Source organism: Edaphobacter sp. FHG110511_03 (assembly GCF_059115365.1).
Window position 1 is genome coordinate 173,015 of the sequence record NZ_JBZYWL010000006.1, and the last position, 57,671, is coordinate 230,685.

Annotated in this window: 54 protein-coding genes, 1 tRNA gene and 1 riboswitch (2 of these 56 running past the window's edge); of the genes, 22 read left to right on the forward strand and 33 right to left on the reverse strand. The window is 57.2% G+C overall.

Annotation, left to right across the window (positions count from 1 at the left end):
• From clpX to AC5S26_RS23125, 4 genes are all read right to left on the reverse strand, one after another.
• Nucleotides 1-113, reverse strand: the beginning of a protein-coding gene (clpX, locus tag AC5S26_RS23110) for an ATP-dependent Clp protease ATP-binding subunit ClpX (protein WP_494187313.1). 1,174 nt of this gene lie to the left of the window's left edge; 113 of the gene's 1,287 nt are visible here — the first part of the coding sequence; its start codon is at nt 111-113; its stop codon lies beyond the left edge, outside the window.
• Nucleotides 114-286: 173 nt separating this feature from the next.
• Nucleotides 287-976: an ATP-dependent Clp endopeptidase proteolytic subunit ClpP gene (clpP, locus tag AC5S26_RS23115; RefSeq protein ID WP_494187600.1), complete on the reverse strand. Its 690-nt coding sequence runs from the start codon at nt 974-976 to the stop codon at nt 287-289.
• Nucleotides 942-2,366, reverse strand: a complete 1,425-nt coding sequence (tig, locus tag AC5S26_RS23120) for a trigger factor (protein ID WP_494187314.1) — start codon at nt 2,364-2,366, stop codon at nt 942-944. The genes clpP and tig overlap by 35 nt, the downstream gene beginning before the upstream one ends.
• A 154-nt stretch (nt 2,367-2,520) precedes the next feature.
• On the reverse strand, nt 2,521-3,816 hold the full coding sequence (locus AC5S26_RS23125) for an aldose epimerase family protein (protein ID WP_494187601.1): 1,296 nt from the start codon (nt 3,814-3,816) through the stop codon (nt 2,521-2,523).
• Between the two features lie 126 nt (nt 3,817-3,942).
• Between AC5S26_RS23125 and AC5S26_RS23130 the strand changes: the two genes are divergently transcribed.
• Together AC5S26_RS23130 and AC5S26_RS23135 are read left to right on the forward strand one after the other, a co-directional pair.
• Complete coding sequence (locus AC5S26_RS23130) at nt 3,943-4,659, forward strand: uracil-DNA glycosylase (protein ID WP_494187315.1); 717 nt, start codon at nt 3,943-3,945, stop codon at nt 4,657-4,659.
• Between the two features lie 132 nt (nt 4,660-4,791).
• Nucleotides 4,792-5,121 (forward strand): YtxH domain-containing protein, encoded by a 330-nt coding sequence (locus tag AC5S26_RS23135; protein ID WP_494187316.1) that lies wholly within the window; start codon nt 4,792-4,794, stop codon nt 5,119-5,121.
• A 29-nt stretch (nt 5,122-5,150) separates the two neighbouring features.
• Here AC5S26_RS23135 and AC5S26_RS23140 read toward each other — a convergent pair whose 3' ends face one another.
• The 11 genes from AC5S26_RS23140 to AC5S26_RS23190 form a co-directional block, all read right to left on the reverse strand.
• Nucleotides 5,151-5,588, reverse strand: coding sequence for a cupin domain-containing protein (locus tag AC5S26_RS23140; RefSeq protein ID WP_494187317.1), 438 nt, complete (start codon nt 5,586-5,588; stop codon nt 5,151-5,153).
• Nucleotides 5,589-5,678: 90 nt separating this feature from the next.
• Complete coding sequence (locus AC5S26_RS23145) at nt 5,679-8,147, reverse strand: ATP-dependent Clp protease ATP-binding subunit (protein ID WP_494187602.1); 2,469 nt, start codon at nt 8,145-8,147, stop codon at nt 5,679-5,681.
• A 242-nt stretch (nt 8,148-8,389) separates the two neighbouring features.
• Nucleotides 8,390-9,172: an ABC transporter ATP-binding protein gene (locus tag AC5S26_RS23150; protein WP_494187318.1), complete on the reverse strand. Its 783-nt coding sequence runs from the start codon at nt 9,170-9,172 to the stop codon at nt 8,390-8,392.
• Nucleotides 9,169-9,627, reverse strand: a complete 459-nt coding sequence (locus AC5S26_RS23155) for a carboxymuconolactone decarboxylase family protein (protein ID WP_494187319.1) — start codon at nt 9,625-9,627, stop codon at nt 9,169-9,171. The genes AC5S26_RS23150 and AC5S26_RS23155 overlap by 4 nt, the downstream gene beginning before the upstream one ends.
• The gene (locus AC5S26_RS23160; RefSeq protein ID WP_494187320.1) at nt 9,624-10,106 is read right to left on the reverse strand and encodes a hypothetical protein; all 483 of its coding nucleotides are present in this window, start codon (nt 10,104-10,106) and stop codon (nt 9,624-9,626) included. Before AC5S26_RS23160 ends, AC5S26_RS23155 begins: the two co-directional genes overlap by 4 nt.
• Nucleotides 10,099-11,343: an FtsX-like permease family protein gene (locus AC5S26_RS23165; protein WP_494187321.1), complete on the reverse strand. Its 1,245-nt coding sequence runs from the start codon at nt 11,341-11,343 to the stop codon at nt 10,099-10,101. Before AC5S26_RS23165 ends, AC5S26_RS23160 begins: the two co-directional genes overlap by 8 nt.
• Nucleotides 11,343-11,567, reverse strand: coding sequence for a hypothetical protein (locus tag AC5S26_RS23170; RefSeq protein WP_494187322.1), 225 nt, complete (start codon nt 11,565-11,567; stop codon nt 11,343-11,345). Before AC5S26_RS23170 ends, AC5S26_RS23165 begins: the two co-directional genes overlap by 1 nt.
• Before the next feature lie 55 nt (nt 11,568-11,622).
• On the reverse strand, nt 11,623-12,297 hold the full coding sequence (locus AC5S26_RS23175) for a trimeric intracellular cation channel family protein (RefSeq protein ID WP_494187323.1): 675 nt from the start codon (nt 12,295-12,297) through the stop codon (nt 11,623-11,625).
• Complete coding sequence (locus tag AC5S26_RS23180; RefSeq protein ID WP_494187324.1) at nt 12,294-14,525, reverse strand: fibronectin type III domain-containing protein; 2,232 nt, start codon at nt 14,523-14,525, stop codon at nt 12,294-12,296. Before AC5S26_RS23180 ends, AC5S26_RS23175 begins: the two co-directional genes overlap by 4 nt.
• A gap of 82 nt (nt 14,526-14,607) precedes the next feature.
• Complete coding sequence (locus tag AC5S26_RS23185) at nt 14,608-15,615, reverse strand: NAD(P)-dependent alcohol dehydrogenase (protein WP_494187325.1); 1,008 nt, start codon at nt 15,613-15,615, stop codon at nt 14,608-14,610.
• A gap of 194 nt (nt 15,616-15,809) precedes the next feature.
• On the reverse strand, nt 15,810-17,693 hold the full coding sequence (locus AC5S26_RS23190) for a SpoIVB peptidase S55 (protein ID WP_494187326.1): 1,884 nt from the start codon (nt 17,691-17,693) through the stop codon (nt 15,810-15,812).
• A 366-nt stretch (nt 17,694-18,059) separates the two neighbouring features.
• On the opposite strand from AC5S26_RS23190, the gene AC5S26_RS23195 reads away from it, so the two are divergent.
• Complete coding sequence (locus AC5S26_RS23195) at nt 18,060-19,232, forward strand: VWA domain-containing protein (RefSeq protein ID WP_494187327.1); 1,173 nt, start codon at nt 18,060-18,062, stop codon at nt 19,230-19,232.
• A gap of 268 nt (nt 19,233-19,500) precedes the next feature.
• Here the strand turns inward: AC5S26_RS23195 and AC5S26_RS23200 are convergent, their stop codons facing one another.
• Entirely contained in the window at nt 19,501-19,995 is a 495-nt protein-coding gene (locus tag AC5S26_RS23200) for a DinB family protein (RefSeq protein ID WP_494187328.1), read from the reverse strand.
• A gap of 124 nt (nt 19,996-20,119) precedes the next feature.
• Between AC5S26_RS23200 and AC5S26_RS23205 the strand changes: the two genes are divergently transcribed.
• Nucleotides 20,120-20,193 (forward strand) — tRNA-Gln (locus tag AC5S26_RS23205).
• Nucleotides 20,194-20,387: 194 nt separating this feature from the next.
• Here AC5S26_RS23205 and AC5S26_RS23210 read toward each other — a convergent pair.
• Genes AC5S26_RS23210 through mutS form a run of 3 tightly spaced genes read right to left on the reverse strand, consistent with a single transcriptional unit; the run spans nt 20,388 to nt 25,743 of the window.
• Entirely contained in the window at nt 20,388-21,938 is a 1,551-nt protein-coding gene (locus AC5S26_RS23210; protein WP_494187329.1) for an ABC transporter substrate-binding protein, read from the reverse strand.
• A complete protein-coding gene (locus AC5S26_RS23215) occupies nt 21,935-23,131 on the reverse strand; it encodes an anhydro-N-acetylmuramic acid kinase (protein WP_494187330.1) in 1,197 nt (398 codons plus the stop codon). The genes AC5S26_RS23210 and AC5S26_RS23215 overlap by 4 nt, the downstream gene beginning before the upstream one ends.
• On the reverse strand, nt 23,128-25,743 hold the full coding sequence (gene mutS / locus AC5S26_RS23220; RefSeq protein WP_494187331.1) for a DNA mismatch repair protein MutS: 2,616 nt from the start codon (nt 25,741-25,743) through the stop codon (nt 23,128-23,130). The genes AC5S26_RS23215 and mutS overlap by 4 nt, the downstream gene beginning before the upstream one ends.
• A gap of 165 nt (nt 25,744-25,908) precedes the next feature.
• Here mutS and ccsA point away from each other — a divergent pair, with 165 nt between their 5' ends.
• The 6 genes from ccsA to AC5S26_RS23250 all read left to right on the forward strand — a co-directional run bounded on the left by ccsA (nt 25,909) and on the right by AC5S26_RS23250 (nt 33,572).
• Entirely contained in the window at nt 25,909-26,733 is an 825-nt protein-coding gene (gene ccsA, locus AC5S26_RS23225) for a cytochrome c biogenesis protein CcsA (protein WP_494187332.1), read from the forward strand.
• Nucleotides 26,730-27,989 carry a glutamyl-tRNA reductase gene (gene hemA / locus AC5S26_RS23230; RefSeq protein WP_494187333.1) on the forward strand — a complete coding sequence of 420 codons (1,260 nt, stop codon included), beginning with the start codon at nt 26,730-26,732 and terminating at the stop codon, nt 27,987-27,989. The genes ccsA and hemA overlap by 4 nt, the downstream gene beginning before the upstream one ends.
• A 137-nt stretch (nt 27,990-28,126) precedes the next feature.
• Nucleotides 28,127-29,137 (forward strand): FecR domain-containing protein, encoded by a 1,011-nt coding sequence (locus tag AC5S26_RS23235; protein WP_494187334.1) that lies wholly within the window; start codon nt 28,127-28,129, stop codon nt 29,135-29,137.
• A gap of 104 nt (nt 29,138-29,241) precedes the next feature.
• Nucleotides 29,242-30,195: a hydroxymethylbilane synthase gene (gene hemC, locus AC5S26_RS23240; protein ID WP_494187335.1), complete on the forward strand. Its 954-nt coding sequence runs from the start codon at nt 29,242-29,244 to the stop codon at nt 30,193-30,195.
• Nucleotides 30,196-30,292: 97 nt separating this feature from the next.
• The gene (locus AC5S26_RS23245; RefSeq protein WP_494187336.1) at nt 30,293-32,710 is read left to right on the forward strand and encodes an Orn/Lys/Arg family decarboxylase; all 2,418 of its coding nucleotides are present in this window, start codon (nt 30,293-30,295) and stop codon (nt 32,708-32,710) included.
• A 97-nt stretch (nt 32,711-32,807) separates the two neighbouring features.
• The gene (locus tag AC5S26_RS23250; RefSeq protein ID WP_494187337.1) at nt 32,808-33,572 is read left to right on the forward strand and encodes a uroporphyrinogen-III synthase; all 765 of its coding nucleotides are present in this window, start codon (nt 32,808-32,810) and stop codon (nt 33,570-33,572) included.
• An 86-nt stretch (nt 33,573-33,658) separates the two neighbouring features.
• Here AC5S26_RS23250 and nth read toward each other — a convergent pair whose 3' ends face one another.
• From nth to AC5S26_RS23265, 3 genes are all read right to left on the reverse strand, one after another.
• Nucleotides 33,659-34,390: an endonuclease III gene (gene nth / locus AC5S26_RS23255; RefSeq protein WP_494187338.1), complete on the reverse strand. Its 732-nt coding sequence runs from the start codon at nt 34,388-34,390 to the stop codon at nt 33,659-33,661.
• Nucleotides 34,391-34,392: 2 nt separating this feature from the next.
• Nucleotides 34,393-35,187, reverse strand: coding sequence for a chlorite dismutase family protein (locus tag AC5S26_RS23260; protein ID WP_494187339.1), 795 nt, complete (start codon nt 35,185-35,187; stop codon nt 34,393-34,395).
• A gap of 124 nt (nt 35,188-35,311) precedes the next feature.
• A complete protein-coding gene (locus AC5S26_RS23265) occupies nt 35,312-36,385 on the reverse strand; it encodes an acyltransferase family protein (protein WP_494187340.1) in 1,074 nt (357 codons plus the stop codon).
• A 116-nt stretch (nt 36,386-36,501) separates the two neighbouring features.
• Here AC5S26_RS23265 and AC5S26_RS23270 point away from each other — a divergent pair, with 116 nt between their 5' ends.
• On the forward strand, nt 36,502-37,140 hold the full coding sequence (locus AC5S26_RS23270; protein ID WP_494187341.1) for a DedA family protein: 639 nt from the start codon (nt 36,502-36,504) through the stop codon (nt 37,138-37,140).
• 225 nt (nt 37,141-37,365) lie between these two features.
• On the forward strand, nt 37,366-38,709 hold the full coding sequence (locus tag AC5S26_RS23275) for an inositol-3-phosphate synthase (RefSeq protein ID WP_494187342.1): 1,344 nt from the start codon (nt 37,366-37,368) through the stop codon (nt 38,707-38,709).
• A gap of 63 nt (nt 38,710-38,772) precedes the next feature.
• On the opposite strand, the gene AC5S26_RS23280 is transcribed toward AC5S26_RS23275, so the two are convergent.
• The 6 genes from AC5S26_RS23280 to AC5S26_RS23305 form a co-directional block, all read right to left on the reverse strand.
• Nucleotides 38,773-39,108 (reverse strand): hypothetical protein, encoded by a 336-nt coding sequence (locus tag AC5S26_RS23280; protein ID WP_494187343.1) that lies wholly within the window; start codon nt 39,106-39,108, stop codon nt 38,773-38,775.
• On the reverse strand, nt 39,105-40,241 hold the full coding sequence (locus AC5S26_RS23285; protein WP_494187344.1) for a flagellar basal body P-ring protein FlgI: 1,137 nt from the start codon (nt 40,239-40,241) through the stop codon (nt 39,105-39,107). Before AC5S26_RS23285 ends, AC5S26_RS23280 begins: the two co-directional genes overlap by 4 nt.
• Before the next feature lie 49 nt (nt 40,242-40,290).
• A complete protein-coding gene (locus AC5S26_RS23290; RefSeq protein ID WP_494187603.1) occupies nt 40,291-40,869 on the reverse strand; it encodes a flagellar basal body L-ring protein FlgH in 579 nt (192 codons plus the stop codon).
• Nucleotides 40,870-41,063: 194 nt separating this feature from the next.
• Nucleotides 41,064-41,480, reverse strand: a complete 417-nt coding sequence (locus AC5S26_RS23295) for a flagella basal body P-ring formation protein FlgA (protein WP_494187345.1) — start codon at nt 41,478-41,480, stop codon at nt 41,064-41,066.
• A 142-nt stretch (nt 41,481-41,622) separates the two neighbouring features.
• Entirely contained in the window at nt 41,623-42,411 is a 789-nt protein-coding gene (gene flgG / locus AC5S26_RS23300) for a flagellar basal-body rod protein FlgG (protein WP_494187346.1), read from the reverse strand.
• 19 nt (nt 42,412-42,430) lie between these two features.
• A complete protein-coding gene (locus AC5S26_RS23305) occupies nt 42,431-43,186 on the reverse strand; it encodes a flagellar hook-basal body protein (RefSeq protein ID WP_494187347.1) in 756 nt (251 codons plus the stop codon).
• Nucleotides 43,187-43,319: 133 nt separating this feature from the next.
• On the opposite strand from AC5S26_RS23305, the gene AC5S26_RS23310 reads away from it, so the two are divergent.
• Nucleotides 43,320-43,709: a response regulator gene (locus AC5S26_RS23310; RefSeq protein WP_494187348.1), complete on the forward strand. Its 390-nt coding sequence runs from the start codon at nt 43,320-43,322 to the stop codon at nt 43,707-43,709.
• A gap of 2 nt (nt 43,710-43,711) precedes the next feature.
• Nucleotides 43,712-44,170: a chemotaxis protein CheX gene (locus AC5S26_RS23315; protein ID WP_494187349.1), complete on the forward strand. Its 459-nt coding sequence runs from the start codon at nt 43,712-43,714 to the stop codon at nt 44,168-44,170.
• 26 nt (nt 44,171-44,196) lie between these two features.
• On the opposite strand, the gene AC5S26_RS23320 is transcribed toward AC5S26_RS23315, so the two are convergent.
• The 4 genes from AC5S26_RS23320 to AC5S26_RS23335 all read right to left on the reverse strand — a co-directional run bounded on the left by AC5S26_RS23320 (nt 44,197) and on the right by AC5S26_RS23335 (nt 48,802).
• Nucleotides 44,197-45,144 carry a hypothetical protein gene (locus tag AC5S26_RS23320; RefSeq protein WP_494187350.1) on the reverse strand — a complete coding sequence of 316 codons (948 nt, stop codon included), beginning with the start codon at nt 45,142-45,144 and terminating at the stop codon, nt 44,197-44,199.
• A 180-nt stretch (nt 45,145-45,324) separates the two neighbouring features.
• On the reverse strand, nt 45,325-46,062 hold the full coding sequence (locus AC5S26_RS23325) for an HAD family hydrolase (RefSeq protein WP_494187351.1): 738 nt from the start codon (nt 46,060-46,062) through the stop codon (nt 45,325-45,327).
• Between the two features lie 24 nt (nt 46,063-46,086).
• A complete protein-coding gene (locus tag AC5S26_RS23330; protein WP_494187352.1) occupies nt 46,087-47,748 on the reverse strand; it encodes a M20/M25/M40 family metallo-hydrolase in 1,662 nt (553 codons plus the stop codon).
• A gap of 130 nt (nt 47,749-47,878) precedes the next feature.
• Nucleotides 47,879-48,802: a VWA domain-containing protein gene (locus tag AC5S26_RS23335; protein ID WP_494187353.1), complete on the reverse strand. Its 924-nt coding sequence runs from the start codon at nt 48,800-48,802 to the stop codon at nt 47,879-47,881.
• 135 nt (nt 48,803-48,937) lie between these two features.
• Here AC5S26_RS23335 and AC5S26_RS23340 point away from each other — a divergent pair, with 135 nt between their 5' ends.
• The gene (locus AC5S26_RS23340; protein ID WP_494187354.1) at nt 48,938-50,170 is read left to right on the forward strand and encodes an FAD-dependent oxidoreductase; all 1,233 of its coding nucleotides are present in this window, start codon (nt 48,938-48,940) and stop codon (nt 50,168-50,170) included.
• 34 nt (nt 50,171-50,204) lie between these two features.
• A riboswitch (Fluoride riboswitch) is annotated at nt 50,205-50,279 on the forward strand.
• Nucleotides 50,280-50,291: 12 nt separating this feature from the next.
• Entirely contained in the window at nt 50,292-51,623 is a 1,332-nt protein-coding gene (locus AC5S26_RS23345; RefSeq protein ID WP_494187355.1) for a voltage-gated chloride channel family protein, read from the forward strand.
• Here the strand turns inward: AC5S26_RS23345 and AC5S26_RS23350 are convergent.
• On the reverse strand, nt 51,559-52,146 hold the full coding sequence (locus AC5S26_RS23350) for a histidine phosphatase family protein (RefSeq protein WP_494187356.1): 588 nt from the start codon (nt 52,144-52,146) through the stop codon (nt 51,559-51,561). The two genes, AC5S26_RS23345 and AC5S26_RS23350, sit on opposite strands and share 65 nt — an antisense overlap.
• Before the next feature lie 40 nt (nt 52,147-52,186).
• Here AC5S26_RS23350 and uvrB point away from each other — a divergent pair, with 40 nt between their 5' ends.
• The 6 genes from uvrB to AC5S26_RS23380 all read left to right on the forward strand — a co-directional run.
• A complete protein-coding gene (uvrB, locus tag AC5S26_RS23355) occupies nt 52,187-54,175 on the forward strand; it encodes an excinuclease ABC subunit UvrB (protein ID WP_494187604.1) in 1,989 nt (662 codons plus the stop codon).
• An 11-nt stretch (nt 54,176-54,186) separates the two neighbouring features.
• A complete protein-coding gene (locus AC5S26_RS23360) occupies nt 54,187-54,978 on the forward strand; it encodes an ABC transporter substrate-binding protein (RefSeq protein ID WP_494187357.1) in 792 nt (263 codons plus the stop codon).
• A gap of 145 nt (nt 54,979-55,123) precedes the next feature.
• Entirely contained in the window at nt 55,124-55,558 is a 435-nt protein-coding gene (locus tag AC5S26_RS23365; protein WP_494187358.1) for a response regulator, read from the forward strand.
• On the forward strand, nt 55,555-56,193 hold the full coding sequence (locus tag AC5S26_RS23370) for a YdcF family protein (protein WP_494187359.1): 639 nt from the start codon (nt 55,555-55,557) through the stop codon (nt 56,191-56,193). The genes AC5S26_RS23365 and AC5S26_RS23370 overlap by 4 nt, the downstream gene beginning before the upstream one ends.
• A 63-nt stretch (nt 56,194-56,256) precedes the next feature.
• Nucleotides 56,257-57,027: a dienelactone hydrolase family protein gene (locus AC5S26_RS23375; RefSeq protein WP_494187360.1), complete on the forward strand. Its 771-nt coding sequence runs from the start codon at nt 56,257-56,259 to the stop codon at nt 57,025-57,027.
• Nucleotides 57,028-57,092: 65 nt separating this feature from the next.
• Nucleotides 57,093-57,671 carry the 5' portion of a carbohydrate kinase family protein gene (locus AC5S26_RS23380; RefSeq protein ID WP_494187361.1) on the forward strand. Its footprint extends 384 nt past the window's final position, so 579 of the gene's 963 nt are visible here — the first part of the coding sequence; its start codon is at nt 57,093-57,095; its stop codon lies off the right edge, out of view.

Here is a 57,671-nt window from a genome sequence, read left to right on the forward strand (position 1 = left end):
ATGTAGGCTCGCGGATAGTCTGATGGCGATGAGATCAGCTTGGCCACAGCGTCCTGCGACTTATGGCAAAACGAGCAGCGAAGTGATTCCTCTGAGCCCCGGGAAGTTTTCATAGGTGCGACGACTCCTGGTAAGCAGTGCAACTAACCTGCTGTTAATAAGTTTACACCCGTTTGATCCGATAAGCGGCTCTAACCAGGTACCCCGGAATTCCGGGCTTCTTTCGAGGGAAAACAGGAAAGCCCGAACCTTCGCCCGGGCTTTTTTAGAGGAAACCTGTTATTTCTCAGGTGCGTGGCCGATCGATGATGTCGTCGATAATGCCATACTCCTTGGCCTGTGGGGCCGTCATGATGAAGTCGCGCTCCACGTCCCGCTCGATCCTCTCCAGCGTCTGGCCCGTGCTGGCGCTCATCAGCTTGTTGGTGATCTCGCGGATGCGAAGAATCTCGCGCGCGTGGATGTCGATATCCGTCGCCTGTCCGCTCAGCCCGCCCATCGACGGCTGGTGGATCAGGATACGCGAGTTCGGCAGGGCGAACCGCTTGCCCTTCTTGCCCGCCATCAACAGGAACGCACCCATCGACGCAGCCTGGCCGATGCAGAAGGTCACCACGTCGTTCTTGATGTACTGCATCGTGTCATAGATCGCCAGGCCTGCCGTAATCGAACCGCCTGGCGAGTTGATGTAAAGCTGGATGTCCTTCTCCGGATCCTCACCGCTCAGGAACAGCATCTGCGCAATGATCACATTCGCGATGTTGTCGTCGATCGGAGTTCCCAGGAAGATGATGTTGTCACGCAGCAGACGGCTGTAGATGTCGTAGGCGCGTTCGCCACGACTCGTCTGCTCGATCACCATCGGTACTAGTCCCATAACACTCTCTTTCTTTTTGGAAGCCTGCGGTTGTGATCGTCCTGGCTGGTCGTTCGGATTCGCCCTACGAGGCCAGCTTCTCGTAAAGCACGCTTGCAGTCTTCTCGCGGCGCATCTGCTCGCGAATTCGGTCCAGCCCCCCGTCCTTCGCCAGCCTCTCGCGAAGCGTCTCCAACGGCTCGCGCGATTGCAGGGAAAGCATCAGAAGTTCCCGGTCCATATCCTCGTCGCTGACCGTGATGTTCTCGGCCTCGCCGATCTTATCCAGCAGCATCGAGGCCTTGACCTCGTTCACGGCCTGGTCCCGCTGGGCATCACGCAGCCGCCCGAAGTCCAGCTTGCGCATATCCTCGGCAGGCATGCCCTGCTGCGCCAGTGCGCGCAGGCCACGATCCAGCCTGGCATCCACCTGCTGCTGCACGAACGATTCGGGGACAGGGAACTGGAACTTCCGTACCAGCTCGTCCAGCATCCGGTCTCGAGCCTGGCTCTCGAGCGCGTTCTTCTTGCGATCCGACGCATGCTCACGAAGCTGCTTCTCGAAATCTTCCCAGCTCTCATAGTTGCCAAGCTGCTTGGCAAACTCAGCGTCACGCTCTGGATAAGTCTTGCGCTTGATCGCCTTCACGGTAACGTCGTAGCCCACCGTCTGCCCCGCCAGCTTCGGCTCGCCGAACTCCGCCGGATACGCTACCTCGAAGCTCATCTCCTGGCCCGGCTTGCTGCCACGCAGAGCCTCGGTGAATGCCGGCAGGGTATTCTTTCCGCCGATCTCTACCAGGACATCCTCTCCGGTAATGGGTTCACTCTTGCTTGCGCTCTCGACCCCATCCTCGGTTACCGTCTGGGCCAGGTCCTTCACCTCGCCCTTGAACTCGATCTCCGCCCAGTCTCCATCCGCAAGCGGCCGATCCTCTTCCACCGTCTCTACCGTTGCATGGCTGTCCAGCACGCGGCTCAGCTCAGCCTGGTACTCGTCGTCCGTCAGCGCCACATCAGGCCGCGCAACCTTGACGGCGTCGTAGCCCTCCACGCCGAACTCCGGTGCAATCTCAAACGCCGCCTTGAACTTCAGCGGCTCGCCGTCATGAAGCTGAAGGTCCAGAAGCTGCGGCTCCGAGATCGGGCGCAGTTTCTGCTCGTCAATCGCCTTGCGGAAGCGCTCCGAAACCAGGCTCTCCAGAACCTCCTGCCGCAGTTCCTTGGCAAACTTAGACCGCACCAGGGACTCCGGAACCTTGCCTGCACGAAAGCCGGGGATTCGTGCCAGCTTCTGGTAGCGCTTGATCACGCCTTTGTAGGCCTTCGAGACCTCATCGGCCGGTACCTCGACTGCAATCTCTTTCGTCAGCTCGGGATTCAGCGTCGGTCCGTGCTGATGCTGGTGATCGTGTTCGTGATCATGATCGTGGGCGTGCGTCTGTGCCGCCTCGGGCTGCTGCTCGGCAGCGTTGTTTGTCTCTGTCGTCTCTGTCGGGGTCAAGTCCATGCCTTCCAATGGGTCACGTGAAATTGCGCCGCAGTCGCCGGTTTTGTGTCACGACCGCGCGGCACGCGCCTCTCTATTACTGTACGAGGCATCGTCATAGAGGGTCAAACCTCCAGCCTTCTCTTTTCCGGCACCTGTCAGAATGCCGTCTGCATCAAGGATGCGTGTTGGCCATCGGCTTGGGTGCATAAATTTCCAGACGGATCTTCCACTGGGCCGTTTGGCCGGGTCCGATCACGATCATGCCCGTATTCTCCTCCTTCGACCATTCGCGTCCGAACGGGTCATCAAAGTTGAATCTTGGCTCGATCATGACGAAGTTGCCATCCGCAGGCGCCTCGACGTGCATGGCTTTGATCGACGGGCTCAGCATGGTCATCCTGAGCCCAAAGTTGTCTTCCGGATCCAACAGCTCCATAACGGGGCCTGAATCCAGGGGCGCCTGCCTCAGATGCACAAAGGTGTCGTTCAGGCTAAGGTCTTTAAGGGGCGCACCGGTCCTTGGGCTGAAGTCGTAGGCCGTGCCATCCACGGGGATCAGACGACCGGTCGGCACTCCCGTACCTCGCTCAACCTCTTCCCGCATCAAGCTGGGCAGCCGTAGCGTCATCTCCCCTCGATGGTTGCTCAGGATTGCGAACCGCGGACGCCACCCAAGGCCCACGGGCTGCGGTTCGTCGCCAGTATTCGCAGCGACGACCGTCATTTCAATGGCTCGGCTGCTCAACTGTACCGTCGATTTGACACGCATCCGCGAAGGCCACGCTCCACCGAAGTCGCCCTCATCGTAAACCGCTTCCGCTTCACCCCCATCGGGCATCACGTTCGTCTTTACGGCGGTTCCGGGCTTTGCCAGTAGTAATCCTCCCGTCGTTGCTGCAGCCCCGCTTCGACGCTCTGCGGGAATACGAAGAGATTTTCCCCGCCACTGGGTGGTCAGTTGGTCTTCCGACCCTGTCCCGAAGATCGTGCCTGCCCAGGGAGCTTCGATCGCTCCGCCCATCGCCAGGCTCACCTGTCCATGGACGTCGTCCCCGGAGCCGTTCATGCTGCGTGTGGCCTCATCCAGCGGAGGAGAGGCCAGCAGCTTCACCCTGCCTTTCTTCGGCACCAGAGCGGTGATTTGAAATACATTCATACCGCGTCCAGGCAACAGGGTGGCCGACAAAAACTCCGGGGCAGTTCCATTTTCGATAGGTGACCTTTCCAGGACCAACGCGTCTTGACCACCCGGCTGGGGAGCTGCGGGCGTATGCGGCGCATCGGACTTCTTGAACTCGGCCTTAAACTGCGCAAACCGTCCTCTTACGTGCGCATGCCACCCGATTGCCAAGCCCAGTACTGCGAGCACAACCACTACGATCGTCACTACGCCGGAACGCAGCACGACCTGCTGCCATAGGCGTCTTCCCCAATCGCTCAACCGCTCCATCATCAGCGAAAGGTACATTCGACTCAATCTCGGATCTTCCAAAGCACCACCTGTAGGAATTCGTACGCCCAGCTAATGATTCTATGGAATTCGTAGAGATCGTGTAGCCGACCGCACGCGGCAAAGGCGAATATCATAGATTCAGTGAGACGTTCTGCCCCAAAACCTCTTCCAGCGCCCCTGCTCCATGTTCAACAATCCATCATCTCCTGCGAGATCTGCACGCGCCTTCGCAGCTACTGCAAAGGAATAGGAGAGACAAAACGCCGAGCCTACCAGGACCAGGTCTATTGGGCGCGTCCGGTTGCGGGTTTCGGCGACCCCCGTGCCCGCGTCCTCATCCTCGGACTCGCTCCAGGAGCCCACGGGGCCAACCGCACCGGTCGGCCTTTTACCGGAGATGGCTCCGGCTACTTCATGTATCCCATCCTGCACGAGACCGGCTTTGCCAATCAGCCGCAAGGCGCATCGCGCGACGATGGCCTGCAGCTGCGCAACGCCTGGATCGCCTCTGTTGTCCGCTGCGCGCCGCCCGGCGATAAACCCACCCCGCAGGAGATTCGCAACTGTGCCCCGCACCTCACCGCGGAAATTGACCATCTCAAGCATCTCCGCGTCGTCGTCTGTCTCGGCAAAATCGCCTTTGACGGTTACCTTGCCTACCTTCTCTCCCAGGGCTTGATCGAGCGAAAATCTGTCTTTCGCTTTGCCCACGGAGCGTATTACCTGTTGCCGAATGGGAAACATCTGCTCTGCAGCTACCATCCCTCGCTGCGCAATACCAATACAGGGCGATTGAATAGCGCCATGTTCACTCGTATCTTCGTCAAGGCCAGGGAACTGGCCGGGTTGAAAATCTAAGCCCTTTCCGTGCCGCATCATCCGTGGAAGAGGCCAACCCCAGCCCATCCTGTCGAATCCTAAAGCTCAGTGTTGGTGGTGAAGGCAATGAAAAAAATAGAGAAAATACTAAGTCGACGAGGTCACTCCCGTATGAGCGCAAAAAACTACTGGCTTGCTTTTGGTATCGGCGTCTCCGCCGGAGCTGCGATTGCCCTCCTGTATGCCCCCCAAAGTGGGGAACGAACCCGTAGGAAATTACGGAAAGGCATGGGAGAGGCAGGAGATTACCTGCAGGATGCAGGCGACTATTTGAAATCACAGGCGGAGCACTTCAGCGACGAGGCCCAGGAAGCGATCAAGCGCGCCCGCAGCCAGGCCGTTCACCTTGTGGATAAGGCTGGGGATCATGCTGGCGAGGTTGTAGATTCTGTCTCCGGGGCAGTCAACAGCGCAGTGAAATCGGCGAAGGCTCTGGTCTAGTCCCCACCCAATGTAATGTAGCCGGCGAGCTATTCGGGTGGCCCAACCGTCACCACGAAGTAGCTCGCCGGCGTATCTCCGACATTCTGGATGTAATGTTTATCGCCGGCGACGCAGAGGCCCATCTCCCCCGCAGTCAGCCGTTGCGCCTTCCCGTTTACCGTCAGCTCCACCGTTCCCTCGCGAACCAGCCAGATTTCGCTGTGCAGATGGCTCTCGATCGGTTCGTGAGGCGCACCGACCTCCTGCGTCGTCTCATGAATCTCCAGGCGGATATTTCCCGCTTTCAGCACTCCCATCGCATAACGCTGCGAGACTCTCTTGGGGACGGCTCCATGGGAAGGAGAGCCTGGCTTGAAGACGCCTGATTCCAGCACAGGAAGGGTCGCCGCTTCTGCATGTTCCGGCAAGGCAGCGACTCCGGCGAGCAATGCCGGAAGCAAGGTGGAAAAATCACGACGATTCATTAGACCTCTCTCTCAATCAATCTCAACACGGCGATTAAACAATACGCCCCGGCCATTGCAGCCGGGGCGTGATTTATTTTCGAAGTTTGTTTAGACCGTCGACAGCGCCAACCCGCCGACCTTTTCTTCGCCATCGTTTGCGATCGGACGATAGAACAACTGGTTGTTCTCCATGTAGACCTCGAGAAACGCCGGTCGCACAGCGATGCCGCCCGCGATCAGAGCCTCGGACAACGGATCCTCGACGTACTTCTGCAGCGCCCTGCGCAGAGGGCGAGCGCCATACGTGCGATCCGATGCCGTCTTCTCGATGATCCACTTCTTCGCTTCGTCGGTCACCGAGATCGTGATCGACTTGTGCACCAGGTTCACGTTCAGCTGCTGCACCAGAAGCTCGAGGATCTGCATCAGGTCCGAATCCGAGAGCGACGTGAAGATGATGATCTCGTCCAGACGGTTCAGGAACTCCGGATTGAAGGTGCGCTTGACCTCGCCCTTCACCAGCTCCTCCATCTTGTCCATGATCATGTCTTCCTTCTCGCTCTGGAAGCCCAGTCCCTGCCGCTTCTGCAGGTGCTTGGCCCCGATGTTCGAGGTCATGATGATGATCGTGTTCTTGTAATCGACCGTGTTGCCCAGACCGTCGGTCAGCTGTCCATCTTCGAAGACCTGCAGCAGCAGGTTGAAGACGTCCGGATGAGCCTTCTCGATCTCGTCCAGCAGCACCACGCAGTACGGATTGCGCTTCACGCGCTCCGTAAGCTGTCCGCCCTCCTCGTAGCCAACGTATCCCGGAGGCGAGCCGATCAGCTTGCTCACGGAGTGCTTCTCCATGAACTCCGACATATCGAATCGGATCAGCGCCTTCTCAGAGCCGAACAGGAACTGCGCCAGTGTGCGCGCCATCTCCGTCTTGCCGACTCCCGTCGGCCCAAGGAACAGGAAGCTTCCGATCGGGCGAGCAGGATTTTTCAAGCCAGCTCTGGAACGGCGGATCGCACGGGCCAGGGCCGAGATCGCCTTCTCCTGCGAGATCACGCGCTTGTGCAGCTCTTCCTCGACGCGCAGAAGGCGCTGCGTCTCCTCTTCCTTCAGCGATGTCACCGGAACCCCGGTCCAGCGGCTGACGACATCCTCGATATCCTCGCGCGTTACGATACCCGCCGAAGAATCATCGAGGTGATACTTGTCGCGCAGTGCCCGCAGATTCTCTCGCTCCTTGCGCTCCTCGTCCGAGTAGAACCGCGCCTTCTCGAACTCATGGTTCGCAATCGCATTCTCCATGCGGTGCACGATGAACTTGATCCGCTTCTGAACCTCGGTCAGCTCCTCGGGAAGGGAAGTCTGACGCAGCTTCACCCTCGCGCCCGCCTCGTCGATCAGGTCGATGGCCTTGTCCGGAAGGAAGCGATCAGGGATATACCGGCTCGAGTGCGACACCGAGAACGTGATCGCATCATCCGTGTAGCTGACAGCATGAAACTTCTCATACTTGTCCTTGATCCCCATGATGATCTTGACCGCGTCTTCCTCGTTCGGAGGCGGCACCTTCACCGCTTGGAAGCGCCGCTCCAGCGAGCGGTCCTTCTCGATCGACTTGCGATACTCCGCAGGAGTCGTCGCGCCGATGCACTGGATCTCGCCGCGGCTCAGCGCCGGCTTCAGAATGTTCGCAGCATCCAGCGAACCCTCCGCCGATCCTGCCCCGACCAGCGTGTGCAGCTCGTCGATGAACACGATGGAATTCTGATTCTCCATCAGCTCCTTCATGATCGTCTTCAGCCGCTCTTCAAACTGGCCGCGATACTTCGTTCCTGCCACGATCAGCGAAAGATCGAGCGCAAGAACGCGTTTGTCCGCTAGGAAGCTGGGAACTTCGCCATCGGCGATCTTCTGAGCCAGCCCCTCGACGATGGCCGTCTTGCCGACGCCAGGCTCGCCGATCAGCACCGGATTGTTCTTCGTCCGGCGGCACAGAATCTGAATGACACGATCCACTTCAGAGTCGCGTCCGACCAGCGGATCCAACTGCTGGTCCAGCGCAGACTGCGTAAGATCCCGCGAGAACTCCGCCAGCATGCTCTGCTCACCGCGCTGGCTCTTGCCCGACTGCGAGGAAGGAGTCTTCTCCTGCGTCGTCCGCTGCAGCTCCTCGCGGATCGCAGGCAGCCGCAGGCCACGCTCCGTCAGAATCTCCGCGGCAAAGCACTTCTCCTCGCGCAGCAGACCCAGAAGCAGGTGCTCCGTGCCAATATGTTTGTGCGAGAGTCGTTCGGCCTCTTCGGCCGCGTACGCCAGCACCCGCTTGCACTCGTTCGACAGCGGAAGGTCCACCGACGTCGAGACCTTCTCTCGAATCGTCGTATGTCCTTCAATCTGCTTGCGTATCGACTCAACCGAGGCGTGCGACCGCAAAAAGCGGTTCGTCAACGCCTTATCTTCCCTCAGCAGACCCAGTAACAGGTGTTCCGTCTCAATATAAGGTGACCCGAACTGACTTGCCTCGTAGCGGGCAAAGAAGATAACCCGCCGAGCTTTTTCTGTGTACCGTTCGAACATGTTCTCCCCTTCGAACCCGGCCCACCGCACCCGGCCCTGGGAGCCGTCGATGGCGCCATTACCACTTCCATTCCCTGCGTCCAGCCTGCCCGCCAAGAGAACACTTTGGGTGCTACCGCTTTATGCGGCGCATCCAACCACTGGTACTAGTGTAGCCGCCGCGTCAACTTACGATCGATCTCGTAAAAGTTATTGCTTACACTACATCAATACCTATTCGACGCAATATGTGAAAATCGGGTTCATAACTGCTTCGGGAACTGCTCCTGCTCCTCCAGCCGCCCACTCCTCAGCCGCAGCATCCGGCCGCATCTCCCTGCAAAATCAAGGTTATGCGTTACCAGAACGCTGGTTAGCCTATGAGTTCGGTGCAGTCCCTGAATCAATTCGAATACTGCCTCTCCGGTTTTGGTATCCAGATCCCCGGTCGGCTCATCCGCTAGAAGTATCTTCGGATCGGTCACCAGGGCCCTTGCCAGCGACACCCTTTGCTGCTCGCCTCCGCTCAGCTCTCCCGAACGATGGTGCCCTCGCGCGCCCAGACCGACTTCGCCCAGCCAGAACGCAGCCCGCTCCAGGGCTGCCCCGCGCCTCGTACCCCGTGCCAGCAACGGCATCGCAACGTTCTCCAGCGCCGTGAACTCCGGCAGCAGGTAGTGGAACTGCCAGACGTACCCAACGTCGCGATTGCGGAACTCGGATGCCTGTCTTGGGGTAAATCGGCTCAACCGAGCCTCGCCGCAATACACCTCGCCTGCGGTCGGCTTGTCCAGCGCGGCCAGCAGATGCAGCAGCGTGCTTTTGCCCGCGCCGCTCTCGCCCACGATCGCTACCATCTCGCCAACTCGAACCGTCAGATCGAGCTCCCTAAACAGCTCCACCTCGCCCCGCGCTGCGCCCGGTACCGCCGGATAGACCTTGGTCAACCCCTCGGCTCGCAGAACCACCCTCGATCCAGCTGAGGCCACCGGCAAAGGCTGCAGGTTCCCATAAGCTCCGGTGTTCTCCATCCCTGCTTCGCTCAACGCTTCACCTCAAGCCCGGAACGAATTCCCAGCGCGATCGCCATCCGGTTCCAGGAGTTGATCGTCGCAACCGCCAAGGTCAGGTTTACCGTCTCCACCTCGCTGAAAACCGCCCGCACCTCGTCATACACCGCATCGGGGGCGTGGCCGTCCTGAATATTTGTCACCACCTCGGTCCAAGACAGTGCCGCCCGCTCGCGCTTTGTATAAGCCTGCGAGCTGCGCCACTCGGCAATGCCGGTGATCCTCTCCTCGCTCTCGCCCGCCTTCCTCAGCTCGGCGGTATGAACCCTGATGCAGCTCTCGCATCCGTTTAGCTGCGAAGCCCGCACCTTCATCAGCTCCAGCAAGATGTGATCGAGCCCGGAGTCGGCGTTGAGATAGTGCTCCAGTGCCCGTAGCTTCTCCAGCCCTGCCGGGGCGATCTGCCCATACTTCAACCGAAAATCACTCATACTGCAGCCTCTGAAACTTCATTTTCGAAATTAAGCTTTCCAGATCGAACCGACACCGATTTTGTTCCGCCTTCGCGTCTGTTGAAGAGTGCCCATTCAGGATCACCATCTGAGGTCATCATGGAGCAAAGATAAAGTCCATTTGAGAATTTCAGTTGTATCTCAGGTAGTCGAGCGAATAGAGAGATGTCGCTGACAGAGGTTCCAAGAAGTTGTTTAAACAGTTCTGGCCACTCATTTTCGTCACTCCAGCTCCCGCCTAGAATGTGAGTCTCATCTTCAATGCGCCAGCTGCATTCGATCATTAGTCCCATCTCTCCGCGTCCATTGCCTGGTGAGCCGTCACGGCGAATCTGCGGCGTAAGGGCACCCATCTCCAAAAAAATGACCGAGCCAACTCCTCTCCAGATATGGGTGACTTTCAGCTTCAACATTTGGGCAGCGAAAGACTCAAACTCCACTTGATTCTGTCTACTCATACCGCAACGCCTCCGCAGGTAACACTTTCGCCGCGCTCCCACTCGGATAAAGAGTAGCAATCAAACTCACTCCCAGGCTTACCGCCGCCACAATCACCCCATCCCAGATCCGAGGCGCGAACGGCAGGTAGTCGAGCGAATAGACCGCCGCATCCAGATGAATAAATTTGTAATGACCGCCCAGCCAGCTCAACCCGTAGCCAAGCACCAATCCAACCACTGTTCCGATCACACTGATCAGCAATCCCTGCAGCAGGAAGATTCTCCGCACCTGCAGCTCCGTAACTCCAAAGCTCATCAGCACCGCGATATCGCGCGTCTTCTCCATCACCATCATGGTCAGCGCGATCAGAATATTCAGCGCGGCGACACATACGATCAAAGCCAGCACGATGAACGTAACAATCTGCTCCAATTTCAAAGCACGAAACAGTTCACGGTTCTGCTCCATCCAGCTCGTCGTCTGAAAACCTTTGCCCGCCTCCAGTTCGATCACCCGCGCAAGCTTGTCCGCCTTGTAAAGATCGTCCAGCTTGAAGCTGATCACCGAGATGACATCCGGTTCCGAAAACAGCCGCTGCGTGTCTTTCAGTCGCATAAAGGCATAGGTCGAGTCGTACTGATAGAACCCCGACTTGAAGATCCCCACCACCTGGCAGCGCTGATACTTTGGAATCAATCCCAGGGGAGTCAGATCGCCTTGCGGGCTTGTCACCAGCACCGTATCTCCAACCTTCGCTCCAATAGACTCGGCCATGTCCTGCCCAATCACGATAGGAGGCACCGCCTGCACCGACGCAGAAGTATCCACCGGCTCCAACGCTGCCGCCGAACCCTCGTTCACCTTCCGCAGCAGATCGCCGACCGTCTTCTCATCCGCTGGAATCACGCCCTTGATCAAGCCGCCGCTACTTCGCGCGCCCCGCGAGATCAGTACCTGCCCATACAGTCCGGGAGCTGCGGCCGTCACATGCGGTATCTTCCTCAGCTTGTCCAGCAAAGGTCTCCAGTTTTTAATTCCATCGGCAGCCACCCTCATCAGGTCCACATGCGCAGTCGAGCCCAGCAGCCTCTCCTGCATATCCCGCCGCATTCCATTCGTAATCGCCAGCGCAATAATTAGGGAAGCCACCCCGGCAGCCACACCGATCACGGAGATCGCGGTAATGACTCCCACCACCGCCTGCCGCCGCTTCGCCCGCAGGTACCGCGCCGCAATGAACAGTTCAAATCGCATCACAAAGTATCTCTACGCTTGGGAAGATAAATGCCGTAGACGTTCTCACCGCCCTCTTGCACCACCAGCAGAGACAACAACGTCCCCGGCAATCCAAAGAGAAAGGAAAGCACGCGCCACAGTCGGCTTGGATGTCCCTGGGCTTTCATCCCCGCGTAGCAGATGTTGGCCAGGACCCACAAAGCGCTTACGCCAGTGCTTATCTGAATGACTTGGGGATCCATCGTTACAGTCTCCTTTTTTCCTTTGGTTCTTGCTCGTTTCTACTGCTCAATCCCGTTACTGCACCATCACCTTCGGCAAATTCCAATGCTTCCACACCGCTACCATCCGGAGCACGAAACACACAGCGGCTCCCGAGGTCATCACCATCCATCGCGGCACCTTCATACGCAGGCCGATCACCACCACCAACGCGCCCGCCAGCGCCGCGGCAGCATACACATCGCTCTGCAGCACTCCGGGCACGCGGTTCAGCAGAATGTCTCGGATCGTCCCTCCGCCTACGCCCGTAACCGCTCCCATCAGGATCGAGAGCAAGGGATTGATTCCGAACTCCATCGCCTTTCCCGCGCCTGCAATCGCGCAGAGTGCTAATCCCGCTGCATCGAGCGTAATTACTAGCTGAGACGGAATGTGCTGAAACATCTGGTAGAAGAAGAACACCGCGCCTCCACCCAGAATGGCAGTCGTCGGATATCTCCAGTCGCGCACGCTGTTCGGAGGAATCGCACCGATCAGCACGTCGCGGATCATGCCTCCGCCCAGCGCCGTGGCAAACGAGATCACCAGCACGCCCAGAATGTCGAGGTTCGACCGAATCGCCGCCAGCGCCCCTTCCACGGCGAAGACGCAGACTCCCATCAGGTCGACGACCAGCAACAAAAAATCGGGGTGATACAGATTGAACCGGCCGACGCCACGTTCTGTCCGTTCCGCAACGCCCTCCGTCACCGCACGACCGCCTTCACCGCCGCCATGTTGTCGTAGCGGTCATAGACCCTCACTGCAATCACATGCTCCTTTGCATCGGTGACCGGTGTCGCTGCCTTGGGAATCTCGGCCGTGAAGTCGTAGCGCTCCGTCTGTGAATCCGAGACATGCCCCACCGGCTCCAGATACTGCCATGGCCCCGCGTCCACGGAATACTCCGCATGCGCGATCGGCGAGGTTGCATCATGAGCCTCCAGCACCGCATGAATCCTCGAGGAGGTAGAGGATGCATTCGTGCCAGCGGGAACAAGCGTAGCCGAGAGCGTGCCGGGAACCGGCGATGTTGTATCCACCACGAACACCGGACTCACACGCTCTCCCGTCAGCGCCTCTGAGTCCGTATGTACCGGAGCATCGCTGGCGACAACCTTCAGCTCATAACTCCCATCCGGCAGCAGGGAAGAGTCGAAGCTGTAAAACCGGTCGTTGATCTTGTCCTTCAGCAATCTCCAGTTCGCCTCCCCAACTCCGCGATACCACACCGCGAACATCAGGTCGTCGCCATTGTCATCGTGAGCCTGCCACCGCGCCGTCACGGAGTTCTTATCCTTCTGTGCCGTTAGCGGAGCCGTATTTGCATCCGGCTGAAAGTTCACGACGGGCGCGGAGCCCGCGGACTGCGGAAACGCCACTTGCACCGTCGTATTCGGAGGCGTGCCTCCTCCAGCCGCAACCTTAGCTCCCGGCTGCACCACAATCTCATCCACCATCGGTGCGACGTTACGGGTTAGATAGTTCAGTCCTACCGCATCAATGCCGGTCGCTGATCCAGGATGGAGCACCGCCTTCCACTGCGCGAAGCGTCCCGGCGGAACCGTCACGGATCCCTCCGCGCCTATCCTGGCCCACTCGCTCCAGCCCATCAACGGGCTCTCTACATTTCCGCTTCGGAGCCAAAGCTCGTAACCCGGTGCCGCAGACTCGGCGCGCGTCTCCAGCCTCCCCCACTGCGAGTAGCCCTGCGCATCGAAGACCTCGCTGGTATACACCGACTCTTTCGCCGTCGCATCCGCCAGCCGGAACAGCTTGCCGCTGTTGCTCGTTGCCACCAGCAAACCGTCCTTCGCCGGGGCAATCGCCATCCCCTGCGCCGCTTCCAGGTGAGCCACATCCGTAAACTGTCCCGGCATCGCCACGTCCACGCGATACACGCGTCCGCGATTTCCCGTCGCCGCCAGCAGTGCGCCGTTCCGGAACGCAAGCGCATACACCACGTCGTCCTTCAGCGCGAGCAGACGCGCAGGCGTTCCATCCTTCGCGATCTTGTAAATCTCGCTTCCATCCGGGACCAGCGTGTTCGCGCCTGCCGCCGTCGACGACCCCGGCTGCGCAAACGTAACCGTGATCCCCACGTTTCCCGTCACCGGCAACGGCGGCAGCGGCATCGAGCCTCTCGCTCCCACACCTGCCGCATACACATTTCCAGCCTCGTCCATGGCCAGCGAAGTGATCTCTCTTCGCGGAGCCGCATACGCCGCGAACGGCTTCGCTCCCGCGATCTTCGTGTCGAACCGATAGATCACGCCCGTGCCATCCGACCCCGCCCAAAGCGTTCCGTCAGGCCCCATCATCAGGCAGCGAATATGCTGGTCCGCGGTCTTGAACAGCACCTCCGCCTTGCCTCCACCTGCAGGAACGCGATACACGACCGCCGGAGCCCCCGTAGCGACATACACCTCACCCTTGCTGCCGGTCGCAACTCCCCACAGATATTTCGGCTTCTCCTCTGTCGTCGCAGGATCGAAGATCACCGTTCCCGTGCCTCCACTGGCAGGAACCCGGTAGACCTTTCCATCCGGAGAAGTCGCCGCCAGTACCGAGCCATCCGGAGCCACCGTCACCGCTTGTACCGCCAGCTCCTTCGTCTCGAGCAGCTTCACCGCCTTGCCATCACCGCTCACGCGCATCACAACGCCGGAGCCCGCCGTGGTTCCTCCCAGCCCGAGATAGCCATTTCCCGCGCGATCGCTCGCCAGCGACCACACATAGCTCTTGCCGGTGTCATACGGCATCGATCTCTCCGGCCCTGCCTCTAGCCGGCCATCGCTCCGTATCGCGACTCCGTCTGCTGTGCCGCGCTCCATCGTGTCGTAGCGGTCCACCGTCCACACCTTGGTGCCTTGCGCCCACATCGCGCCTGCCAACATCACCGGCGCTACCCATACAGGAATCAGATACCGTTGCATCATCGTGACCTGAGTCTAAAGCACCGGAACGCAACAAGGCGGAGACCGCAGCCTCCGCCTTGACTCCGCTTCAGTATTTTTCCGCCTAATTCTCCAATACCGCCCGATACCGCACCTGGTTCTTCTTTACCTTCGCAACCGCCTCGTCTGCCTTCGCCATCGCAAAGGACTCCGTGATCGCCTTCACCCCATGGCGTGCAGCCACGTCGAGCATCTCGTGTAGATCCCTCGGACTTCCCGTCGAGGACCCGCAGATCGCTCGCTGCCCCCCGATCATAGGAGGCGCCTGTAACTGCATTGGCGAAGGTGGAGCGCCCACCAGGCACAACATCCCATTCGGACGCAGCGCGTTCACATACCCGGACCAGTCCTGATCCGCATTGATCGTCGACAGCAGCAGGTCGAACGAGCCCACGACCTTCTTCAAGGCTCCCGTGTCGCGCGTGTTTACAAATTCGTGCGCTCCCAGCTCCTTCGCCTCGCTCTCCTTTTCCTTCGAGGTCGAAAAAGCCGTCACCTCGGCTCCGAAGACCCGCGCAAACTGAATCCCCAGGTGCCCCAGCCCACCAATCCCGATGATCCCAACTCGTGACGAAGGCCGCACCCCATGGTTCCGCAGCGGAGAGTACACCGTAATTCCCGCACACAATAGGGGAGCCGCATTCTCACTGTCCAAAGCCTTTGGCAGAGGAATCGCGAACCGTGAGTTCACTCGTACCCGATCGGCAAAGCCGCCATTACGGCCTACGCACGTAGGCTGCGCCTGGGCACAAAGATGCTCTTCGCCCTTTCGACACCACTCGCACATTCCGCAGCTATCTGCCTGCCAGCCCACCCCCACTCGCTGTCCCGCAGTAAGGTTGCGAACATGGGGGCCAATACCCACAACCGTGCCCACAATCTCGTGTCCGGGAATAAAGGGATATTTGCTGATGCCCCAGTCATTGTCGATCAGGTTGACATCGCTCCGGCAGACGCCACAGTGGGAGACCTTGATCTCGACCTCATAGGGCTTGATCTCGCCTGGATCGAACTTGTACGGCAGCAGATGTGCACCGGCAGCATGTACAGCCAGGCCACGAATCTCACTCATCTGAAGTAGGTGTCCTTTTTCCGCCTGGCTTTGTTCCCGGCGTCTGTGTTTTTGATGCTACATCATAGCCTTGAGGGAAAAGCGTATTCTATGCTTCATCGAAAAAGAAGCTAAAGCTACTTATACCCGTCTTTACGGGAGCCCTTTCGGGCCATCCTTATTTTTTTAAGGCATAGCGCCAGCCTTACCGCAAGCTACCGGATCGTAAGATTCAACACCTGCGACCCCGTAACCGCATAGCTTGCCTCAGCCGATCCAGCCTCCACCACGCTCTCGCCACTCAGGCTTAGCCTCTGGGAGTCTTTCAGCGGCCCCAGCACGTTGGCCATCGATAGCGGGACACCAGGCAGTGACTCTCCCTCCAGAACCGCCTGAGCCTGCCGGTTCAGCAGAGTCACATAAACGTGATCGTTCGCGTGCAGACGATTCATCTGATCGACCGCATCCGCCAGTCCCTCCGCGCGGCGCAACGGGCTGCTGGGTCCCAGCAATCGGTCAACGGTGGCGCCATCGCTTACCAGCACCCGCACCGGTCCCGAGGCCAGATCCACCGGCAGCTTCACCTTAAGGCGCATCACCCGTGACTCTGCCTGATAGGGCCGCAACGTCACCTCCGCGTCGATCGTATCGCCGGCGCGAGCCTCCAGAACTCCAAGTCGCGCCGACTCCAACGTCGCCGTCCGGCGCTCCGGAATCCCCACCATCTTCAGCTTCAAGTCCGTCACCACAGGCTGATCCTGGGGATTGCCATAGACCCGGCTGAAACGATCATTCACAAACAACGCCGCATTGATCGCGGCCGGATTCAATTCGTTCTGCGCAACCATGCCCGACATCTTCACTGCGGGAAGTCCCTGCACGCCAATCTCGCCGCTCATCTGGTAGCTCATCTCCGCTGCGGCGGCGTTCGTACCCTGCACGCTCTGGTACACCGACACCAGCATTGCCGAAGGAGTCAGTTGCCGATTGTCCAGCACCTCAAAGTGAAACGTCTTGTCCTTCGCGGCTGTTCCGCCCGGAACCGCCGGCTGCACGATCTCGACCGTCACCGGAATCATCCGTGCCTTGGTTCCAAATCGCCCCATGATCGCCGAGGCGCGGTCTTCCGTGAAGGCGCCCACCGTCTCCGTCGTGTTCACGATCTTGAACGCATTCAGCGGAGAGGGAAGTGTCGTCACGACAGCCGCCTTGGTCATAGGCATATCCACCGGACCATACTGCGTAATCGGATGCCCGCAGGCCAGCAGCCGGGTCGGGTCCACATACGTCACCGTGCAGGTCCCCGCCACAGAGAGATCGCCCCGAACCAGGATCGCGCTTACCGCCGAACCCGGTACCAGCGGCTCCGGTTGCACAGCATTCGCATCCGCACCGCCCAGTCCTGCCACGGGAGTCATTCCCATCGCCCGGAACCTGTCCCCAAACCGGTCCACGGCCTCCTGGCTGAAACCGCTGAAGACGAGTGGCGTCTCCATCGCCTGCATCTGGACACCCGCTCCCGCATTCACTGCAGGCAGACCGGTTGCGGTCGCCTCTTCTGGAGCAGCCTTGATCCCCCGGGCGGCCGCCGGGCGAACCTCCCCATCCCGCACCTCCAGCATCTGCTCGATCGGGGTGATGCCCGCAATTGGCTCCTTGCTGAACTGTCCGATCCTGTAGCTGAGAGCTCCTACAAGTCTCCCGTCGATGTACACCGGGCTCCCGCTCATTCCCGCGACCACCCCGGTAAACTCCGGCTTGGTTCCATACAGCCGGGCCAGGATCATATCCCGTCCGGGGCCAAGGGAGTCTTTGAGAACTCCCAGAATCTCCACCTGCATCGGCTCCGGGTTCACGCCTTCGAAGACCGTATACGCGACGCCCTTCATGCCGCGCTTCAACTGGCTCAGCGGGAAGACCTTCGTCTCCCCGGAACCACCCATCGCCGCCGCCGCTGTGGGCGGCAGGTATACAGTTGCCGCGCTTGCCGTTGCAGTCGAACTCACCGCCTGTGCACGCGCTCCGGGAAGACACACGATCCCCTGGACCGCAGCCATCAGGCTGTACATCAACCACCGCGTCTTTTGCTTGCTGATCACGTCTACAAGACTAGAGCTTGCGCAGCCGCAACACCAGCGCGGAGCTCCGGTCGTCCTCCTCTAGGGAAAGGCCAAAATCGGATCTTACTCTTTGGACGTCTCAGGTGGACAGGATGTACTCGCGCACGGCCCGCATCACGTTGGAAAGGAGTGGTTGTCCAGGCAAATGGAGATCTGTCGCAGAGAGAAATGTCATCCTGAGCCAGGTTTGACGCCCTTTTTGCCGAATGAAGTCGAACAGCCTGCCCTGAGCGTAGCCGAAAGGATCCCCGGTTTTCTCTCTGTGGTATAAAACACATCCGTAGAGGCAAAGGCTGTTGCCCATCTTGCCTCTCTATCGTCCAACTGGACGGAGTACAGTTGCAGATGATGATCTCTTTCTTGCGAATTCGTCGTGCGGTTCCTGCTTTTCTTGTCCTTTTCAGTCTTGGCCTTGTTCCCGCAGCCGCGCAGGCGCCCCAGCAGCAGACTCCGCCGCCCCAGCAGCCCGCGGACGACTCCGCGGGGCCTCAGACCGACACCGGTCCTATCGTCATCAAGAAGAAGAAGGAGGAAGAGGCGCCACCCCCTGCCCCCGTCGCCCCTCCTGAGCCTAAGGTCAAGAACCCGAATAATGAGACTTACTCCATCCGGGTCGACGTTCCCATCGTCAACCTCGACGTAAACGTCATCCTCGACAAGACCCATCAGTTTGTCCCTGGCCTCAAAGCCCCTAACTTTCTTGTCCTCGAGGACGGCGTTCCTCAAACCATCACCAGCGTTCGGATGGCCCAGGCTCCAATTACTGCGGTCATGCTCCTGGAGTTCGCGGCCAACAGCTACTACTTCATCCGCGACATGCAGAACGCTTCCTTCAGCTTCTTCAACACCCTTCGCCCGGATGACTACGTCGCCGTCATCACCTATGACCTCCGGACCCATATCCTGACCGACTTCACCAACAACAAGCAGATCGTCGGCAATGCGCTTTCGTCGCTTATCATTCCAGGCTTCTCCGACACTAACGTCTTCGACGCCCTCTACGAGACCCTCGACCGGACCAGCCGCATCGAGGGCCGCAAGTACATCATCCTCATTGGAACCGGCCGCGACACCTTCTCGAAGCTCACCCTCGACAAGATACTCGCCAAGGTCAAGGCGACCCCGAACGTCACCATCTTCACCATCGGGACCGGAGCCCTCGTCCGTGAGCTTGTCGACGCCCGCGGAGGTATGGGATCCATCGCTCGCCTCGACTATCTTCAGGCCGACAACCAGATGAAGACTTTCGCTAAAATGACCGGCGGACTGAGCTTCAACCCTATGTTCCAGGGCGCGCTCCCCGATATCTTTTCGCAGATCAACGACTCCATCCGAAACCAGTACGTCCTCACCTACCGGCCTACGAACAACAAGAACGACGGCTCGTATCGTCGCGTCGAGGTGAAGCTGGTCGACAATGAGGGCCATCCCCTGCAGATGCAGGACGAGAAGCACAAGCCCTTGAAGTACTCTGTGATCGCCCGCGATGGCTATCGCGCCAAGAATGAGGTCGAGTAGCTGTCAACTCCCGGTTTTTACAACTGGCGATAAACACAAGGGATAGAGGCGATAAATTCTGCCGGTTCGTATCTCTTGGGTTGGTAAAATGAAAGAGCAAAAGAAAATCCCTCGGACGCCGGTCCGGGGGATTTTTCGTGTGGGCCTATTAACCTTAGAAGAATGAAGACTTTGCGGTTCTTGGCCTGAATAATCAAGACTTTGCGTACTTAGTCCAAAGCTAAGTGATAAATAAGTCAAGACTTTGCGCAAAATGTAGGGGGAGGGGTTACCGCGGTCGAGGCATTGTCAGATCCAGATCGGTTCCGCACATCTGTTTGCTCAGCACAATGATCTGCCCGGTGTGCTGCTGTACATGCCCGACCACCTGGTAGATCGCCTCCAGCACCGAGACGTTCCGGCCCTGCGGAGTGGTCCTCTCGGTCAGCCTCTCTGGAGGAAGGGAGTCGATCACACCACGAGCCTCAGCGACTGTATCGGTGAAGATCCGGATCAGCTCGGCCGCCGTCATGCCTTCGCTCGTGCTGAACTCCTCCTCGCGAACCCGAACGTCGGCGGCACCGCCGACGCCGTGCATGATCCACTGCCGCATGTTGCCGCTGAGATGAAGGATCAGATTGCCGATTGCGTTCTCGTGGGCGCCGTGCCGCTGCCAGACCTGCTCATCGGTGAGCCTGTTCATGCAGCTCGTAATGAAGCCAGTCATCTGCTCAAGCTTCGCGCTCGAGGCGGAGAGAAATAAAGCGCCGATCTCGTTGTCCATGCAGGCAATTGTAGACCGTGAGGATTGACCGAAACGCCCTCAATCCGTAAACTCAAAAGAGTTGGACGTCGGCATCGGTTAGCAGTGCAAGACACTGAGAACTCTGCGGCTCCCACGCAACTGTTGCCTCCTCGTTCAATGGTAGGACAGCTGACTCTGACTCAGCATATCGGGGTTCGAATCCCTGGGAGGCAACCAACAATAAATGTTCATAACGCGGTAACCGTCCGGGGTTCGAATCCCTGGGAGGCAACCACAACAAATTCTTGTAACGCGGAACACAATTAAGCTGTCATCAACTAAGCCGTCATTCTGAGCGCAGCACAGCGGAGTCGAAGAATCCCTGAATTTCGCCTGTAGCGGCAAGCTTTCAGAGGGCAACCGCAAAAGCCTTACGGCTCAACCGTAATCTCACGCAGGTAATCGAACGTGCCCGAGCCCATCGGTTTCACCCCGTTGATCCTGCGGGAATGCACTACCTCGTTGTTCGGATACCAAAGAGGAATTCCCGGCAGGTCTTCGGCGAGAATCTTCTGCACCTCCACGTACTCGGATCTTCTCTTCTGCTGATCGGTCTCGCCAGCAGCTGCCGAGAGAAGGGCATCCACGCGAGGGTTCGAGTAGCGTCCGCGGTTCGCTCCCTTGGGCGGAAAGGCGGAGGAGCCGTAGGTGTAGGTAAAGATGTAGGGATCCTCGTTCGATCCGATCCATCGCAGCGCGTACATCTGGAAGGCGCCGCGCGTCACATCCGAATAAAACGTTCCGAACTCCGCCGAACGAAGGTCCAACCGGATTCCTGCGGCGCGAAGCTGCTGTTGTAAAACCGCAGCCATCAGCCGCGTCGTCTCATCGGTCGAGGTCTTCAAGGTAATGCGCAGGCGAACACCATCCGGGCCGCGATGGAATCCGGCCTCGTCAAGAAGCCTCTCCGCACGAGCCACATCATGCGGATACTGCGACATCTCCCCGTCGCTCGCTGCTGCCCAGTGTCCCGCTGGCAGCAAGGTATCGGCAAGGCGGGCCTGGCCGCGCCAGATGGCATCCACGATCGCCTGCCGGTCCATCGCGCAGGCAATGGCCTGGCGCACGCGACGGTCACGCAGCATGGGATCGGTGACGTTGAAGTTCGTGTAGATCACCACCGAGCTCGGACTCGAATCGATCTTCAGATTGGGAGCTGCCTCGAGAGTGTGGATCATATCGAAGGTCAGGACGTTGCTCGCCAGATCCGCCGATCCCTTCCGCAACTCGAGAGCGCTGGTGATCGCGTCCGGAACCACCGTGAACCGCACCCCGTTGATCTTTGGAGCGCGAGCCCAATAGTCCGGGTTGCGAGCGACGATGACCTCTTTGTCCTGCACCGCGCTCACGAAACGGAACGGCCCCGAGCCGATTGGATGGAGACCGAAGTCGCGTCCCGAGCCGCGTGGAACCACGCCGAAGAGACCGTCGCTCATATTGAAGAGCAACCCGGCATCGGGATGCTTCAGCCGCAGAACGAGCGTCAGCCGATCGCGAACCTCAATCCGGTCGATAGAGGCAAAAGCGCCGCCCTTGGCCGTGATCAGCGTTCCATCGATCATGCTGCGGATCGTCCAGGCCACATCCTCTGCCTCGAGAGGCCGGCCGTTATGAAAGCGCACACCATCGCGCAGATGAACGATCAGCGTGAGCGGATCGGGCTGCTCCCACCGGGTGGCGAGCCAGGGTTGCAGGTTGTAGTGCTCGTCCTTCTTCACTAGCGCGTCGAAGATCACGCCCCCCACGCGCTCCGACTGGGCATCCGTGCCCTGGCGGAGGTCGAGATTGTTGGGGCTGCTCTCGATGATCATCACCACCGTCTTTGGATCGTGAGCCGACTGACGACAACCGGCCAGAAAGACGAAAAGCATGAGGCTGACAAGTCGGCCGAGCCGCAACAGCGGGGAGCGCAGGAACATCATCCCCGCGTCACCTTGCCCAGCACCACGGATCGCGCGGCTCCCGTTGCGCTGGGAACATTTCCCGGAAGTCCGTTCCAGGTCAGCCACGCAAGCAACGCAAACGCGACGCTCTCCTTCGCCTGCGTGGGAATCCCAAGCTCGTCGGTCGCGCGAACCCGTACGCCGAGCGGCTCAAGCCCCTCTCGCAGCATGGCCATAAGAGTCGCGTTTCTCGCGCCGCCTCCGGCGACGACATACTCTATGCCGCGCGCCACGGGAGCCTTCTGTCCAAGGTGAGGCCACACAAACCTGCGATAGGAATCGAGGATGGATTCAGCGGTAAGAGCGGTTGCGGTGGCGACGACATCCGCATCCGTAGCGCCTGCCTTGCGGCACATCGCGACGAACCGGTCTACGAACGCCTCTCCAAACTCTTCGCGGCCACAACTCTTGGGCGGCGGGGCAGAGAAGTAAGGCTCGCGCAGGCACCGATCCACGACCTGTCGGATCACCTTGCCGCGCCTGGCTACAACTCCATCGCGATCGAAGGCTTTGCCGAACAGACGCGTCATGCAGGCGTCGATGACCATGTTCGACGGGCCGGAGTCGAATGCCAGAACATCCTCCACGGAACTGCCGGCAGGAATCGATGTCATGTTGGCGATGCCGCCAAGGTTTTGAAGGACGCGGCTGACCTTCTCCGAGCGGAACATCACGTAGTCCAGCATTGGAACCAGCGGAGCTCCCTGACCGCCAGCGGCGAGATCGGCGGGACGGAAATCGCTCACGACGGGAACCCGCAGCTTCTCGGCGATGACAGAGGCTTCACCGATCTGCCAAGTGCATCGGACCGGGCTGCCGAGATATTTCGAAGCAACGCCCTGGTGATAGATCGTTTGTCCGTGACAACCGACGAGGCCGACTTTCACCCCGAACTGCTCTGCTGTGCTCTCAACAGCGTTGGCATAGACTTCGCCCAGCCGCCAGTTGAGTCTCGACATCTCTGCAACCGAGGTGGCCTTTGCGTCCATCGCCGACAACACCGCACTTCGCAGAGCCTTCGGATACCGGAATTCTGCCGCTCCAATCAGCTTTACGCGTGGCGTTCGATGACTCGCGGTCGAAGACCCGATTCTGCACAACGCGACATCGACCCCGTCAGCTGAGGTTCCGCTCATGACTCCTGCAACCACCAGGCTCTTCGGCTTCATCATCCCTTCAGCTCCCGCTGCAACTCGGCTAACAGATTCAAGGCTTCCCGCGGCGTCAGGCCGTCTACGTCGACTTCCGCGACTCGATCCACGATGCGTTGAGAGAGCGGCGTGAACATCGTCATCTGCATCGCAGGAACATGATCCGCAGCAGCCTCGCGCACCTGCTGACTCTCGGCTCGCTCGTGCAGCTTCAGCACTTCGCGTGCTCGTGCAATCACATTTGCCGGAAGCCCGGCTAATCGTGCCACCTCGATGCCATAGCTCTTGCTCGCCGGACCTGATTCGACCGAATGGAGGAACACAATTCCTCCAGCCGTCTCCTTCACGGTGACACGCAGATTCTTCAGCCGCTCAAGCCTCTCGGACAGCAAGGTCAGCTCGTGATAGTGGGTGGCGAAGAGCGTACGTGCCCCTACCTGATTATGAAGATATTCAACGGTCGCCCAAGCGAGCGACAGGCCGTCATAGGTGGCGGTTCCGCGTCCCATCTCGTCCAGAAGGACTAGAGACCGATTGGTTGCCGAGTTCAGGATCGCCGCGGTTTCGGTCATCTCGACCATGAAGGTCGACCGTCCGCGTGCGACATTGTCGCTGGCCCCGATGCGAGTGTAGATGCGGTCGACCAGGCCGAGACGCATCTGTTCGGCGGGGACGAAGCAGCCGCACTGCGCCATGATGACCAGCAGAGCCGCTTGTCGCAGGTAGGTGCTTTTACCTCCCATATTCGGTCCGGTGATCAGCAGCACCGAGGGTCCGGTGTCTGCTTGCAGATGCACGGAATTGGGAACGAATCTTCCGGCGCCGGACTCCTCCAGACGTCGCTCGACGACGGGATGCCTAGCGCCGATAAACTCCAGCAGGCCTCCCGTCTCCACCATGGGACAAGTCCAGCCACGCAACGCTGCGAGATGCGCGAAGCAACCGAGCAGGTCGATCTCGGCTACGCGCCGCGCTGTCTCACGCATCCGTCCAGCAGCATCGAGAAGCTGCCGACGCAGTTCCGAAAACAGCCTGCGCTCGATCTCGCTAGAGCGCTCCTGCGCAGTCAGGATCTTGGTCTCGTACTCCTTCAGCTCCGGTGTCGTAAAACGCTCGGCGTTCACCAGCGTCTGTTTACGCTCATAGTCTGTGGGAACAGCCTTGGCGTTGGCCTTCGTGATTTCAATGTAGTAGCCGAAGACGTTATTGAAACGAACCTTCAGGGAACCGATTCCGGTACGCTGGCGTTCGCGTTCTTCAATCGCAGCCAATGCCTGCCGCCCGCTTCGGCTCAACTCGCGGAGCTCGTCGAGTTCAACGTTTATGCCCGCTCGGATGACTCCGCCATCGGCGAGCGAGACCGGGGGATCTTCAGCGATAGTTTTTGCGATCAGCTCATGCAGGTCTTCAAGTGAGTCGAAGCCTTTTGCCAACAGGGCCCACTTCGATGCGCTGAACTGCTGGGTTGCAGCTAAAAGACCGGGCAGGCATTGGAGCGTCGCAGCCAGCGCGATCACCTCCCGAGGGCCAGCGGAGTCCAGCGCGATACGTCCCAGCAGACGCTCTAGATCGAGCAGACTAGTCATCGCCTGACGCAGTGCTTCGCGCCGCCGAAGATCGCCTGCGGCCTCGGCGACAGCCTCGAGCCGCGCTTCAATCTCCGCGAGATCATTGGACGGTCTTAGCAGCGTTGCTCGCAACAAACGCTTTCCCATCGGGGTGCAGCAAGCGTCGAGAGTGTAGAAGAGGGTAGTTTGCTGGGTTTCGCCGGAGAAGAGCGGTTCGACCAGCTCCAGGTTCCGCACGCTGACCGTATCCAGTTCGAGACAGGAGGAGCGTTCATAAAAGCGCAGGCCGTCTATATGCTCCAGGCCACCCTGTTTGGTTGCTTGCATATAGTGCAGCAGCGCGCCTGCTGCGACTGCGGCCGCTTCGTGTCCTCCCAGTCCGAGTCCGTCGAGCGAATGAACGCGGAAGTGGCTTCGCAGAAGAGGCAAGGCATAGTCGGTAGTGAAAACCCATTCTTCGATCGGGGTCTTGGTGCGAATAGCGTCCAGCCCGGCGGAGCTCTCCTCGACAGCCTCGCCTGCCAGATTCATGCCGCCCAGCAAGCCGGCGCCGTATAGAAGCTCCACAGGTCGTACCCGACCCAGTTCATCGGCGGCCTGGGCCCATGCAGCTGTCCCGGAGAACTCGGTGGATCGAAACTCACCTGTCGAAAGGTCGAGGAGGGCCACTCCGCAGACCATGGCGGCATTTGATCCGATGGCGACGATGCTTGCAAGGTAGTTGCTCTGCTCGGCACCCAGCGCTGGGTCGAGTGCAGTTCCCGGGGTGAAAACCCGGGTTACTTCGCGGCGAACGACCCCCTTGGCCTGCTTGGGATCTTCCATCTGTTCGCAGATCGCAACGCGAAAGCCCTTCCGCAATAGACGTTGAAGATAGGTCTCCGCAGCGTGGTAGGGAACACCGCACATGGGAACGCTCTTCGCCTTGTCGCGAGCGGTGAGGGTGAGCTGCAGCTCGCGGGAAGCGATTACGGCGTCCTCGAAGAAGAGCTCATAAAAGTCACCCATGCGGAAGAAAAGCAAGGTGTCGGGATGTGCTTCTTTCGCGGTCCGATACTGTCGCATTGCAGGTGAAAGCGCCGCCTGGTCTCCGCTCAATATTTGTGAGGTATCTTGTGGCATTCTGGAATGGCCAGAATATCGCACCTGATGGCGCAAAGGGGTGCCAGGGCCTTTCCATACCCGGTATACTGAAGATTCGGCGCAAGCTCAGCGACGAAATGTACAGTCATGTCCCTTCTTTGGCTCAGAGTCGCAGCTTTTCTTTATGGTGTCGCCGCGCTCGCGGTGCTGCCCGCTGCACTCTACGATCGTCCACGCTGGAACAAGATTGCGATTCCGGCGGCAGTTGGCGGACTGTTTTTTCACTTTGTCTCGCTGGCGGAGATGCTGAACGCTGCTCACCACCGGCTTCCGGTGGATACGCATGAGACCCTGGCGTTGCTGGGCCTTCTGCTTGCGGGCGCTTTCCTGATTGTGTACTGGCGGTATCGCACGGTGTCGCTGGGGGTCTTCGTCCTCCCGGTCTCGTTTCTCCTCGTTCTGGTTCCGGCCTTTCGTCCGGGACAGGAGTTGACACCATTTCCGCAGTTCCACACCGGCTGGATCTTTCTGCACATCGCGCTTTTATTGGCGGCCTATGCCGCGCTTCTGCTCTCGCTGCTGGCGTCGGTGCTCTACCTGATCCAGGAGCGCTCTCTGAAGTCGAAGCATGCTTCTCCAGGAGCATCATGGCTACCGCCGCTTGAGACGACCGATCAGATTGCATTACGATCTCTGCTCTTCGGGCTGCCTTGTATGACTGCCGGCCTGCTGATCGGTTCGTTGATCGCGCTGATCGGGCAGCAGACAATAGGGCCATCCTATTTTCTGGATCCCAAGGTGCTGCTCTCCTTCGCGATGTGGCTTGCCTATATTGGGATGATCTACATCCGGCGGCACTCCGGCCTGCGGGGTCGTCGCGCGATCTATCTTTCGGGATTCGTCTTCCTGGTGGTTCTTGCTGTATGGTCGGCGAATCAATTCTCTGTCGTTCACAGGTTTACGACTCCATGAGCCGCAATCACCATCTCGTGCTGATCGGCATCAACCACACGACGGCGCCCATCGAGGTCCGCGAGCGGCTGGCCATCCCTGCGGGCCGCCTTGCGGACGCTACGCGTACCCTGGTCCATCAGCCCGGTATCCGGGAGGGAATTATTCTTTCCACGTGCAACCGGGTGGAGTTGCTGACGCTGCAGGAGGACGGCTCCGCTCCGGGGGCCAATTTGCTTGGCTTTCTGCAAGAGTACTTTGCCGTCACACCCTCATCCCTTACGCCTCATCTGTATGAATACCGTGAGAGCGAGGCGGTTCGGCATCTGTTTCGCGTCGCCAGCTCACTGGACTCGATGGTGGTGGGCGAGCCGCAGATCCTTGGCCAGGTGAAGGAGTCGTACACGGTTGCGCGCGAGGTTGGAGCAGTCAATGGGTCGCTGGACACTTTGATTCAACGCGCTTTCACCGTTGCCAAGAAGATCCGGTCCGAGACGCAGATCGGTTCGAGCTCGGTCTCGATTGCTTCCGTTGCTGTAGATCTTGCGCGCAAAATCTTTGGCTCTCTTCAAGGGAAGACGGTTCTGCTGGTGGGGGCAGGGAAGATGTCGGAGCTTGCAGCGCGACATCTGATTCAGCAGGGAGCAACGAATATTCTGGTTGCGAATCGCACGCTGGAACGAGCGGAGAAGATCGCTGCGCAGTTCAACGGGCAGGTGATCCTTTTCGAGGATCTGTACGATCAAGCAGCTCGGGCCGACATCGTCATTACTTCCACGGGAGCTCCGCAGAAGCTCTTTGAAAAGTCGCACGGACAGCACTTTCTACAGAGCCGCCGCAACAGGCCCATGTTCTTTATCGACATCGCCGTTCCTCGCGATGTAGATCCCCAAATGAACGAGGTGGAGGGCTGCTTCATCTATGACATCGACGACCTGCAACAGGTCGCCGCGGCAAATCTTGCGGATCGCAGCCGTGAAGCGGCCGCGGCGGAGACGATCGTCAGCCAGGAAGTCGATAAGTATCAGCAACGGGTGCAGTCTCGCGGCGCTGTTCCAGCGATTATTGCTCTTCAGCAGAATGCGGAGTCGATTCGTGAAGCAGAGCTTGCGCGCTCGGCAAAGCGGCTTGCCATGCTCACGGTCGAGCAACGCGAGGCTGTCGATGCACTAACGCGATCGCTTACGGCAAAGCTGCTGCATCCGCAGCTTACTGCTCTTCGTGAAGCGGCGCAGACACCCGAGGCGACCCGAACTAAAAGCTCCGACTCCGAGTAAGCATTTACGGTTTGAGGGGTTAACACCGAATCCAAAGAATTGTCGCGCTTTGGGATGCAAGCTATCTCGAAGCTGTGGCTGTACTTACCGCTGTATCTTTTCGTTTCCATCTGCGTCTAATCTTCAGAGGTTTCAAGATGCCAAGGTTGAGAATATTTCTACTTTCCCTGGCGACTCTGAGCGCATTTTCGTACGGGCAGAATGCGAACCCAGCCGGCCCAGGAACTTTGAATTACATCGAGGGGCAGGCCACACTGAACGGCCAGCAACTCTCTTCCAAGTCTGTAAGCAACACCCAGGTTGAAAAGGGCCAGACGATCTCTACCGCGAATGGAAAGGCGGAGGTCCTGCTGATGCCGGGCGTCTTTTTACGGCTGGGAGCCAACAGCGCCGTCGAGATGATCTCGCCCAGCCTCACGAAGACGGAAGTAAAGGTGGTTCAGGGTCGCGCGAATGTCGAGGTCGATCAGCTCTATAAAGAAAATCTTTTTCTGGTGGACATGCCGAATGGGCAGGCTCACCTGACCAAGAAGGGGCTCTACAGCTTCGATGCCGGCAACTCCACTTTGCGCGTCTTCGACGGCGAGGCGGAAATCTATCCCGGCGCCGACCTGAATACCAATGTTCAAGCGATCAAAGTAAAGGGTGGACGTCAGATCGCGCTGAGCGGCGAGCCGGCGAAGCCGCAGAAGTTCGACAAGGACTCCTCTAAAGACGATCTCTACAACTGGAGTAGTCTTCGCTCGCAGTATCTAGGAGAGGCGAACATCGACCTCGCCCAGGAATATGCCGGCACAGCCAGTTTCTATCCAGGATGGTATTGGGCTGGTGGACCGGTGGGTTACACATGGCTGCCTGGTGACGGACTGTTCTGGAATCCGTTTGGATATGGATTCTATTCGCCGTATTACATCGGGGGCGGAGGCTTCATCTATGGCCGCTACGGCCGCGGCTTCTACCCCGGATATGGGTATGGAGGATATTACGGTTACCGGGGTGGCAGGTACATAGGAGGATATCCACGTGGTGGTGTCGTAGGCCGTCCTTACGGTGGTTTCAGCGGTGGAGTAGGCGGCTTCCATGGCGGAGGTGGATTCCACGGATCACCTGGCGGTGGAGGTTCCCGTGGCGGAGGGGGCCGACGTTAGAGCGGAGTGATTCATTGGCCGGAAACCGAGGGACGAGCGCGCTAGCGCCCGTCCCTTTTCTCGTACAACATTTCCATCTCGAAATCCCTTATTCTGGATAAGTCATGTCCACCCCTATCCGCATTGGATCTCGTGGCTCACAGCTTGCGCTATGGCAGGCCAATTATGTTCTTGAGGCACTGCGCTCTGCTGGGCACCCCGCCGAGATCGAGGTGATTCGAACCACCGGCGACCGTATGCAGCAGCCGGACTTTATTCCGCCCGCTGGTGTGGATGGCAAGGGCATCTTTATCAAAGAGATCGAAGAAGCGCTCACGGAAGGCCGCATCGATCTTGCCGTGCATTCTCTCAAGGATCTGCCGACGCAATTGTCTCCGCGCTTTACTCTGGCCGCGATTCCGAAGCGCGCGGATGCCCGCGATGCCTGGGTATGCGAGCCTTATTGGGCCCTTCACACGCTTCCGTTAGGCGGACGCATTGGCACGACCAGCCCAAGGCGCAAGGCGCAGTTGCTCTCGCTTCGTCCAGATGTGGAGTTCGTTGAGATTCGAGGCAATATCGACACGCGACTGAAGAAGTTGGCCGCAGGGGAGTGCGATGCTCTAGTACTGGCTGCCGCCGGGCTTGATCGTCTGGGCCGCACGGAGTGGGTCCATCAGCGCTTCTCCCCGGATGAGCTTTGCCCGGCGCCTGGTCAAGGCGCGCTCGCTATTGAGACGCGCAGCTGTTCTCATCCTGTCGACGAGGCTCGTGATCTGTTCGTTCGCCAGGCCTTGGCGGCTCTTGATCACCCGGAGACCCGTTTCTGCGTGGAAACAGAGCGCATCGCGCTGGATGGCCTCGGCGGAGGCTGCTCAATCCCCATCGGGATTCACTGTGTGCCTGAGTTCGACCGCTGGCGCGTCTTCGCCCAGGTGATCGCACTGGATGGAGAATCCATGGTTGCGCTGGATACAAAGGCACTCGGCTCCATGGATCCCGAGGCACTCGGTCAGAGTATCGCCGACGACCTGAAATCCCGCGGCGCTCTGGAACTCCTCAATCTCTCTACGATCTAAAACCGGTGCATCACGTCGCGAGGCTTCAAATCCATCGGGTGTTCATGTTTTTGTGTGTGGAATCCCTGTAAACTGCTTAATTGTCTGAAGTTGCGAGGTGGAATTGAACGAAGGTCGTTGGGTACTGCTGATTGCGAGTGAAGTTGGGGGAACCGATTCGGTTTCGGATCGTGCGATGGAGCGTCTGGTGGATGCGATCCGTGAAGAGGGATACCAGGTCATCCGGACTTCTACGCCTGAGGACGGCCTGTCGCTCGTGACCTCCGATCCTTCTTACTCGGCGATTCTTCTGGACTGGGACCTCGAGGGCGAGAACCAGTTTGACGAACGCGCCGCACTCAAGATTCTTCGCGGGGTACGGCATCGAAATAAGAAAATACCGATCTTCCTGATCGCTGATCGTACGCTGGTCAGCGAACTTCCTCTTGAGGTAGTCAAGCAGGTCCATGAGTATATTCACCTCTTTGGAGATACGCCGGCGTTTATCGCCAATCGCGTGGACTTTGCCGTCGAACGCTACCACGAGCAGCTGCTGCCCCCTTATTTCCGCGAGTTGAAGAAGTATACCGATCAGGGGGCGTATTCCTGGGACGCGCCGGGGCACATGGGCGGCGTCGCCTACCTCAAACATCCGGTCGGCATGGAGTTTCAGCGCTTCTTTGGCGAGAATCTTCTACGCTCCGATCTCGGCATCTCCACTGCACAGCTTGGCTCCTGGCTCGATCATCTGGGACCTCCTGGAGAGTCTGAGCGCAATGCTGCCCGCATCTTCGGAGCGGATTGGACTTTCTATGTCCTCGGCGGTTCCTCCACGTCGAACCAGATCATTGGACACGGCGTCATCGCGCAGGACGACATCGTTCTGGCCGACGCCAACTGTCACAAGTCCATCTGCCATTCGCTTACAGTCACAGGTGCGCGCCCGGTGTATATGAAGCCCACGCGCAACGGCTACGGCATGATCGGCCTGGTCCCGCTGAAGCGCTTCAGCCCGGAGTTCATCCGTGGGCTGATCGATCGCAGTCCTCTGACCAAGGGTGTCGAGAATCAGAATCCGACGTATGCGGTCGTCACCAACTCGACCTACGATGGTCTTTGCTACGACGTCAATCGCGTCGTTGAGGAACTCTCGAAATCCGTTCCTCGAGTTCACTTCGACGAGGCATGGTATGCCTATGCGAAGTTCCACAAGATCTACCGAGGCCGCTTTGCCATGGACGTCCCGGATGATATGACGGACCGTCCCACGATTTTTTCTGTGCAGTCCACCCACAAGATGCTTGCGGCCTTCTCCATGGGGTCGATGGTCCATATCAAGCTCAGTCCGCGGGCCCCATTGGATTTCGATCAATTCAATGAGTCGTTCATGATGCACGGCACCACTTCGCCGTTCTATCCTCTGATCGCTTCGCTGGATGTCGCGGCAGCCATGATGGATGAGCCTGCCGGGCCGACGTTGATGTATGAAACCATTCAGGATGCCATCAGCTTTCGCAAGGCAATGAGTTCGGTCGCCCATCGCCTGCGCTCCGCCGAGAACGGGGATGGGTGGTTTTTTCGTCTCTTCCAGCCCGATCAGGTCAGCGATCCTTCCACCGGGGAAAAGTATGTCTTCGAGGAGGCGCCGGATGAGCTTCTTGGTTCCAAGCCCGCCTGTTGGACTCTGAAGCCGGGCGAAGACTGGCATGGCTTCCAGGACGAAGATATCGACAACGGCTACTGCATGCTCGATCCGACGAAGGTCACCATCCTGATGCCGGGAGTCAATGCACAAGGAAATGTGAATGACTGGGGAATCCCCGCCGCGATTCTTACCGAATTCCTGGATTCGCGCCGCGTTGAGATCGCTCGTACCGGTGATTACACCGTGCTGGTTCTATTCTCGGTGGGCACTTCAAAGGGGAAGTGGGGATCTCTGCTCGAAAATCTCTTCGAGTTCAAGCGTCTCTACGACAGCGAGGCTCCGCTAGAAGAGGCTCTGCCTGAACTCGTCGCTAAATATCCTCATCGTTATCGTAATGCGACTCTCAAGGAGCTCTCCGATGAGATGCATGCCGCGATGATTGAGCTCAATCTTCCCACGCTCGTAGGGGAGGCTTGCGATGAAGACTTCGATCCTGTCCTGACGCCCGCCCAGACCTATCAGAAGCTCCTGCGCAACGAGACTGAGAAGATACGTTTCACCCAGATGCATGGACGGATCGGAGCTGTCATGCTGGTCCCGTATCCTCCAGGAATCCCCATGTGCATGCCGGGCGAGCGGTTGGGCGGTCCGGAGAGCCCCGTCATCCGCCTTATCCTGGCTACCGAAGAATTCGGCAAGCGCTTCCCGGGCTTTGAACGCGAGGTGCACGGCATCGAGGTCGATGAACAAGGCAACTACTGGATGCGCGCCGTGATCGAAACACCCGGCCAGAAGCAGGTGGGAAATGGAAACGGCAAGGTGCATCCTCCGAGCGCGGCGCCTCCGGTCAAAAAGATTCGCCGTTCCCAGCCGCGTCACAGTTCGGAGTGACCTCGTGAATCGAATGGTAGTCCAGCCAATCACCTGTTGATTTTGAGGCGTAAAGAAAATCTGAGCCGTAGGCTGGGCTACTCCTACAATATTCTGTGTGCCTCCGGCTCTTACATTTGCGAACCGCCGCATCCTCATCACACGCGCTCCCGGACGTTCTTCCGAACTCGCGGCTACGCTTGAGGCAGAGGGTGCCATCGTAGTCTCCGTTCCTACTATTGAGATCATTCCTCCCGAATCCTATGCTCCTCTCGACGAAGCACTCGCTCGCGTCGATCAATTCGACTGGATTGTCTTTACTAGTGCGCATGCCGTTGAAGTCTTCGGAGAACGCCGCAATCCAGATATTCTCTCCCCACCTATCGCCGTCATCGGACCTGCCACTGGTCGGGCGATCGAGCAACTGGGCCTTGAGGTCGCTCTGGCTCCCACGAGTTACGTCGCCGAATCTCTCGCCGAATCTCTTGCGCCCCATATGAGGGATGCAAATGTCCTGCTTATTCGCGCGGCAGAGGCTCGTGATGTTCTTCCTGCGGCGCTGAATGAAGCAGGGGCGCGGCTCACCGTTGTCGAGGCGTATCGCAACCAAATTCCGCGTGGGTCAACCCCGCGTCTCCGCGAGCTCTTCGCCTCGCCAGTGGCCTATCCTGACGCGATCACTTTTACCAGCGCCTCTACAGCGCGCAATCTGATAACCCTGCTGGAAGCTTCGGGACTTGTTCTCCCACCCGGCATCGTGCTGGCTTCCATCGGGCCGATTACCTCTCGGACCCTGCGTGAGCTTGGCTTTGAGCCGACAGTCGAGGCCAAGGCCGCGACCATTCAAGAACTTGTTCAGGCACTACGCAACTGCTTCAGCTAATTTCTGACGACGATTCCATCTCGCCCGATCGGTTTCGAGGGCCATATGTCGCACGTCATTTTTCGCAAAAACAGAGAAGGTTCGATTCAGCCTTTTGCGTGGGAACTCCACGTCTTATCGGTTGAGTTGCAAAGCTTCTCCAGCGTGCAATCGATGCACCGTGGCTTTCGGGCGATGCACACCTGTCTGCCATGATGAATTAGTTCATGCGAAAAATTGATCCAGCGATCCTGCGGGATGATCTTCATCAGGTCTCGCTCAATCTTTTCCGGTGTCGTCTGTTTCGTGAGTTCCAGGCGCCGAGATAACCGCATTACATGGGTATCGACAACCACGCCGAGAGCGATTCCATACCACGATCCCAACACGACGTTAGCGGTTTTACGCGCCACTCCCGGCAATCGAAGAATTTCTTCCATTGTTTGCGGAATCTTGCCAGCGAACTCTTCCGTCACCGTGCGACCGGCGCCCTGAATGGATTTCGCCTTGTTGCGAAAGAAACCCGTTGTGCGAATCAGCTCTTCGATCTCAGGCAGGGAAGTGGCAGCCATCGCCTTTGGGGTGGGGAAGGCTTTGAACAACGCGGGCGTTACAATGTTTACGCGTACATCCGTACATTGTGCCGAAAGAATCGTCGCTACTGTAAGCTCCCACGCATTGCGATGATTCAATGCACACACAACACCCGGATAGGTCTTCGCCAGGACTTCCAGGATTGCGTCAATCCTCTTTGGATCAAGCGGATTACTGGCATCACGCGGGGTCTTTACGGTCTTCTTTATGACTCGCTTCGCGCCCGACGTCTTCGCTGTAGCCATCGTTATCCCAGGCGGTCCAGCATCTCCTCGGCAGACACACGAACGCAGCTGAAGATGGGCGTGTCCTGCAGGGTATACATGCTGATCTCCGTCTCGCGAAGCTGCTGCACCAGATCCAGGAAGTCTTCCGGGAAGTTCGTCTCAAAGGCGACCACGAACTCCTGGTCGTCAATGCCGAACGAATAAGTCGTATTCAGCTTCACTCGCGGGTAGCTCAGGCCGATGCGAATATGCTCATCCATCAACCGCTTTCGCTCATCAGCAGGGAGCAGATACCACGGCCTCGTCTTCCAGAAGGGATAGATGAAGATGTACTTCTGGCCGCCGGGTCGAATCGCTCCGCGGCCTTCTCCCTCGCTTTCGTCTGGCCGGTCAATCTGGTACTGCGACCGCTTCGTCATAGCCAGGAAGTTATGCGGCGAGGTTAGATACCCTCCCAACGGAGTCGCCATCAGCTCGCTACGCATCCGGTTCAGCTCGTCGACAGCATAGCCGATCGACCACACGCACATATCCACATCGCCACGCGTGCCCACAGTCGAATAGGTCATCGAGAGGAACTCTCCCGGCTTATTCCACTTCGCCAACACTTCGGCGAAAGCGGCTTTATGAGCGGCCTTCTCTTCCGCTGGAAGCCTGCGCCATTCCGGCATGATCTTGTAGAAGCCGAAACAGACAATCTGTCGTTTCACCGGGGGCTTCGAGGGGTCATGCGCCTGAGCCCCGTAGCTGCTCACCGGGCGCGATTTTGTAGAGACATCCCCTGTACCAGCCGGAGTAACAACAGTATCTGACATGAGCGATTCTCCTGATGCGGGCGTTTCGTTTGTTAATTTGTCCGCGCGGTTGTACAACATCCGCGATCAATTCATCGCGTAATAAAATGCTATCTATCCATGATAGAGCACTCTGACAGACAAGTCATTTTGGCAGTGCCTCGACTTCGGCCGGGACTCCCACGGCAGAATCGACCGGTCGAGGAAATAATTTGTCTCTCAAGGCTAAGGCAGGAAACTCTACGATCTTTGTGAAGAAGATTCCGAGAATCACACCCAAGAGAGATGGAACCAACGCGATCCAGATTGCAGCAAACCATGGAGGCAAGTGGGTCGAGACCTTCACTGTCGGTTCGATGACGGATACATGCCACAGGTAGATTCCATAAGAGTAAAGTCCGATCCACGCCACAAACCGATAGAGAGCTGGCCGTTTTTTCCCTTCGCGGTGCTTGTAGAGCAACATCAGTACGGCAATTCCCATTGCATTTGCGCAATCAAAGCTAATGGAGATAGCCACCGGCGAGTGCAGATTCAGGCGGAAATAAACGATAGTAGCCACAAGAATGGATAACCACAGCCATCGAGGCCGCTGCAGGCGGCGAAATGTATCAGGCGCGTAATGATAGAGAGTTGCCAGCAGTACGCCTTCGAAAATCCCATCAATTCGCGTATGCGTTACGGAATAGACGTCCACTCCATGCGCTGCAAGTATTGCTCGCAGCACGATGATGCTGAGGGTCATCCCAGCCAGAAAGACGAAAAACACTTTCATCCTTACCTTGAGAGCGGCTGCGATGACCAGTAGCAGAACCAACAGTAAATAGGCGTGCTCTTCGACAGCCAGACTCCAGGTATGGGCAACACCGCCCACATAGTTCTGAATGTTAAGGAGATTTCCCCATAGCTGACCCAGAGAGCGATGTCCTGTCAGTAGCATCAACACAATGAAGAGGTAGTACTGGGGCCAGATTTTGAAACCACGTCGAATCAAAAAAACTTTGCTGTTGATGCGCCCTTTGAGCTTCCATTCCTTGATAAGGAGGCCACCTACCAGGAAGCCGCTCAAGACGAAGAAAATATCGACGCCGGCCCAGCCAAAGTGGTGAAACCCCATTAGCCTGAATGGGTAAAAGAGAATGCTTCTGGGCGAGTGAAAGTCCAGCACCATGAGGATGGCGATACCGCGCACGAAGTCGAGTTCTATTTCGCGTTTCAATATTTCGGGGCCCGCTTATGTAGTTCGCTTAGAGGAGGAACAACGATTTTCATAGAGTGACGTTTATCTCCATATTAGCGTACAGCGTATGCGTCCACCCGCTATACTGCGACTGCATGTCCGAGAAGATCCTCACCATCCTCGCTGGATTCATTATTTCCGTTATCTCTGCCGGAGGCTATGCCGGCGTCGCGCTGCTGATGGGCATCGAGTCTGCCTGTATCCCGCTGCCGTCTGAAATCATCATGCCCTTTGCCGGCTATCTTGTGCACACAGGTCAACTCAAATTGTTCTGGGTCGCTACCGCAGGTGCGATCGGCTGCAACCTGGGTTCCATCCCTGCTTACTGGTTAGGCGCGATTGGTGGACGTCCCGCCGTCGAGCGCTTTGGACGATATGTCCTACTCAGCCGCCACGACCTGGACCGCACGGAGCATTTCTTTCAGCGCTTCGGCGGACTCACTGTCCTGCTTGCGCGACTACTTCCCGTCGTCCGTACCTTTATTGCTCTTCCTGCCGGCATTGCACGAATGCCGCAACTTCGGTTTCACGCGTACACGTTTATCGGTTCCTGGCCGTGGTGCTACGTGCTCGCCTATGTCGGCATGAAGTTAGGAGATCGCTGGGAGTCCGATCCGCGTTTCAAGGAAATCTTTCATCGTTTTCACCTCTCAGTAGAGATTGTGCTAGTCGTCGGAATCGTCTGGTTCGTTTGGACACATTGGCGCAACCGCATCCGCACAGAAGCCTCCTAACCAGAAGCAACTCGTCCGTGCTCTTCGAACTGGACGGAATCTTTCCAACATTCCTCGACGGTGACATGGTTTGCAATCGCAGCAAATTACGTTGACGAGCGCATATTCGAGTTACCGCTAAAGACTTGTAAACATTGGGTTTTATTTGCGCCACCTGTTGCCAGTAAGCGATACTAGCTCTTCCGCGCATACGGAAAAATCGCAACAGAAGGGTATCGTTACGCAATGTCTACACCCCACGCCGCGCCCAATGAAGCGGCATCCAGCATCAAGCCAGCCACAGGAAAATTAGGTGTCATGATTCCCGGCATGGGAGCCGTTGCCACGACTTTGATCGCCGGCGTCGAAGCGATTCGGCGCGGTCTTGCTCTACCCATCGGTTCCACGTCGCAGATGGGAACCATTCGTCTGGGCAAACGCACAGAGTCCCGGAGCCCACTGATCAAGGATTTTGCTCCTCTCGCCTCGCTCGATGACCTGGTCTTCACAGGCTGGGACATCTTCGGCGGTAATCTCTACGACGCGGCCAAGACGGCTCAGGTACTCGATAACGATCAACTGCAGCAGATTCGTCCCTTTCTGGAGTCCATTGAGCCGCTGCCTGCAGCATTCAACCAGCACTACGTCAAGCGCCTGGAAGGCAAGAAGGTAAAAATCGGCAAAAACAAGTGCGACCTCGCCAACCAGATTCGCAATGATATTGCGGAGTTCAAAAGTAAAACCGATCGTCAGGTCATGATCTGGTGCGGTTCAACCGAGATCTACATGGAACAGGCGCCTGTCCATCAGACGCTTGCGGCTTTTGAAAAAGGCCTTGTTGAGGATGATCCGTCGATCACTCCATCAATGCTTTATGCGTGGGCTGCGCTTAAAGAGGGAATTCCTTTTGCAAATGGGGCGCCAAACCTGACAGTCGATATCCCTGCTTTGCAGGAGCTCTCGAAAAAGATGAACGCTCCTATCTGCGGCAAGGACTTCAAGACCGGGCAGACCTTCATCAAGACTGTGCTTGCCCCAGCGTTCAAGGTACGCAATCTTGGCGTTGCAGGCTGGTACTCGACCAACATTCTCGGGAATCGGGATGGCGAGGTTCTGGACGATCCGGATTCGTTCAAAACGAAAGAGGTCTCAAAGCTTGGCGTGCTTGAGCACATCTTTCAGCCTGAGCTTCATCCTGAACTCTACAAGGACCTTTATCACAAGGTTCGAATCAACTATTATCCCCCCCGCGGCGACAACAAGGAAGGCTGGGACAACATCGACATCTTTGGCTGGCTTGGCTATCCGATGCAGCTCAAGGTCGACTTCCTTTGCCGCGACTCCATTCTTGCGGCTCCGCTCGCTCTCGACCTGATCCTCTTTATGGATCTGGCCGCACGTACGCCGTCGCTTCGCGGACTGGGGATTCAGGAATGGCTCAGCTTCTACTTCAAGGACCCAGATTCGGCCCCCGGCGTCTATCCGGAGCACGATTTGTTTATCCAGAACATGAAGCTCAAGAACACCCTTCGCCACATCATGGGCGAAGACCTGATTACACATCTCGGTCTGAATTATTACGGAGAGTAAAGTTCCGGCCAAAGCGCAGTAGCATGGCGGCTGCAAGCATGATTTGCAGCCGCCATATTTTTATTATCGGCTATGGGTGAAGGCGACATTGGATGTTTTTGCGGCGTGAGTTTTGTCATGCTCAACCGTAACCTGCTGAATAACTTGACGTGCGATACCAAGGCCACCACTCTTCGAGATCGCCTTCGCGACGGCTTCAACCCCGAAGCTGTTGATCGTATCGGACCCACTGTCGGAGCTCTCATCTCCACTCCAGCTGTCCTCATTTGAACGTAAGGGCTTCAACATCTCCTGAAGTAGCATGCCTTCGAATTGCTGAGCTGCATCGGTCAGCTTCGCGCGGTTGCGCAGATCATTATCGAGAATACCGTGCGTTGTAACGTCCTGGACATTCATCATAGAACCTCGATCTCCGCTTCTAGCGCCCCGGCAGACTTCATCGCCTGGAGAATCGAGATAACATCTCGCGCGGATGCTCCAATGGTTTGAAGGCTGCGGACAAGATCGTCTACGGTCGCCCCTTGCTTCAGCTCGATCCGGTTGACCGGCTTGTCCAATGCATCGACATTGGTCTGCTGCACGACCTTCGTGTTTCCGTTGGAGAATGGACCCGGCTGCGATACCTGAAACTCGCTCACAACGTTGACTGCGAGCCCTCCATGCAAGATAGACACGGGCTGCAGCACAACCGTTCCTCCGATTACCACTGTTCCAGTGCGCTCGTTGACGATCACCTTGGCTCGAGGATAGATGGGAACCTCAATCGATTCGACCTCAGCGAGAAAGGCTGGAACTTCTTCGCCAGGCCTTGCCGACAGAACAACCCTGCGGCTGTCGACTGGATGAGCTGCAGCCCTATTCAGTGTGCGGTTGATAGTATCGGCGACGGCTTCGGCGCTACGAAAGTCAGCATCGTTCAACAGCAAGGAGAACTGATTCTTGCCTTCGATCTCAAGTGGAACCGCGCGCTCAACGATGGCACCGAAGGGAACCCTAGCTGTGTTGGGATGATTCATCTGTTTTACATTACCGTTGACACTGATCGCGTATCCTCCCACCACTAGAGGCCCTTGCGCCTGGGCGTAAATCTTGCCGTCAGCGCCGTAGAGCGGTGTCATCAGAAGGAGTCCGCCTTCGAGACTGCGGGCGTCTCCGGCAGAAGAAACGGTGATGTCCAACTTTGTGCCAGAGCGGGCAAAGGGGGGCAATGTTGCCGAGACAAATACTGCGGCAAGATTCTGTACACGGATTGCTCCGGCCGGAACGCTCACGCCCATGCGCAAAAGAGTAGATGCCAGGGTCTGGGTAGGGAAGGTCGTCTGCTGACTGTCTCCCGTGCCCTGCAGGCCAACCACAATTCCGTAACCGACCAGCTGGTTATCCCGTATACCTTCAATCGAAGCGATGTCCTTCACGCGTGCGAGCTTCTGGCTGTGGGCGGTTTCGACGGCAGCGAGATGGCTCCCCAAACCTGTGATCAGCAGCAGCATCCCGCATTCGATCCACCGCATGTTTTTGTGAAAGAGCTTCATTTTCGCCGAAAATATCTGTAAATGCGCCATCATAACCAGCTCTCTGGATCTAAAAGATCAGTGCGCGCTGCAGCAACCGAACTATAACGTTCGGCCGATGCGTGTAATCGGTGATGATCCCTTTGCCGCGAACTTCAAGCTCGAGGCTGGAGATCGCGGTGGAAAGGATCTGGTTCCGTTGAGAGATGTCCTCAGGGCGAACAACACCATGAAGTACGATCGTCTGCGTCTGCTGGCTGAATTCCACCTGCCGCGCGGCTTCGATCACGAGCATTCCGTTCGGAAGAACCTCTATAACGTGACCACCAAGGATCGTGCTCAGACTGGAGTTCGTCGCGCTGGTTCCTTGTGCGTTCAAACCAGCTGCAGAGCTTTGATTGACCAGATTTTGCAGGGCATTGCCTGCGTGAAGCGTTCCGAAGAGAGCCGAGACCTGAGAATTGGCATTCGAAGCTCGTGAGTTTTTCACCGTGCCATCTGTTGACGCAGCGAGATTCTCATCCACGATCACGGAGATCAGATCGTGTGGGCGCATCGCTCGCACATCGGCCATCATTCGAGTTAGCCGACCGCTGTCTATCCATATGGACCCTGGAGCTGCCTGTACAGCTGAGTTCTCAGCCCGCACCCGCGCAAGATACGAGTCCAAAGAGACCTCTGCCACGTTTGGCTTAGGATGAAGCTGGTTTTTAATCGTTGCAAGCTGACCCGATAACGAAGTCGTAAGCGACAGCATCATTAACACCAAGAAAACTGCGTTTCTGGAACCCAAAAAAGTTCTCCTCGTCAGCGTCTCGCCTTGACCTCGTTGATAACGGACTCTCATGGTTCGATCTCCACATGGCCAGGACCGCGAACGATTCCGCGCAACGTCTGTTCCTGATTGGTATCGAAGCCGGGGTGGAGCAGTCGTACGCGGACTTTGTTGCCGATGGCCCCATTTTCTTCTGCTCTGCCGGCAACTTCGATGCGTATGTTGTTGTTCTGAATTTGCAACTGTACGAGATCCCCTGCATGGATGATCGGAAATGGAGACTGCATCCATGGGCTGCTGCTCACATGGTTGCCGAGGAGAGAGACTTCAGTCTGCAGCGCCAAATCGGGCAACGGCATTGCAATAGAGGGTCTATCCGGATGACCGCAGCTTGTAATGATCGCCCATCGTTGGTTCAACAGAGGATCCCAATGGACTTTCGCAATCCTGTAGCCGTCCTTCTGTGCCAGCATAGAAGCGGTCACGTCAGATCTGATTGTTCTGACGGCCATGGAAGGAGTGCGAACGCAAACGGACTCCAAGGAATATGCAGTCGAGCTAACTGCAAAGGCAAGACTGATCGCAATCGGGAGACTCTTTTTGAGAATCAAGACGCTCATGGAGATCCTAACGAACGAGACCATTGATCTGCGAATACATATCATCGGCGACATGCACGACTTTGGAGTTGCTCTCATAAGCACGCTGCGCCAGGATCATCTGCACGAATTCTGAGACGACATCAACGTTCGAACCTTCGAGATAGCCTTGCTGGAGGGTTCCCATCCCGGTATTTCCCCCAGGAGTGTCCGTGATGGGAACCCCAGATGCGTCTGTCTGCAAGAACAGATTTCCTCCGATCGATTGAAGGCCGCCCGGGTTGGCAAATGTGGCCAGTTGAATTGTGCCGAGCTGTGTTGGTGTCGCCTGCCCGGGGATGGTCGCCGAGACTACGCCATATTGGGAGATCATGACATCTTTGGCATTCGAAGGAATCGTGATAGAAGGCAGTACAGGATCACCATCTGCCGTTACGAGTTGACCCTGATTCGTGGGATGGAAGTTTCCAGCGCGCGTATAAGCGATCGTGCCATCGGGCCGCGAAATCTGAAAGAATCCGCTCCCCTGGATGGCAATATCGTAAGTGTTTGAGGTTTGGTTGTAATCCCCCTGTGTCATGATTACTTCGGTCGCCGCCGATCGGGTTCCCAAGCCGATTTGCAGCCCTGCCGAAGTCGTTTGCTGACTTTGCGGAGATCCCGGCGTAATCATGTTCTGATAGATCATGTCTTCGAATTGAAGACGGCGGCGCCGGAACCCTGCGGTCGCCGAGTTTGCGAGGTTATTGGCTACCGTGTCCAAATTAGCTTGTTGGGCACTCATTCCGCTGGCTGCCGTATAGAGAGCTCGGATCATGCTGTTCTCCTTGGTAAACTCAAACGCGCGGCAGTTCTTCCGTCGCCGTTTTGTCAAATTCGTTATTGAAGACGCTGAGGGCTTTCTGCATCATTTCTGCCTGGCGCTGAACCAGGACGAGTTGCATTGAACCGTGGATGGCATCCTGATTTGCACCTTCAATTGACCCTTGCTCAATCACGCCGCTGCCTGTGATTGGCTTTTCCCCATTGGCGGTGAAGCGATTCGTTCCTTCTGCTGTCAGCGCGTATCGATTGCTGAAATCAAAGACTTCAATCCGCCCCACGATCCCGCTTCCTCCAGGAGTTGAGACGGATACGCTCCCATCGGGAGAGATATGAATGGATCCGGAAGGAATTGCGATGGGCTGTTGCTTGGCATCGAGCACTGGCTCTCCGAGACCGGTTTCAAGAATTCCGGCCGGAGATCGCCTAAACGCTCCATCACGCGTGTATCGAACGCCATTCGCTGTTTTAATTGCGAAAAATCCTTCGCCTTGGATCGCGAGATCCAACGGATTGCCAGTAGTCACAATCTGCCCTTGTCCAAGGTCAAGGGCGTTTCCACCGAGAATGCCAAAATCGTTCACGGTGTGACCTATCTGCGAAGCTTCAGGAGAGTTTGGCCGAAGGCTGTCCACTAGAACACCGCGAAAAAAATCACGCTGGGCCCTAAATCCGTTGGTGCCTGCATTGGAGAGATTGTTGGCGGCGGTATCGAGTGCCTGCGTCCGCGCCATCAATCCTGTATATGCCGCATATAGTCCGCTATCCATGCGAAGGGATAAAGCAGGTTGTCTGCCAAAGTAGGGTGCTTCAGGTTAGAGGAGCCTAAGCTTGATATCTTCTCAAGCATTTCCCGGTTCAAGCCGATAGAAGCTCAAGAGCAGCAGTGACCGTGGAGGGCAGGTGCGAGCATTAATTATTGACGATTCGGCAGTGATGAGGAAGGTAATTGAAAGGGCGCTACGGCAGTCTGGAATTGATTTTTTGGAAATATTGCAGGCTTCTAACGGAGAAGAGGCACTTGAAATCCTGCGTGGCGATGCGGCAAGTACGATGAAAATTGGCCTTATCATCAGCGACATCAATATGCCTGTTATGGATGGCTTGCAATTCCTTGAAGCCAGGCGTGATCAGCAGCTTGCGGTCGGAGTTCCTGTCGTGATGATCACGACAGAGGGAAGCGAACCATTTGTCCTGCGAGCCATTGCCGCGGGGGCACAAGGTTATATCTGCAAACCGTTTACTGCGGAGCAGGTAAAGGCGCGTGTGGTGCCATTGCTCGAGGCGGCCTAGATATGACAGTGCAGCAGATCCAGGACCTCGACTGGGTCGGAAGACTTGATTCGGCAGTCTCGGAGGTCTTTGAGATGATGCTGGAGCGAGACTGTGCGCCCACAGAGAAAGCCGACATCGTCGATCCTTCTATCTCAGCCCGGATATTGTTCTCCGGATCGATTCGCGGAGAGTGCGTGTTGTTTGCAAGCCGTATCGTCGCTCAGGTTACGGCAGGAGTTATGCTCGGAGCCGTTTCGGAGTCTGATAGCCCCATGATCGAAGATGCGATCGGCGAGCTATGCAACATGATTGCTGGTGGTTGGAAGAGCAAGCTTGGATCTGACGAAGCAATCTGTGCCATCTCTCCACCAACAATATCTACGCACCCAACGGCCGAGTCTGGCGGCTTCTTTGAAGGAGGCTTTCGCAGATTCTATTGTTTCGAAGGCCATGTATTTGGTGTATACATGGCCTTCTGACTAGCCTTTCGATTCGCAGGGAAGCCCTATCTTACGACTGACTGGAAGAGGGAAGAGGTAAGCAGAGAAGCAAACTGGCTGTCAGAAGAGGAATAGGAGACAACCAGAGTGCCTGAATTGGAGTCGATCGTGGTTTGATCGAGAGCAGTCTTCTCCAGTGGGCTCCCCTGGTTTTTTTTCAACAGCGAAACGCCCTTGAGAAGTGTGGCACAGGTTGCCGCGGTCATCGTATCGCTCATCACAACGGCCATGTCGAACTTAACGCCGTTTTGGAAGTCCATCGTATAACGGGAGCTCTTCATCCGATTGCGAACTGTGTCGTAGTCCGCTAGTTGCGAAGCATCTCCAAGCACAGAGCGCATCATCGTCTGTGTTCCTTTTTGGTCGAGAAGACTCCACACGGCACGTTGTTCCACAGCTAGCATCTCGTTGGTCATGTCACTATTGGAGAGAAAATTCGCGGTGAGGCCATCGCGCGCGTCGAGCGCCGCCTGGACTGCCGTGCGGTCGCCAAAGACCATCGTAGTTTGATTTAGAAATACAACGCTCATCCCATTCGAACCCATGGGATAGATGCTGTTATTGCGCAGCATGGTCGGCTTGACCTTATTTTTGGCGAAATTCGCCAAAATCTCACGTGTGTGAAACTGGCCCTGTGCTACTCCCATAATGTGAGAGCCTTGAGATGAGGAGCCATCGCGAAAAGCAGCAAAAGTGAGAACATCCGCATCCTGATCGACCTTCAAGCCCGAGGTTTTGAGGGCTCTTTCAAGGCGTCCGAGCTCAGGTGGAAGAACGCGATCCTTTAGCTCCATTGCTGCCGGAGAGTTTTGCATCGCCCGGTAATCGACGGAGATGATCTGCTGGATGTCACGGGGAATTGCCGATTTGGCATCACTCGAAAGCTGAGCAGCTGGGCAAAGATTGGCCGAAAGGGCCAGGAAAGACATTGAAAGCAAGGACTTGAAGATCAAAGGGATAACTCCTGCAAAACTAAGAAGTCTTAGAAACAGCCAAGACCTGTCTATTGTTTCTTGTTTTGGCGATGTGAGGCAAGCCTTTACATCTGCCATTTAAGTAGACGAAGGCGTATGACTTAGGAAAGCGCGCGATTTCAGCGGGAAACTTGTTGTGAAGCCCAAGAAAATTCGAACCTATCTCAATTGGTTTGATGACTTTGCGAGATTAGCGCTGGTGGATAGGCCCACCGCTTGTAACCAACCGAGTGGAGAATCAACCATAAAGTCCGGCTTCGCGGCCGCTAACCGTTCCGGAGCCAAGCCAAAACTGCACCCGACAGAGATTACTCCTGCCGCGCGCGCCGTAAGCACGTCGACGTCGGTGTCTCCGATCATAAGGACCTCTGCCGGATGAATGGGCGAACCTGCAAGTGCTGAGCCTTCTGAGATCAAAGTAGTCAGGCCATGAGGGTCCGGCTTCTTGGTATGGAAGCTATTTCCACCGTAGTTTTGAAAGAAGTATTGAGATAGACCAAAGTGGTCACAGATGACTCGAGACGGGTTCACTGGCTTATTGGTGAGGACTGCCATCAACGTGTCCGGCAGAGCCGTGTGAATCGCCGCCAACGTGTCCATCACTCCGGGGTACACGTACGTAAAGTCCAGCTTGTGAACTCTGTAATATTCGAGGAAGTAATGCACCGCGTCCGAGACGTACTCTTCATCGTGAGCGTCACCCTCGGGATCGCCCAGAGAACGCCGAACAAGCATGGACGCACCATCGCCAATATAGCTAGCGATCACCTCGTCAGGCAGCTTCGGCTTGTCCAGATGCACAAGCATCGCATTGACTGAGTTGCAAAGGTCCTGGCGGGAATCGATCAGGGTACCGTCGAGGTCGAAGACAATAAGCCGTGGAGTCACAGGTTCCATAACTCCAGCTTATTGCTTTTGCCTCTACCTGGTCTTCTCGAATCTTCGGAAGAAGCTCGTCTCCAGATAATGCGGGGTCTCTGGATTATCCGCTACCGTTCTGGCCAGGTCGGCATAGAAGCTGTTGAACTGCGCCGCCGCAACCAGGTCCACAGGCTGAGACAGGTCGTCCGCCGTCGAGTGGTAGCGCTCCGCTAGCCAGCCGCGCCAAGCCTTGTACTCCGGCGATCCCGCTTCCCATCCGAACTTGAAAGCAAGCGCCGGAACACCGGCCTGCACGAAGCTGTACTGATCGGTCCGAATGAACGAGTTCCTGTCCGGCTCCGGATCCGGTGCGATGACGATATGGTGCTCCTCGCCAACCTTCTTCGCATCCACGGCCAATGTTGATTGCTCCAACCCCTGGACATGCAGCTTCTTCAGCGCAAACAGCGGCATGAACATATCCAGATTGAGATCTGCCTTGATCGCGCTCTCCGGAACCGTGGGATGACCGGCGAAGTATCGCGAGCCGAGCAGGCCCTTCTCTTCCGCCGTGAAGATGACAAACAGAATCGACCGCTTCGGCCGCGTCTTTGCCTGGCTGAATGCCTTTGCCGTCTCCAACACGCTGGCGACACCGGAAGCATCGTCCATCGCACCGTTGTAGATCGTCTTGCCATGAATCGGAGCACCGACACCAAGGTGATCCAGATGAGCCGAAACGAGGACATACTCCTTGGCCAGCCTCGGGTCAGAGCCTTCCAGCTTCGCAACAATGTTCGGCGACTCAACCTGACTGAGTTCGCCCACGACAGTCGCGCGCACGCTCTTGTTCAGAGCAAATCGCGGCAGCGGCTTCTGGGCATCTGCAAGAGCCAGAATCTCTGCAAAGGTGTGGCCCGTTCCTGCAAACAGCTTCCCCGCTTCGGCTGGATTGAACGTGGCGGAGAACATCGCCCCATGATCGTCCGCAAGCGCCGGATGCTTCGCCGCCACCGCAGCAGCATCGGGAGTCGCCGCCAGCCTCATCCCGGGCTGCGATGCCCCACTAGCAACCCGCTGCCATCCAAAGTCCATCGACTTCGGTGTCGGAATCGCGATCACTCCCACCGCCCCGGCATCTCGCAGCGCCTTCGCAAAGGGAGCAGTGCGGGCATAGGACTTCAGTGGCCCCGGCAGGTCGGCTGGACCGCCGTTGATGTAAACAACAATCTTGCCCTTCAGCGACTTCCACGGAACCGCCGATGAATCGAAGTCGTCATACTTCGTCTCCGGCAAGTGCAGTCCATACCCGATAAACACCAGCGGAGCATCCACGTGATCCACCTGTGCTGAACGCGCACCAAGAACAACGTCCGTTCCCAGCGTCAGCGGCTCAACCTTGCCGTCAACGACAAGGCTCATCGACGATTTCTCCGCCAGCACCCGCTGCACATCGAACTTGACCGGCTGGTAGAAACCGCCGTTCACTCCTGCGGGCTCGAGACCGTACGCCTTAAATTGATCGACCACATAAGCGGCGGCTCTCAGATAATCGTCGCTTCCGGTAAGGCGCCCGCGCATGGAGTCACTTGCCAGCGACTGAACAACCGCCCACCATTCCTTTCCTTGAGCCAGATCACTGTTTGCGTCTTCCGCCGACACCAAAGCACTGCCCAAAACAACGCTTGCAGCCACAACGCACATCGAGCGCAGCCATCGCATGCCGGTTCTCCTGAAAGAGTGGGATGGCTCGAATCTAACATGATTCGCCTCGAGAATTACCATCCTCGCGGTGCCTTGCATGTAACCGGTGTTGCCAAAAAATACGTCACCCTACGGTTTCCAACAGCGACTAGGGCTCCGCGTAGAACGCATCGCGAGCCTGGACGGTAGCGCCCCTACGCTTCGCACGCACCTCCAGTTTGTGCATGCGGCCTGGAGCAGTGTCCGGTGGCGGAGTGTAGTCGAGCTCATATTGCGTTCTCAGGTCCTCTGCAATCCGAGCGAAGATTGCCTGTAAACCTAGCGACGAGGAGACTTCAAAGGCGCGACCACCGGTCCGCTCCGAAAGATGCTTCAGGGTCTCGCGTCCATCGCCGGATGGCCGGGGCATCCCTGCGGGCGGTGAGAAGCCACTCCATACACTATAAAAAATGGAGTACACCTGCACATTCTCCCGCTGTGCTTTTTCAATCGCGTCTTTCAAGGAGTGACGGCTACCCACGTCCACACCATCTGTAAGCAGGATGGCTGCCTTACGTCCGCTCACCTTTGAAAGCAACCTTTCTGTGACCGCGAAAACGCCGTCATGCAGCAACGTTGCGCCGGCTGTTTCCTTGCGCATGCCCAAGGAAGAGATCATCAGGTGCATCCTGTTCGGATTGCTTGTCATACCCTGCAGCTCTGTCACCTCCGCATCAAACTGCACAAAGGCAGCTCGATCCTGGGGACGCCGCATCATGGTACGAAGGAAGACATCCGAAGCGATCGCCTCATCGCCGATCAGCGTCCGCTGGCTGCCGCTCACATCCACCATCAGCACGATACTCAGCGGCATCTCGTCGCCTCGGCTGAAGTAGCGTATAGGCTGCTCCTTCCCATCCTGCTTCAGCGTGAACTCCTCTTTCGTCAGGTCCGTGAGCGCCGTTCCATCCTTCGCCTTCACAACAGCAGAGACCGCGACCACCTTCGCCGATACATGAAGCGTCGTCGGATCCTCCGGAATCGTCTGCGCGAGACACGCCATGGAAGTCAGTAAGAGAGCTGTCGTTGTCATCGCAATTCGCATCACACCTGGCCCTCTCTCACCTATAGCAACCCAGAATACTAGTCATCCATTAGCCCGAGCGATATCATCCGTCCGCCGTCGACCGTTGACCCTATAAAACAACCCTGCTACCTTCATCGCACCATGCACGAGACGAATGACACGATCGCAAAAACCACCTGCTGCATCATCGGCGGAGGGCCAGCGGGTATCATGCTCGGATTCCTGCTGGCTCGCGCAGGCGTCACCGTCACTGTCCTCGAAAAGCACAAGGATTTCTTCCGCGACTTTCGTGGCGATACCATTCATCCTTCCACGCTGGAATTGCTCTACGAGCTTGGCCTTCTCGAGAAACTGCTGTCCATTCGACATTCCAAACTGACCCATATGTCCGGCCGGATTGGCGACTACCGCATGACGTTGGCCGACTTTGCTCATCTTCCGACGCACGCAAAATACATCGCTCTTATGCCGCAGTGGGATTTCCTGAATTTCCTGGTCTCTGAAGCCGTGAGCTTCCCCACCTTCACGCTTCATCTAGGCTGGGAGGCAACCGGCCTCATTCAAAACAATGGCGTCACCACGGGCGTTGTAGCGCGCACGCCCGATGGCATGGTTGAGATTCCCGCCACGCTCACGGTCGGCTGTGATGGCCGCCACGCCACCTCCCGCGAGGCCGCTCACCTTCCACTGATCGAAGAGGGTGTACCGATCGACGTGCTATGGCTCCGTCTTCCCCGTCACGCCACCGATCCCGAGAATGGGCTGGGCAACGTCAATTACGGTCGTCTGATCGTTCTCATCAATCGCATCGATTACTTCCAGGTCGCATACATTATCGCCAAAGGTAGCTTTCCCCAGCTGCAGCAGGCGGGCCTGCCGGCTTTCCAGGAAAGCCTGGCGCGTGTCGTGCCGTTCCTCTCCGATCGCGTCGGCGAGATCGATTCGTGGGATAAGGTCAAGCTGCTCACAGTGCAAGTCAATCGCCTCACGAAATGGCACTCCCCTGGCCTGCTTTGCATCGGCGACGCGGCCCACGCGATGTCACCGGTCGGCGGCATAGGCATCAACATCGCTCTCCAGGACGCCGTCGCAACAGCCAATATTCTGACGGAGGCTCTGCGAACGAACTCGCTTACCCCTCATCATCTCAGCCAGGTGCAACAGTATCGGGAGAAAGCCGTTCGTCGAACCCAGGCATTTCAGGTCTTTGCACATCGGATTCTTAATCGCGTCCTGCGTAACCCCGGCCCCGTTCGTGCCCCGCTCATCGTCCGCTTCGTCGTGCACATTCCGGGATTCAAATATCTGACTGCACGCGTAATCGGGATGGGATTTCAGCCCGAGCATATTGACCGGAACGCGAAATCACTTTGACCTGAGCGGGCTAGCTTGCTAACCTTAAAGACACAATGCAGCAGGCGATGGGGTACCGCCTTTAACCGCATTCTGATCCGATCAGAATGCTGATGACTCCTACGAACTTTGTAGGAGGCCCATGCCCACGATCGTCCGAGCTCTCTCTCAACAACTCCACACCCTTCGCTTCGCTTTCCGCTGGCTTATTCTCGCCTCGGCCGCAGGAATCCTCGGCGGATCGGCTTCGGCGCTTTTGCTGGTAAGTCTCAACTGGGCCACCGACACACGGGAATCGCACCGGTGGATCATCTGCCTGCTGCCGCTCGCCGGTTTTGCGATTGGCCTGATGTACTACTCCTTCGGACGGTGCGTCGAAGGCGGAAACAATCTCATCCTCGATGAGATTCACACCGAGGCTCCCAGCACCCAGGGCTCTCCGGACAGGATTCTTCCCGCTCGGATGACGCCTCTCATTCTTCTGGGTACCGCCGTCACGCATCTGTTTGGCGGATCCGCCGGGCGCGAAGGAACGGCGATTCAGACCGGAGCCGCACTGGCCGATCAGGTTACACGCCTGCTCCGGCGCTTAAATTTTCACTTTCCCGAACATGACCGGCGTACCTTGCTGATGGCGGGGATCAGTGCGGGATTCGGCTCAGTGTTTGGAACACCGCTCGCCGGTGCCGTCTTCGGACTTGAGGTTCTCACGATAGGCAGTGTGGGCTACGACGCGATCTTCCCCTGCTTTGTCGCCGCGTTCGTCGGCGACTACACAACCCATCGCTGGGGAGTCCATCACACCCTCTATACGGTCACTCAGACTTCGCCGCTGACGCCGGTAACGATACTGGCAGCCATGGTTGCGGGTATCGCGTTCGGGCTTACCGCGCTTTTATTTGCGCGCTCCACCCATGCCATCGCTGGAATCTTCAAGCGATACGTCAGCTACCCTCCTCTGCGCCCGTTTATCGGAGGAGCTATCGTCGCCGCAGCCGTCTTTGCCATCGGAACAACAAAGTATATCGGCCTTGGAGTTCCCACCATCGTGGCGGCCTTCTCGCAACACTTGCCCCGGTACGACTTCGCAGCCAAGTTCGCCTTTACGACCCTCACACTTGGCGCAAGCTTTAAAGGCGGCGAGGTCACGCCGTTATTCTTCATTGGCGCAACTCTCGGTAACGCACTCTCGAGCATCCTTCCATTGCCATCGTCCTTATTGGCCGCGATGGGCTTCGTTGCGGTCTTTGCGGGCGCCGCCAATACCCCCATCGCGGGAGGGCTGATGGCATTGGAGTTGTTTGGTCCGGAGGCGGGCGCCTTCGCCGCGATTGCGTGCGTCGTCAGCTATCTCTTCAGCGGTCACCACGGCATCTATCATGCTCAACGGCTCAGCGCCCGCAAACTGCCTACTCGAAACCGCGATTCCAGGAAGCAATCACCCGAGTCTCCCGCTCCCACCCCAACACGCTGACGCTTCCGGTTCCAAGGACAAACAGGCTTCCCTGCGTCGCTGCGAGCTTTAGCCAGCGAGCTGCCAGAATCCTCAGAATGTGGGCATGGGCAAAGAGGGCCACCTTTCCACCCGCTGGAGATGCTGCCAGGGACCGCGCTATCACCCCATCCGCTCGCTCGCCAACATGCTCGGCGCTCTCGCCGTCGATGATCGGATCTTTCCACACGCTCCAGTCTGGGACTTCAGCCCGGATCTGGGCCGTGGTCTTACCTTCATAAATGCCGTAATCCCACTCTTTCAAGCCGTCGTCGATCACGGCCTGGCTGCCGAAACCGGCGATGTTGCAGGTCTCCCGGGCCCGTTGCATTGGGCTGACAAACACCACATTGAAGCTCGTCCCCTTGAGATAATCCCGCAGTTCCTCGGCTCGGCGCCTGCCGTGGTCCGTGAGGGGGATGTCCGTCCGGCTGGTGTGTTGGCCGCTCAGGCTCCACTCGGTTTCGCCGTGGCGAATCAGCCACAGCTCAGTTCCTTCATTCATTTCCGCAACCTCCATGCCACTTCCACTATCTTATGTGTTGATGGATTTTCAGCTAACGACCACCTACAAACCGCAGGGTGACCAGCCCCGTGCGATCGGCGAACTTGTTTCGGGCGTAAATGCCGGCGAAAAGGACCAGGTCCTGCTCGGTGTGACCGGCTCGGGAAAAACCTTCACGATGGCAAAGGTCATCGCGGAATTGAACCGCCCCGCGCTCATTCTTGCCCACAACAAGACACTGGCCGCGCAGCTGTACCACGAGTTCAAGCAATTCTTCCCCAACAACGCGGTCGAGTATTTCGTCTCGTATTACGACTACTACCAGCCCGAGGCCTACATTCCGTCCGGCGACCTCTACATCGAGAAAGAATCGACCATCAACGAGGAGCTGGACAAACTCAGGCTATCGGCCACCCGCTCCTTGTTCGAGCGCCGGGACGCCATCATCGTCTCCTCGGTCTCCTGTATCTATGGCCTCGGTTCGCCGGAAGCGTATTACGGGATGCTTCTGCTGCTCGAAAAAGGCCAGCGCGTGCGTCGCGAGGATATTACACGGCGGTTGGTCGAAATTCTCTACGAGCGCAACGATGTCGACTTTCGCCGCGGAACCTTTCGCGTGCGCGGAGATGTCATTGAGGTGTATCCGACGTATGACGAGAATGCGTACCGGATCGAGCTCTTCGGCGACGAGATTGACTCCCTCTCACAGATCGACCCGCTGTTCGGCTCGGTCAAGCAGAAGTATTCGCGCCTGCCGATCTATCCAAAGAGCCATTACGTCGTGCAGCCAGAACGCAAGGCCACGGCGATAGACTCCATCGTAGCCGAGTTGCTCGACTGGGAGGCCCAGCTCGAGAAAGAAGGGCGACTGGTGGAATCGCAACGCATCCACCAGCGTACTCGTTTCGATCTCGAGATGATCAAGTCCGTCGGATATTGTCACGGAATCGAAAACTACTCGCGGCACTTCTCCGGACGCCTTCCGGGCGAGCCCCCGCCGACGCTGCTCGACTACTTTCCTCGCGATTACCTTATCTTCATCGACGAATCGCACGTTACGGTTCCGCAGCTTCATGGCATGTGGCATGGCGACCGTTCGCGCAAGCAGAACCTGATCGACTACGGCTTTCGTCTGCCCTCCGCTCTCGACAACCGCCCGCTGCGCTTCGAAGAATTCGAGTCCCGTACGGGACAGATCGTTTATGTTTCTGCAACACCAGGACCGTATGAATTGACGAAATCTTCCGGGGTGGTCGTCGAACAGATTATTCGGCCCACAGGGCTAACCGATCCTATCGTTGAAATCCGCCCAGTTAAAGGGCAGATCGACGATCTGCTTGCGGAGATTCGTGATCGCGCTGAAAAGAACCAACGCGTTCTTGTAACGACTCTTACTAAACGTATGTCTGAAGATCTTGCCGGGTACTATACCGAGGTGGGCGTTCGCTGCCGCTATATGCACTCTGAGATTGAGACGCTTGAGCGCATCAAGCTGCTTCGCGATCTCCGCAAGGGCGAATACGACGTGCTGATCGGGATTAATCTGCTTCGGGAGGGACTCGATCTTCCTGAAGTCTCACTCGTTGCAATTCTTGATGCGGATAAAGAGGGTTTCCTGCGCTCGCAAGGATCGTTGATCCAGACGATCGGGCGAGCTGCGCGACATCTTGAAGGACGAGCTGTTCTGTACGCTGACAAGATAACGGACTCAATGCAGCGAGCGATTGATGAGACCAACCGCCGCCGTGAGATTCAAGAGGCTTACAACGAAGAAAACGGCATCACGCCAAGATCCATCATCCGGCCGACCGAGATGGCGCTGGCGGGGATTCTCAATGCGGACTACGCTGATCTGACCGAAGAGACTGGCGATATGCCGGAGTTCGCGACACAGCAGGACCTCGATATTTATATAGCCAAGCTCGAGGTTGAAATGCGCGAAGCGGCCAGGAAGTTCGAATTCGAAAGGGCGGCCAAGCTGCGAGATACCGTCAAAGAACTCCGTACCAAGGAATTTTTGTTCAGCTAACTGAGGTAATCGTGCGTATCGCCAGCCTTCAACCTTCGGTCACACTCACGCTTGCCGCCCTGGGCAGGCTGGATTTGCTCTGCGCTCATACGAAGTACTGCCTGGAGGCACTCCCATCGCTTGCGGGGCTAAACCTTCCGATAGTCTCTGACTCCTGGACTACCAATTCGGAAGAGCTTCATGCGATCGATCCGAATCTGGTGATCGCCTCTGTACCGTATCGTATCGAATCTTTCGTAAAGATTCTTAAGGCGGGCTTTCCACTGCTCGCCCTTGCTCCTAACTCACTTGAGAATGTTGCGGACGATATGCGGTTGATCGCAAGGCAAGTCGATCGTTTACCGGAGGCGGAGTTACTCATTGAAGAGTTTCAACGAGCACTCGCAGCGAGAAGGGATGCTACACGAGACCTGGAAAGAGTGACAGTGTATTGCGAGGAGTGGGGTAAGCCACCGATTCATTCGCAAAGATGGATCGCTGAACTGATTGATGCCAACGGCGGAACCTTTGTTGGTAAGCCTGGAGATCAAACCACTCCTGAGGCGATTGCAAACGCCGATCCTGACGTGTTGATTTTTGCCTGGTGCGGCGCGGGAAACCGCGTTCCTCTCAGACGCGTTATTGCTCAGCGCAACTGGAGCCATTTGCGCGCTGTTCGTGGTCGAAGAGTTTATTGCATTCCCGACGAATATCTAAACACTCCCGCAATTTCGTCCCTCACGCAAGGCTTAGCGCATATCGCAACGGCGATCCACCCAGAGCGATCCACAGGGGGACAGCTCATCACTTTACCTACAGAATAAGGAGTGCAAAATTGGTTATCCGGGCTCACATCCACAAGCCGATCGCGTCCTAATATTGAAGAAAGATGAAAAGCGCGCAGGCAATTAAAGGCCCCGCCGGTGCATCCAAAACAGAGACAGAACCTGAGTACTGAAGTTGGACCAAATGCATTCTGATCCGCAGTTCATCCGTAGTAGAAAGTCTGCCAAAATCCTAGTAGTCGATGACGATCCGGACATCCGTTCTCTCATTCGTACCTTTCTCGAACATGAAGGCTATGGTGTGTATGTTTCCGGCGACGCAGATCGTGCCGCGAAGATCTTCAGTCGTTCCACAGACATCGATCTCGTCATAACGGACTATTCGATGCCGCAACGCTCAGGTTTTGATCTTGCCCGAGAGTTGAAAGCGATTCGTCCCTCCTTGCGTGTGCTTATCATCTCTGGAGTGGTAGTGTCTGCGGGACAGCTCGATCAGATGAAAGTCCACAGGTGGAGCTTTCTTCCCAAACCGTTTTCTCTCCCCAAACTGCTTGCAGAGGTACATAGCATCCTCGAATCTGTGTCATCAAGCGAAAGCTCTGCTACCTTAATTGCGTGAAGTTCCTTCGACAGACACTCTTCGTTTGTTTTCTTGCAGGCTGGGTATTCCTGCTTGTCCTTTATGGCAATTACATAACGATTCCCGGGCACAATACCTCGGCAACGCACTTCGACACAATTATTGTCCTTGGAACTCCTTCGCGACTTGATGGCACGCCTTCGCCGGAACAGCGGGAACGGGTTTTGGAGGGAGTTCGGGAATATAAGGCGGGAATTGCGCCTCATCTCATTATGACGGGCGGTCCTGCTCACAATCATTTTGTAGAAGCCCACACCATGGCGCAGTTCGCGGCCAGTCAAGGCATTCCCCCCTCCGATATTCTTGAAGAGCCGCAGGCTCAGAATACGGTTCAAAACATCTATTACTCAGCGCAACTAATGCGTCAGCATAGGTGGTCGTCGGCCGAGGTCATCAGCTCACCGTATCACCTCGGCCGTACTTCGCTGATTCTGATAGCTTTCAATCGCCGACAGCCCTCACTCAATCTCGATTGGAGTACGCATCCTTCCGAGTGGCCCAGAGAGTACGCTATTTACCACAAGATTGTGTTGTATTCGGTCGAGGCGTGGCGCTGCCTTGAACTTCGTGTCCATGGCTTTCCCTCATCTCAATTTCTACCCGTTCATACGTGAAGCGATGCTTTGGAGAGAGCGGACTATTAGCGTCATTATTTCCTGAAAGAGGGAGCCTAAGCTTTGATTATTGTTTCCGACGAGCACGTTACTCTTGATACGCCCAGCGGGCCAATGAGAACCCACATATTTCGTCCCATGGCAGCGGGACGTTATCCAGGAATCGTCTTCTATTCAGAGATATTTCAGATTACCGGTCCTATCCGCCGTATGGCTGCCATTCTTGCTGGTCACGGCTACATCGTAGGTGCGCCAGAAATTTATCATGAGTTCGAACCTGCCGGAACTGTTCTGGCTTACGATCAGGCGGGGTCGAACCGTGGAAACGCCCTAAAGACGTCCAAAACCATCGAGAGCTATGATGCAGACACGAAATCCGTCATTGCTCACCTCCAATCGCGTCAGGACTGTACTGGTCGTGTCGGCGCAATGGGAATCTGCATCGGTGGTCATCTAGCCTTCCGCGCTGCCATGTGTCCGGAAGTACTGGCATCGGCATGCTTCTATGCAACGGATATTCACTCGCACAGCCTTGGCAAGGGCATGGAAGATAACTCCTTAGAGCGCGCAAGCGACATCCGAGGGGAATTGCTCATGATTTGGGGCCGTCAAGACCCTCATATTCCGCTAAAGGGCCGCCTTGAGGTGTTGGCGAGGCTCAACGAACTTGATATTCGATTCAGCTGGCATGAGGTTAACGGAGCTCACGCGTTCATGCGCGATGAGGGGCCTCGTTATGACCCCGACCTCGCGAATTTACTTTATGGAGCCGTATTTGATTTGTTTCACCGCAAGCTTGGTGAAGGAGACCTGATCGCTGGCTCCGCCCATTAACTGGCATGCAAAAATAGAAAGTCATTCTTCGTACGGGCTTTGGCTATTTCGTTTACAGTGAAAAGATGATGAAAACGTCGAAGGTTGACCTGGTCGGCGTCGGGTTGAATGCTACGGATACGGTGATCCCACTTTCCAGCTATCCCTCCCCAGGTTCCAAGGTTGAGTTCCGCGAAAAAACGATCCTTCCCGGGGGACAGGTGGCAACGACCGTAATTGCGTGTCAGCAATGGGGGCTGCAGACACGTTATGTTGGCAAGCTGGGCGATGACAACGCTGCGAAGCTCCACCGCGACGAGTTCGCGCGTGCAGGAGTCGAGACCCATCTATTCACCGCGCCCGGATGTGCCAGTCAACAGTCCATTATTCTTGTCGATGCCGAAGGCGAGCGTACGGTCCTTTCGCGCCGCGACGAAGGTGTCGCATTGCTTCCTACGGAAATTAGCCGTGAATGGATCGTGAATGCTCGCGCTCTTCATGTGGATGGTTACGATACCGCGGCAGCAACCCTTGCCGCACGATGGGCGCGCGCTGCAGGCGTTCCCGTCATCGCGGATCTTGATGAGCTTTACCCAGGGGTTGAAGAATTACTCAATAATATTGATTATCTTATTGTTAGCCGTGACTTCCCAACACGATTGACT

Excerpts from the sequence above, each read along its gene's own strand:
- tig (WP_494187314.1), bottom strand. The coding sequence starts at position 2,366 with ATGGACTTGACCCCGACAGAGACGACAGAGACAAACAACGCTGCCGAG.
- AC5S26_RS23125 (WP_494187601.1), bottom strand. The coding sequence starts at position 3,816 with ATGTACCTTTCGCTGATGATGGAGCGGTTGAGCGATTGGGGAAGACGC.
- AC5S26_RS23135 (WP_494187316.1), top strand. The coding sequence starts at position 4,792 with ATGAGCGCAAAAAACTACTGGCTTGCTTTTGGTATCGGCGTCTCCGCC.
- AC5S26_RS23140 (WP_494187317.1), bottom strand. The coding sequence starts at position 5,588 with ATGAATCGTCGTGATTTTTCCACCTTGCTTCCGGCATTGCTCGCCGGA.
- AC5S26_RS23145 (WP_494187602.1), bottom strand. The coding sequence starts at position 8,147 with ATGTTCGAACGGTACACAGAAAAAGCTCGGCGGGTTATCTTCTTTGCC.
- AC5S26_RS23155 (WP_494187319.1), bottom strand. The coding sequence starts at position 9,627 with ATGAGTGATTTTCGGTTGAAGTATGGGCAGATCGCCCCGGCAGGGCTG.
- AC5S26_RS23160 (WP_494187320.1), bottom strand. The coding sequence starts at position 10,106 with ATGAGTAGACAGAATCAAGTGGAGTTTGAGTCTTTCGCTGCCCAAATG.
- AC5S26_RS23165 (WP_494187321.1), bottom strand. The coding sequence starts at position 11,343 with ATGCGATTTGAACTGTTCATTGCGGCGCGGTACCTGCGGGCGAAGCGG.
- AC5S26_RS23170 (WP_494187322.1), bottom strand. The coding sequence starts at position 11,567 with ATGGATCCCCAAGTCATTCAGATAAGCACTGGCGTAAGCGCTTTGTGG.
- AC5S26_RS23180 (WP_494187324.1), bottom strand. The coding sequence starts at position 14,525 with ATGATGCAACGGTATCTGATTCCTGTATGGGTAGCGCCGGTGATGTTG.
- AC5S26_RS23185 (WP_494187325.1), bottom strand. The coding sequence starts at position 15,615 with ATGAGTGAGATTCGTGGCCTGGCTGTACATGCTGCCGGTGCACATCTG.
- AC5S26_RS23195 (WP_494187327.1), top strand. The coding sequence starts at position 18,060 with ATGATGATCTCTTTCTTGCGAATTCGTCGTGCGGTTCCTGCTTTTCTT.
- AC5S26_RS23200 (WP_494187328.1), bottom strand. The coding sequence starts at position 19,995 with ATGGACAACGAGATCGGCGCTTTATTTCTCTCCGCCTCGAGCGCGAAG.
- AC5S26_RS23210 (WP_494187329.1), bottom strand. The coding sequence starts at position 21,938 with ATGATGTTCCTGCGCTCCCCGCTGTTGCGGCTCGGCCGACTTGTCAGC.
- AC5S26_RS23215 (WP_494187330.1), bottom strand. The coding sequence starts at position 23,131 with ATGATGAAGCCGAAGAGCCTGGTGGTTGCAGGAGTCATGAGCGGAACC.
- mutS (WP_494187331.1), bottom strand. The coding sequence starts at position 25,743 with ATGCGACAGTATCGGACCGCGAAAGAAGCACATCCCGACACCTTGCTT.
- ccsA (WP_494187332.1), top strand. The coding sequence starts at position 25,909 with ATGTCCCTTCTTTGGCTCAGAGTCGCAGCTTTTCTTTATGGTGTCGCC.
- hemA (WP_494187333.1), top strand. The coding sequence starts at position 26,730 with ATGAGCCGCAATCACCATCTCGTGCTGATCGGCATCAACCACACGACG.
- AC5S26_RS23235 (WP_494187334.1), top strand. The coding sequence starts at position 28,127 with ATGCCAAGGTTGAGAATATTTCTACTTTCCCTGGCGACTCTGAGCGCA.
- hemC (WP_494187335.1), top strand. The coding sequence starts at position 29,242 with ATGTCCACCCCTATCCGCATTGGATCTCGTGGCTCACAGCTTGCGCTA.
- nth (WP_494187338.1), bottom strand. The coding sequence starts at position 34,390 with ATGGCTACAGCGAAGACGTCGGGCGCGAAGCGAGTCATAAAGAAGACC.
- AC5S26_RS23260 (WP_494187339.1), bottom strand. The coding sequence starts at position 35,187 with ATGTCAGATACTGTTGTTACTCCGGCTGGTACAGGGGATGTCTCTACA.
- AC5S26_RS23270 (WP_494187341.1), top strand. The coding sequence starts at position 36,502 with ATGTCCGAGAAGATCCTCACCATCCTCGCTGGATTCATTATTTCCGTT.
- AC5S26_RS23275 (WP_494187342.1), top strand. The coding sequence starts at position 37,366 with ATGTCTACACCCCACGCCGCGCCCAATGAAGCGGCATCCAGCATCAAG.
- AC5S26_RS23280 (WP_494187343.1), bottom strand. The coding sequence starts at position 39,108 with ATGATGAATGTCCAGGACGTTACAACGCACGGTATTCTCGATAATGAT.
- AC5S26_RS23285 (WP_494187344.1), bottom strand. The coding sequence starts at position 40,241 with ATGAAGCTCTTTCACAAAAACATGCGGTGGATCGAATGCGGGATGCTG.
- flgG (WP_494187346.1), bottom strand. The coding sequence starts at position 42,411 with ATGATCCGAGCTCTCTATACGGCAGCCAGCGGAATGAGTGCCCAACAA.
- AC5S26_RS23305 (WP_494187347.1), bottom strand. The coding sequence starts at position 43,186 with ATGGATAGCGGACTATATGCGGCATATACAGGATTGATGGCGCGGACG.
- AC5S26_RS23315 (WP_494187349.1), top strand. The coding sequence starts at position 43,712 with ATGACAGTGCAGCAGATCCAGGACCTCGACTGGGTCGGAAGACTTGAT.
- AC5S26_RS23325 (WP_494187351.1), bottom strand. The coding sequence starts at position 46,062 with ATGGAACCTGTGACTCCACGGCTTATTGTCTTCGACCTCGACGGTACC.
- AC5S26_RS23330 (WP_494187352.1), bottom strand. The coding sequence starts at position 47,748 with ATGCGATGGCTGCGCTCGATGTGCGTTGTGGCTGCAAGCGTTGTTTTG.
- AC5S26_RS23335 (WP_494187353.1), bottom strand. The coding sequence starts at position 48,802 with ATGACAACGACAGCTCTCTTACTGACTTCCATGGCGTGTCTCGCGCAG.
- AC5S26_RS23340 (WP_494187354.1), top strand. The coding sequence starts at position 48,938 with ATGCACGAGACGAATGACACGATCGCAAAAACCACCTGCTGCATCATC.
- AC5S26_RS23345 (WP_494187355.1), top strand. The coding sequence starts at position 50,292 with ATGCCCACGATCGTCCGAGCTCTCTCTCAACAACTCCACACCCTTCGC.
- AC5S26_RS23350 (WP_494187356.1), bottom strand. The coding sequence starts at position 52,146 with ATGAATGAAGGAACTGAGCTGTGGCTGATTCGCCACGGCGAAACCGAG.
- uvrB (WP_494187604.1), top strand. The coding sequence starts at position 52,187 with ATGGATTTTCAGCTAACGACCACCTACAAACCGCAGGGTGACCAGCCC.
- AC5S26_RS23365 (WP_494187358.1), top strand. The coding sequence starts at position 55,124 with ATGCATTCTGATCCGCAGTTCATCCGTAGTAGAAAGTCTGCCAAAATC.